Annotated in this window: 54 protein-coding genes (1 of these 54 running past the window's edge); 27 read left to right on the top strand and 27 right to left on the bottom strand. The window is 68.2% G+C overall.

All coding sequences use genetic code 11. The features are described 5' to 3' along the window. Positions 1-693, bottom strand: the start of a protein-coding gene (gene thiC / locus ACN6LB_RS01700; protein ID WP_356132073.1) for a phosphomethylpyrimidine synthase ThiC. The gene continues 1,110 nt to the left of window position 1, outside the view; 693 of the gene's 1,803 nt are visible here — the first part of the coding sequence; the start codon lies at positions 691-693; the stop codon falls past the left edge of the window. Between the two features lie 220 nt (positions 694-913). Between thiC and ACN6LB_RS01695 the strand changes: the two genes are divergently transcribed. Continuing rightward, positions 914-2,395, top strand: coding sequence for a YibE/F family protein (locus tag ACN6LB_RS01695; RefSeq protein ID WP_445024227.1), 1,482 nt, complete (start codon positions 914-916; stop codon positions 2,393-2,395). 77 nt (positions 2,396-2,472) lie between these two features. On the opposite strand, the gene ACN6LB_RS01690 is transcribed toward ACN6LB_RS01695, so the two are convergent. The 4 genes from ACN6LB_RS01690 to ACN6LB_RS01675 all read right to left on the bottom strand — a co-directional run bounded on the left by ACN6LB_RS01690 (position 2,473) and on the right by ACN6LB_RS01675 (position 4,846). Then, entirely contained in the window at positions 2,473-2,910 is a 438-nt protein-coding gene (locus ACN6LB_RS01690; RefSeq protein ID WP_356132067.1) for an SsgA family sporulation/cell division regulator, read from the bottom strand. Positions 2,911-3,008: 98 nt separating this feature from the next. Beyond that, a complete protein-coding gene (locus ACN6LB_RS01685; RefSeq protein ID WP_445024365.1) occupies positions 3,009-3,815 on the bottom strand; it encodes an IclR family transcriptional regulator in 807 nt (268 codons plus the stop codon). Between the two features lie 339 nt (positions 3,816-4,154). Continuing rightward, the gene (locus ACN6LB_RS01680) at positions 4,155-4,367 is read right to left on the bottom strand and encodes a DUF5326 family protein (RefSeq protein WP_356132064.1); all 213 of its coding nucleotides are present in this window, start codon (positions 4,365-4,367) and stop codon (positions 4,155-4,157) included. Positions 4,368-4,528: 161 nt separating this feature from the next. Next, positions 4,529-4,846, bottom strand: coding sequence for a cupin domain-containing protein (locus tag ACN6LB_RS01675; RefSeq protein WP_356132061.1), 318 nt, complete (start codon positions 4,844-4,846; stop codon positions 4,529-4,531). A gap of 59 nt (positions 4,847-4,905) precedes the next feature. Between ACN6LB_RS01675 and ACN6LB_RS01670 the strand changes: the two genes are divergently transcribed. The 5 genes from ACN6LB_RS01670 to ACN6LB_RS01650 all read left to right on the top strand — a co-directional run bounded on the left by ACN6LB_RS01670 (position 4,906) and on the right by ACN6LB_RS01650 (position 8,644). After that, positions 4,906-5,286: a phage holin family protein gene (locus ACN6LB_RS01670; protein WP_356132058.1), complete on the top strand. Its 381-nt coding sequence runs from the start codon at positions 4,906-4,908 to the stop codon at positions 5,284-5,286. Positions 5,287-5,295: 9 nt separating this feature from the next. Next, complete coding sequence (locus ACN6LB_RS01665; RefSeq protein WP_356132055.1) at positions 5,296-5,787, top strand: low molecular weight protein-tyrosine-phosphatase; 492 nt, start codon at positions 5,296-5,298, stop codon at positions 5,785-5,787. Further along, the gene (locus ACN6LB_RS01660; RefSeq protein ID WP_445024226.1) at positions 5,784-6,947 is read left to right on the top strand and encodes a cystathionine gamma-lyase; all 1,164 of its coding nucleotides are present in this window, start codon (positions 5,784-5,786) and stop codon (positions 6,945-6,947) included. The genes ACN6LB_RS01665 and ACN6LB_RS01660 overlap by 4 nt, the downstream gene beginning before the upstream one ends. Before the next feature lie 250 nt (positions 6,948-7,197). Beyond that, complete coding sequence (locus tag ACN6LB_RS01655; RefSeq protein WP_445024225.1) at positions 7,198-8,103, top strand: LysR family transcriptional regulator; 906 nt, start codon at positions 7,198-7,200, stop codon at positions 8,101-8,103. 58 nt (positions 8,104-8,161) lie between these two features. Next, the gene (locus ACN6LB_RS01650) at positions 8,162-8,644 is read left to right on the top strand and encodes an NUDIX hydrolase (RefSeq protein ID WP_356132047.1); all 483 of its coding nucleotides are present in this window, start codon (positions 8,162-8,164) and stop codon (positions 8,642-8,644) included. Positions 8,645-8,660: 16 nt separating this feature from the next. Here the strand turns inward: ACN6LB_RS01650 and ACN6LB_RS01645 are convergent, their stop codons facing one another. Beyond that, positions 8,661-10,217 carry a globin domain-containing protein gene (locus ACN6LB_RS01645; protein ID WP_445024224.1) on the bottom strand — a complete coding sequence of 519 codons (1,557 nt, stop codon included), beginning with the start codon at positions 10,215-10,217 and terminating at the stop codon, positions 8,661-8,663. Between the two features lie 414 nt (positions 10,218-10,631). Further along, positions 10,632-11,264 (bottom strand): HAD family hydrolase, encoded by a 633-nt coding sequence (locus ACN6LB_RS01640; RefSeq protein WP_445024223.1) that lies wholly within the window; start codon positions 11,262-11,264, stop codon positions 10,632-10,634. Between the two features lie 186 nt (positions 11,265-11,450). Between ACN6LB_RS01640 and ACN6LB_RS01635 the strand changes: the two genes are divergently transcribed. Further along, entirely contained in the window at positions 11,451-12,317 is an 867-nt protein-coding gene (locus ACN6LB_RS01635; RefSeq protein ID WP_445024222.1) for a GNAT family N-acetyltransferase, read from the top strand. 10 nt (positions 12,318-12,327) lie between these two features. On the opposite strand, the gene ACN6LB_RS01630 is transcribed toward ACN6LB_RS01635, so the two are convergent. Then, positions 12,328-12,753 (bottom strand): GlcG/HbpS family heme-binding protein, encoded by a 426-nt coding sequence (locus ACN6LB_RS01630; RefSeq protein WP_445024221.1) that lies wholly within the window; start codon positions 12,751-12,753, stop codon positions 12,328-12,330. Positions 12,754-12,831: 78 nt separating this feature from the next. Then, positions 12,832-14,040 (bottom strand): MFS transporter, encoded by a 1,209-nt coding sequence (locus tag ACN6LB_RS01625; RefSeq protein ID WP_445024220.1) that lies wholly within the window; start codon positions 14,038-14,040, stop codon positions 12,832-12,834. 141 nt (positions 14,041-14,181) lie between these two features. Here ACN6LB_RS01625 and ACN6LB_RS01620 point away from each other — a divergent pair, with 141 nt between their 5' ends. Together ACN6LB_RS01620 and ACN6LB_RS01615 are read left to right on the top strand one after the other, a co-directional pair. Beyond that, positions 14,182-14,646, top strand: a complete 465-nt coding sequence (locus ACN6LB_RS01620) for a MarR family winged helix-turn-helix transcriptional regulator (protein WP_356132028.1) — start codon at positions 14,182-14,184, stop codon at positions 14,644-14,646. 9 nt (positions 14,647-14,655) lie between these two features. Further along, a complete protein-coding gene (locus tag ACN6LB_RS01615; RefSeq protein WP_445024219.1) occupies positions 14,656-15,108 on the top strand; it encodes a GNAT family N-acetyltransferase in 453 nt (150 codons plus the stop codon). Between the two features lie 97 nt (positions 15,109-15,205). On the opposite strand, the gene ACN6LB_RS01610 is transcribed toward ACN6LB_RS01615, so the two are convergent. Together ACN6LB_RS01610 and dnaB are read right to left on the bottom strand one after the other, a co-directional pair. After that, positions 15,206-16,591: a serine hydrolase domain-containing protein gene (locus ACN6LB_RS01610; protein ID WP_445024218.1), complete on the bottom strand. Its 1,386-nt coding sequence runs from the start codon at positions 16,589-16,591 to the stop codon at positions 15,206-15,208. 94 nt (positions 16,592-16,685) lie between these two features. Beyond that, on the bottom strand, positions 16,686-18,161 hold the full coding sequence (gene dnaB, locus ACN6LB_RS01605) for a replicative DNA helicase (protein WP_445024217.1): 1,476 nt from the start codon (positions 18,159-18,161) through the stop codon (positions 16,686-16,688). Between the two features lie 459 nt (positions 18,162-18,620). Here dnaB and ACN6LB_RS01600 point away from each other — a divergent pair, with 459 nt between their 5' ends. Next, on the top strand, positions 18,621-19,958 hold the full coding sequence (locus ACN6LB_RS01600) for an MATE family efflux transporter (RefSeq protein WP_445024216.1): 1,338 nt from the start codon (positions 18,621-18,623) through the stop codon (positions 19,956-19,958). A 183-nt stretch (positions 19,959-20,141) separates the two neighbouring features. Here the strand turns inward: ACN6LB_RS01600 and rplI are convergent, their stop codons facing one another. The 4 genes from rplI to rpsF all read right to left on the bottom strand — a co-directional run bounded on the left by rplI (position 20,142) and on the right by rpsF (position 21,871). Next, positions 20,142-20,588, bottom strand: a complete 447-nt coding sequence (gene rplI / locus ACN6LB_RS01595; RefSeq protein ID WP_445024215.1) for a 50S ribosomal protein L9 — start codon at positions 20,586-20,588, stop codon at positions 20,142-20,144. An 18-nt stretch (positions 20,589-20,606) separates the two neighbouring features. Continuing rightward, a complete protein-coding gene (gene rpsR, locus ACN6LB_RS01590; RefSeq protein ID WP_003949403.1) occupies positions 20,607-20,843 on the bottom strand; it encodes a 30S ribosomal protein S18 in 237 nt (78 codons plus the stop codon). Between the two features lie 45 nt (positions 20,844-20,888). Then, positions 20,889-21,500 (bottom strand): single-stranded DNA-binding protein, encoded by a 612-nt coding sequence (locus ACN6LB_RS01585; RefSeq protein WP_445024214.1) that lies wholly within the window; start codon positions 21,498-21,500, stop codon positions 20,889-20,891. An 80-nt stretch (positions 21,501-21,580) separates the two neighbouring features. Next, a complete protein-coding gene (gene rpsF / locus ACN6LB_RS01580; RefSeq protein WP_005482942.1) occupies positions 21,581-21,871 on the bottom strand; it encodes a 30S ribosomal protein S6 in 291 nt (96 codons plus the stop codon). A 321-nt stretch (positions 21,872-22,192) separates the two neighbouring features. Between rpsF and ACN6LB_RS01575 the strand changes: the two genes are divergently transcribed. From ACN6LB_RS01575 to ACN6LB_RS01565, 3 genes are all read left to right on the top strand, one after another. Further along, complete coding sequence (locus ACN6LB_RS01575) at positions 22,193-22,507, top strand: hypothetical protein (RefSeq protein ID WP_356132009.1); 315 nt, start codon at positions 22,193-22,195, stop codon at positions 22,505-22,507. Positions 22,508-22,718: 211 nt separating this feature from the next. After that, entirely contained in the window at positions 22,719-23,840 is a 1,122-nt protein-coding gene (gene femX / locus ACN6LB_RS01570) for a peptidoglycan bridge formation glycyltransferase FemX (RefSeq protein ID WP_445024213.1), read from the top strand. A 97-nt stretch (positions 23,841-23,937) separates the two neighbouring features. Beyond that, positions 23,938-24,969 (top strand): alanine racemase, encoded by a 1,032-nt coding sequence (locus ACN6LB_RS01565; RefSeq protein ID WP_356132003.1) that lies wholly within the window; start codon positions 23,938-23,940, stop codon positions 24,967-24,969. A gap of 138 nt (positions 24,970-25,107) precedes the next feature. Here ACN6LB_RS01565 and ACN6LB_RS01560 read toward each other — a convergent pair whose 3' ends face one another. Next, positions 25,108-26,613, bottom strand: a complete 1,506-nt coding sequence (locus tag ACN6LB_RS01560; protein WP_445024212.1) for a glycosyltransferase family 87 protein — start codon at positions 26,611-26,613, stop codon at positions 25,108-25,110. Between the two features lie 118 nt (positions 26,614-26,731). Continuing rightward, positions 26,732-29,479: a transglycosylase domain-containing protein gene (locus ACN6LB_RS01555; protein ID WP_445024211.1), complete on the bottom strand. Its 2,748-nt coding sequence runs from the start codon at positions 29,477-29,479 to the stop codon at positions 26,732-26,734. Between the two features lie 374 nt (positions 29,480-29,853). Here ACN6LB_RS01555 and ACN6LB_RS01550 point away from each other — a divergent pair, with 374 nt between their 5' ends. The 4 genes from ACN6LB_RS01550 to ACN6LB_RS01535 all read left to right on the top strand — a co-directional run bounded on the left by ACN6LB_RS01550 (position 29,854) and on the right by ACN6LB_RS01535 (position 33,669). Further along, positions 29,854-30,540 (top strand): PadR family transcriptional regulator, encoded by a 687-nt coding sequence (locus tag ACN6LB_RS01550; protein WP_356142740.1) that lies wholly within the window; start codon positions 29,854-29,856, stop codon positions 30,538-30,540. A 46-nt stretch (positions 30,541-30,586) separates the two neighbouring features. Next, on the top strand, positions 30,587-31,669 hold the full coding sequence (locus tag ACN6LB_RS01545; RefSeq protein WP_356142742.1) for an inositol-3-phosphate synthase: 1,083 nt from the start codon (positions 30,587-30,589) through the stop codon (positions 31,667-31,669). A gap of 78 nt (positions 31,670-31,747) precedes the next feature. Beyond that, the gene (locus ACN6LB_RS01540) at positions 31,748-33,010 is read left to right on the top strand and encodes an MFS transporter (protein WP_445024210.1); all 1,263 of its coding nucleotides are present in this window, start codon (positions 31,748-31,750) and stop codon (positions 33,008-33,010) included. A 113-nt stretch (positions 33,011-33,123) separates the two neighbouring features. Next, complete coding sequence (locus tag ACN6LB_RS01535; RefSeq protein WP_356142746.1) at positions 33,124-33,669, top strand: LppU/SCO3897 family protein; 546 nt, start codon at positions 33,124-33,126, stop codon at positions 33,667-33,669. Positions 33,670-33,822: 153 nt separating this feature from the next. Here the strand turns inward: ACN6LB_RS01535 and ACN6LB_RS01530 are convergent, their stop codons facing one another. Beyond that, positions 33,823-35,283, bottom strand: coding sequence for a CCA tRNA nucleotidyltransferase (locus ACN6LB_RS01530; RefSeq protein ID WP_356142748.1), 1,461 nt, complete (start codon positions 35,281-35,283; stop codon positions 33,823-33,825). Between the two features lie 234 nt (positions 35,284-35,517). Here ACN6LB_RS01530 and ACN6LB_RS01525 point away from each other — a divergent pair, with 234 nt between their 5' ends. From ACN6LB_RS01525 to trxA, 7 genes are all read left to right on the top strand, one after another. Continuing rightward, positions 35,518-37,935, top strand: a complete 2,418-nt coding sequence (locus ACN6LB_RS01525) for a DUF6049 family protein (RefSeq protein WP_445024209.1) — start codon at positions 35,518-35,520, stop codon at positions 37,933-37,935. A gap of 46 nt (positions 37,936-37,981) precedes the next feature. Next, entirely contained in the window at positions 37,982-40,240 is a 2,259-nt protein-coding gene (gene murJ / locus ACN6LB_RS01520; RefSeq protein WP_445024208.1) for a murein biosynthesis integral membrane protein MurJ, read from the top strand. A gap of 119 nt (positions 40,241-40,359) precedes the next feature. Then, positions 40,360-42,090 (top strand): protein kinase family protein, encoded by a 1,731-nt coding sequence (locus tag ACN6LB_RS01515; RefSeq protein WP_445024207.1) that lies wholly within the window; start codon positions 40,360-40,362, stop codon positions 42,088-42,090. A 29-nt stretch (positions 42,091-42,119) separates the two neighbouring features. Continuing rightward, complete coding sequence (gene sigM / locus ACN6LB_RS01510; RefSeq protein ID WP_356142756.1) at positions 42,120-42,848, top strand: RNA polymerase sigma factor SigM; 729 nt, start codon at positions 42,120-42,122, stop codon at positions 42,846-42,848. Beyond that, positions 42,845-43,822: an anti-sigma factor family protein gene (locus ACN6LB_RS01505; protein WP_445024206.1), complete on the top strand. Its 978-nt coding sequence runs from the start codon at positions 42,845-42,847 to the stop codon at positions 43,820-43,822. Before sigM ends, ACN6LB_RS01505 begins: the two co-directional genes overlap by 4 nt. A 184-nt stretch (positions 43,823-44,006) precedes the next feature. Continuing rightward, complete coding sequence (gene trxB, locus ACN6LB_RS01500; RefSeq protein WP_445024205.1) at positions 44,007-44,978, top strand: thioredoxin-disulfide reductase; 972 nt, start codon at positions 44,007-44,009, stop codon at positions 44,976-44,978. Positions 44,979-45,020: 42 nt separating this feature from the next. Beyond that, positions 45,021-45,353: a thioredoxin gene (gene trxA / locus ACN6LB_RS01495; RefSeq protein ID WP_356142762.1), complete on the top strand. Its 333-nt coding sequence runs from the start codon at positions 45,021-45,023 to the stop codon at positions 45,351-45,353. A gap of 144 nt (positions 45,354-45,497) precedes the next feature. Here the strand turns inward: trxA and ACN6LB_RS01490 are convergent, their stop codons facing one another. The 9 genes from ACN6LB_RS01490 to rpmH form a co-directional block, all read right to left on the bottom strand. Further along, positions 45,498-46,115 (bottom strand): GNAT family N-acetyltransferase, encoded by a 618-nt coding sequence (locus ACN6LB_RS01490; protein WP_356142764.1) that lies wholly within the window; start codon positions 46,113-46,115, stop codon positions 45,498-45,500. 341 nt (positions 46,116-46,456) lie between these two features. Continuing rightward, a complete protein-coding gene (locus ACN6LB_RS01485) occupies positions 46,457-47,560 on the bottom strand; it encodes a ParB/RepB/Spo0J family partition protein (protein ID WP_445024204.1) in 1,104 nt (367 codons plus the stop codon). After that, a complete protein-coding gene (locus tag ACN6LB_RS01480) occupies positions 47,557-48,630 on the bottom strand; it encodes a ParA family protein (RefSeq protein ID WP_356142784.1) in 1,074 nt (357 codons plus the stop codon). Before ACN6LB_RS01480 ends, ACN6LB_RS01485 begins: the two co-directional genes overlap by 4 nt. Positions 48,631-49,027: 397 nt before the next feature. Further along, entirely contained in the window at positions 49,028-49,744 is a 717-nt protein-coding gene (rsmG, locus tag ACN6LB_RS01475) for a 16S rRNA (guanine(527)-N(7))-methyltransferase RsmG (RefSeq protein WP_356142768.1), read from the bottom strand. A 134-nt stretch (positions 49,745-49,878) separates the two neighbouring features. Continuing rightward, positions 49,879-50,388 carry a Jag family protein gene (locus ACN6LB_RS01470; protein ID WP_356142770.1) on the bottom strand — a complete coding sequence of 170 codons (510 nt, stop codon included), beginning with the start codon at positions 50,386-50,388 and terminating at the stop codon, positions 49,879-49,881. A 15-nt stretch (positions 50,389-50,403) separates the two neighbouring features. Further along, entirely contained in the window at positions 50,404-51,681 is a 1,278-nt protein-coding gene (gene yidC / locus ACN6LB_RS01465) for a membrane protein insertase YidC (protein WP_445024203.1), read from the bottom strand. Between the two features lie 3 nt (positions 51,682-51,684). Beyond that, complete coding sequence (gene yidD, locus ACN6LB_RS01460; protein WP_356142774.1) at positions 51,685-52,038, bottom strand: membrane protein insertion efficiency factor YidD; 354 nt, start codon at positions 52,036-52,038, stop codon at positions 51,685-51,687. Further along, positions 52,035-52,406, bottom strand: coding sequence for a ribonuclease P protein component (gene rnpA / locus ACN6LB_RS01455; RefSeq protein WP_356142776.1), 372 nt, complete (start codon positions 52,404-52,406; stop codon positions 52,035-52,037). The genes yidD and rnpA overlap by 4 nt, the downstream gene beginning before the upstream one ends. Before the next feature lie 19 nt (positions 52,407-52,425). Continuing rightward, a complete protein-coding gene (gene rpmH, locus ACN6LB_RS01450; RefSeq protein ID WP_006381191.1) occupies positions 52,426-52,563 on the bottom strand; it encodes a 50S ribosomal protein L34 in 138 nt (45 codons plus the stop codon). A gap of 373 nt (positions 52,564-52,936) precedes the next feature. Here rpmH and dnaA point away from each other — a divergent pair, with 373 nt between their 5' ends. From dnaA to ACN6LB_RS01435, 3 genes are all read left to right on the top strand, one after another. After that, complete coding sequence (gene dnaA / locus ACN6LB_RS01445) at positions 52,937-54,886, top strand: chromosomal replication initiator protein DnaA (protein WP_445024202.1); 1,950 nt, start codon at positions 52,937-52,939, stop codon at positions 54,884-54,886. 1,020 nt (positions 54,887-55,906) lie between these two features. After that, positions 55,907-57,037: a DNA polymerase III subunit beta gene (dnaN, locus tag ACN6LB_RS01440; protein WP_356142780.1), complete on the top strand. Its 1,131-nt coding sequence runs from the start codon at positions 55,907-55,909 to the stop codon at positions 57,035-57,037. Positions 57,038-57,203: 166 nt separating this feature from the next. After that, on the top strand, positions 57,204-57,548 hold a 345-nt coding region (locus tag ACN6LB_RS01435), incomplete at its 3' end, for an NAD(P)-binding domain-containing protein (RefSeq protein WP_445024201.1).

Here is a 57,548-nt window from a genome sequence, read left to right as displayed (position 1 = left end):
GCCCCACTTGGTCGCCCAGGTCATTTTGTCCACCTCCTCCTCGATGGAGGAAGTGACCGCCGAATTGCCGATGTTGGCGTTGACCTTCACCAGGAACCGCTTGCCGATGATCATCGGCTCGATCTCCGGGTGGTTGACGTTCGCCGGCAGGACCGCGCGACCCGCCGCGATCTCCTCTCGGACGACCTCCGGATCGACGTTCTCGCGGACCGCCACGAACTCCATCTCGGGCGTGATCTCCCCGCGCCGGGCGTACGCGAGTTGCGTCACCGCCTGTCCGTCCCGGCCCCGGCGCGGCTGGCGCGGCCTCCCCGGGAAGACCGCGTCGAGGTTCCTGAGTCCCCCGCGCGGCGAGGTGTGCTTGATCCCGTCGTCCTCGGGACGGACGGGGCGGCCCGCGTACTCCTCGGTGTCGCCGCGGGCGATGATCCAGTTCTCGCGCACGGGTGCCAGGCCCCGGCGTACGTCGGTCTCGACGGTCGGATCGGTGTACGGGCCGGAGGTGTCGTACAGCGTGACCGACTGTCCGTTGGTGAGGTGCACCTGACGAACCGGCACCCGCAGGTCGGGGCGCGAACCCTCGACGTACCCCTTGTGCCAGCCGATGGACTTCCCGACCTCGCCGCTTTCGGCAGGGGCGAGCGCCCCGTCCGTCTGGCTGGAGGCAGGCGTGCGTACGTCCTTGTTGGTCATGAGACCTACTCCCTACGCCGGCATTACCCGGTAACAGGTTCGGCGGTCGACGCAGCGGCTTCCGTCCGCCGATGTTTCATGTGAAACATCGCTGGGACGAAGGTCAGCGCCCTCTCAGCCCGGTGCTCCGAGCTCCCGCGTGTGCAAAGGTGCCTCCACGCTAGCGTCATATCTGGCGCGCTGAACAGAGGGCCCCTCCCGTTCTTGCGATGATCGGCCCGTGACCACGATGCAGCAGCCCCCGTTTCCGCCGTCCGAGCCGCCCCGCGGCCATGGCCCCGGCGACGGGCACGGCCATGGTCAGGGCGGAGGCCATGGCCCAGGCGGAGGCCGCGGTGACGGGCCCGGCGACGGGCACGGTCAGGGACCTGGTGACGGGCACGGCTCCGGCCACTCGCACAGTCACAGCCATGGACCGGCCGCCCCCGTCTCCCGGCACCTGCGCAAGGTCATCGCCGCGATCCTGATCCCGTTCGGCGTCGCGGTCGTGGTCGGTCTGGCGGTGCTCTGGCCGGGCGGCGCCCCCTCCCACGAGCGCACCGGCGTCGGATTCGACCGGCAGACCCAGCAGGCCACGGTCACCGTGGTCGACAAGGTGGACTGCAAGTCCGTGAACGCCTCCGGGGAAACCCCGACCGGCGACACCTCCACCGCCGAGGGTTCGTCGGCGCAGCAGCAGGCGACCGGTGACTGCAAGAAGGCGACGATCCGGATCGACACCGGCAAGGACAAGGGCCGTACGTTCACGGAGATCGTCCAGCCGGACCAGTCGCGGCAGTTGCACGAGGGCGAGAAGGTCATGGTCGCCTACGAGCCCTCCGCTCCCAAGAACCTGCAGTACTCGGTCACCGACGTGAACCGGAAGTTCCCCATGGCGCTGCTCGCCGGGATCTTCGCGCTGGCCGTCGTGGTGGTGGGCCGCTTGCGCGGTGTCATGGCGCTCGTCGCGCTGGCCGTCAGCTTCATGATCCTGACGTTCTTCATCCTCCCCGCGATTCTGCAGGGCTCGAATCCGCTGGTCGTGGCCGTGGTCGGGGCCAGCGCCATCATGCTCATCGCGCTCTACATGTGCCATGGTCTGTCGGCCCGTACGTCGGTCGCCGTGCTCGGCACGCTGCTCTCGCTGCTGCTGATCGGCATCCTCGGCTCGGGGTTCATCGACTGGGCCGCGCTGACCGGCAACACGGACGACAACACCGGCCTGATCCACGGTCTGTACCCGTCCATCGACATGAGCGGTCTGCTGCTCGCCGGCGTCATCATCGGCTCGCTCGGTGTGCTCGACGATGTGACGGTGACCCAGACGTCGGCGGTCTGGGAACTGCACGAGGCCAATCCGACGATGGGCTGGCGCGGTCTGTACCGCGCGGGCATCCGGATCGGCCGCGACCACATCGCCTCGGTCGTCAACACGCTCGTTCTGGCCTATGCGGGCGCCGCCCTGCCGTTGCTGCTGCTCTTCTCGATCGCTCAGAGCAGTGTGGGCACGGTCGCCAACAGCGAACTGGTCGCCGAGGAGATCGTGCGCACGCTGGTGGGCTCGATCGGGCTGGTCGCCTCGGTGCCGGTGACCACCGCGCTGGCCGCCCTGGTGGTCTCGGCGGACCGCCCGGGAGGGACGGACACACCGGCACCCGCGTCGGCGCCGACGAGTGCCCGGCCGGCGGTGCGGGGCGGCAAGGGCCGCCGCCGCAAGCACTGAAGCCGGAGGGCACCCGCCCGGAAGCGTTGCACCCCGCGGGTGGCGAAGCGTTACTCCACCGTCCGCGAGGCGGGCCGTCAGCCTGCGCTCTGCTCCTCCGCCAGGATGCGGTGCAGGGCCTGGTCGAGGTGGGTGTCGAAGTCGGCGAGGGAACGCTCCTGCCCCAGCGGGACCAACTTGTCCGTGCGGTCGAGGAACGCCACGAGCGGTGCCGCACCCGACCGGAACAGCGCCTGGTCACGGCCCACCTGAAGCCGGATCAACACCTCGCCGAACGCCTCCGGGTCGGCAGGTTCGATGTGCACATCGCCGTCGCCGCACGGCCGGCCGACTCCGTCGATCAGCAGCTCACGCCCGAACGCCCAGGTCACCGGCGCGTCACCGGGCAAATGGAAGGTCATTCGCACGGCGTAGGGATCACAGGCCTCGTATCGCAGCTCCACCGGAATGCGGAAGGAGAGCTCCTCCGACACGAGGAAGCTCATCATGACCTCTGCCTGTACCGACTCGTGCATCGCCTACCCCGTCGTTTTCGGTCGACTGGCCAGGAATCATCCCCCTGACACAGTGAAATATTGCTCAACGTGCACGACAGATCACAAGGAGTGAGTTTTCAGATGCTGATAGAGATGGCGAGTGTCCCTAGTAGCCTTCCGATCTCGTTCTGCAGCTGACGGGCCGCGGGCAGTAGTCGGTGGGCCTGGTGCGAGGGCACCGAAATGGCCATCGTCGCGGCAGTTGAGCCTGCGGTGAGGGGGATCGCGGCGCAGAGCGCGCCCAGCGCGTATTCCTGCCGCTCGACGACCGGTTCCATTCGTCCCACCAGATCCAGGCGCCGCAGCAAGGTGCGATCGTCACGCACCGTGTACGGGGTGATGGACTGCACCGGATAGCGGTCGAGGTGGTCGCGCCGAGCCTTCTCGTCCAGCTGGGAGAGCAGACACTGGCCGATCGCATGGGCGTGTGCGGTCTCCCGGAAGTCGGCCCACTCCTCCACCGCGGGATTACCCGGGCTGTCGGCGATGTCCATGACCTCGATCTCGCCGTCGCGGTAGATCGCGTAGTACACGGGTACGCCGATCGCGTCGCGCCAGTGCGCGAGCGCGTCGCTCATCGTGCTGCGACGTTTCTGCTGCGCTCCGCTGCTGCTCAGCCGCTCGGCCGCCTCGCCCAGGAAGAACAGGCCCTTCTCGCGGCGCAGATAGCCCTCATGGGTCAGCGTGCGCAGCAGGTGGTACGCCGTCGGGAGCGCGAGCCCCAGCTCGCGCGCGAGCTGTTTGGCCGGTGCCCCGTGCTCGCGGGCGGCGACGGCCTCCAGGAGGTGCATCGCTCGCTGGACCGAGCCGATGAGGGTTGTGGGGTGCGGCTCCGAGGGCGGCTCGGGCGTCTCCGAGGGCGACGTCTGCGGTTGGACGGGCAGAACGTGCGCCCCTTCTCGTGGGCGGAGGGGTGCCGGTGGAACCGTCGGGGCGTGTGCCGTCGGCGGTGTACCCCGTTGGACGGGTGGAGCGTGCGGTTCTGCGGGTGTGGTGTCAACCGTGGCCAAGGGTCGCTCCCGAAGCGCGAGGGGGGCCGCCCGTGTGGGGAACACGGGAGGGGGCGGTGCGCTGCCCGCGGGGATGGGCCCCGCGTCGAATTCCGGACTTTAACCGTCCGTCGGCACTGACAGACGGCCCAGCCGGGAAACTTCCCTCGCCAGGGGGAACCTTCGCTTCGTGATACCGGTTTCCCCGTTACCGGTCGCTCACCCGGGTCGGTGTCACCAGTCGCTGCGCGACGACGAACTCGACATGAACTTCCGCACGACGTAGATGAGTCCGCCGACCAGCGCGACGAAGATCAGCGCCTTGAAGAGCAGCCAGACCACGAAGCCGACCACGCTCGCTATGAAGCTGCCGAACACGACCAGGGCGATGACCGGCACCGCGATCCACTTCACCCACCACGGCATACCCGTGAAGATCTCTCGCATCGCTCTCGTCCTTCTCTCTGCCCGTTGACGAGCCCGTTTCCGGTCTCGTGTCGAGTCTCCGATGTCCTGCACCCGATGCTAGGGGCGGGAAGAGCGCAACGGGGGCTTCGCATCCCTTGTCCTCCCCTGACCCTTCCCCTAGGGAACCCTGAGACGGGATGTCAGCTCTCGGGCGGAGAGAACACCACCAGAACCCGCAGGTCCTCGGTGATGTGGTGGAACTTGTGAGCGACCCCTGCGGGCACGTAGACGACGCTGCCGCGGGCCACCTGGGTGGTCTCCAGGCCGACCGTGATCGAGGCTCGGCCGCTCACGATGAAGTACACCTCGTCCTGCTGGTGCGGCTTCTGCGGGTCGGGTTCGCCGGCGTCGAGCGCGTACAGGCCGACCGACATGTTCCGCTCGCGCAGAAACTGCAGGTAAGCACCGTCATTGGCGGCGCGCTCCGCCTCCAGTTCGTCCAGCCGGAATGCCTTCATCGATCTCGTCCGCCCTTGCCCAGTGCTCGTAACCGATCTCTTCTGCCACGATCAGACACATGAAGAATTTCGTAGTCAAGACGATCGCCAACGCGGGGGCCCTGGCCGTCGCCGTGTGGCTGCTCGACAAGATCACCCTGACCGGCGACAGCACCGGCAAGAAGACCGTCACGCTGATCCTGGTCGCACTGGTCTTCGGTCTGGTGAACTTCCTGGTCAAGCCCGTCGTGAAGGTGCTGACGTTCCCGCTCTTCATCCTCACGCTGGGCCTCATCACCCTCGTGGTGAACGCCCTGATGCTGCTGCTCACCTCCTGGCTGGCCGACAAGTTCGACCTCAGTTTCCACGTCGAGGGCTTCTGGACCGCCGTCGTGGGCGGCCTGATCATCTCGATCGTGTCCTGGGCGCTCAACGTCGTCCTTCCCGACGGCAAGGACTGAGAGCATCCGATGCCCTACCGCGTCTGTTTCGTCTGCACCGGCAACATCTGCCGCTCGCCGATGGCCGAGTCCGTCTTCCGCGCCCGTGTGGCGGAGGCCGGGCTCGACGGCCTGGTGGAGGTCGACAGCGCGGGCACGGGCGGCTGGCACGAAGGCGACGGCGCCGACCCGCGGACCGTCGCCGTGCTGGAGCAGAACGGCTACGACAGCGCCCACGCCGCCCGGCAGTTCCTGGTGGCGTGGTTCTCCCGCCTCGACCTCGTCATCGCCCTCGACTCCGGCCATCTGAAGGCTTTGCGCCGCCTCGCGCCCACCACGCAGGACGCGGAGAAGGTGCGTCTGCTGCGCTCCTACGACCCCGCGGCCGGCGACGACCTCGACGTCCCCGATCCGTACTACGGACGAATGGACGGCTTCGAGGAGTGTCTTGAAATGGTGGAGGCGGCGAGCCCGGGACTGCTCGCCGCGATACAGGAGCAACTGGAGGGACGAGCGGCATGACGTCAGAATCAGGGCCGAGGTCGGCACATTCCGTCGAGGGCAGCGGTGAGGGCACGCGCGCGGTGCGGGCCGGGCTGCCCGAACCCGTCAAGAACGAGCCGACTCTCCCGGGCCCCGTCTTCGCCGCGCACTTTCATCTGCCCGGCGATCCGACCGGCCCGTACACCTACGGCCGTGACGAGAACCCCACCTGGACGCTCCTGGAACGCGCCATCGGTGAGCTGGAGGCACCCGGACAGGACAGCGTCGAGACGCTGGCCTTCCCCTCCGGCATGGCCGCCGTCTCGGCGGTGCTCTTCTCCCAGCTGCGCGCCGGCGACGTCGTCGTCCTGCCGGACGACGGCTACCAGGTGCTGCCGCTGGTCCGCGAGCAACTGACCGCCTACGGCATCGAGGTGCGCACCGCCCCGACCCGAGGCGACGCCCAGCTGGACGTGCTCGACGGCGCGAAGCTGCTGTGGATCGAGACCCCGTCGAACCCCGGGCTCGACGTGTGCGACATACGGCGGCTCGCCGAGGCGGCACGCGCGCGTGGCACCCTCGTAGCCGTCGACAACACCCTCGCGACGCCGCTCGGCCAGCGCCCGCTGGAGCTCGGCGCCGACTTCTCCGTGGCCAGCGGCACCAAGATGCTCACCGGGCACGGCGACATCCTCCTGGGCTACGTCAGCGCGCGCGACGCCGCTCTGATGGCCACCGTGCGGCGCTGGCGGAAGATCGTGGGCGCGATTCCCGGGCCCATGGAGGCCTGGCTGGCGCACCGCTCGCTCGCCACGCTCCATCTGCGCGCGGACCGGCAGAACGCCAACGCCCTGGCGATCGCCGAAGCGCTGCGCACTCGGCCCGAGGTGACCGGGCTGCGCTATCCGGGACTGACCGACGATCCCTCGCACAAGGTCGCCGCTCAGCAGATGCGGCGCTTCGGGTGCGTGGTGTCCTTCACGCTGCCCACGCGCGCGCGTGCCGACCTTTTCCTCGACGCGCTGCGCCTGGTGGACGGCGCGACGAGCTTCGGCGGGGTGCGGTCCACGGCCGAGCGGCGCGGCCGCTGGGGCGGGGACGCCGTCGCGGAAGGGTTCATCCGTTTCTCGGCCGGCGCCGAGGACGCCGAGGACCTGGTGGCGGATGTGCTGCGAGCGCTCGACGAGTCGGCGAACTGACCGCTTCCTGAGCGACCGGTCGGTACGTCGGATGCGCGTGCGCCCGTCGACACATGAGTACGGCGGGCCGTACAACGGGCGGTCCGAGCCTCCCCCCTCGTGGCTCGGACCGCCCCGGTTCTGCGCGCGAAGAACCGCGCAGACAAGGCTAGTTGACTCTGTGTCAGTGTCCAATCACGGTAGCGACAGAGACCTATCGACTTATTTATAGTTAGGGCTCGGTCGGGGGTGCTGGGAGAGGAGGGGCACCATGGATTTGGCCCTGCTGCGCACGTTCGTGACCGTGCACCGGGCCGGTTCCTTCACCCGCGCCGCCGCGCTGCTGGGCCTCTCGCAGCCGGCCGTCACCTCGCAGATCCGCACCCTGGAACGGCAGCTGGGGCGACCGCTCTTCCTGCGACAGGCCCGCGGAGTGACCCCCACGACCATCGGCGACGAGCTCGCCCACAAGGCCGCCCCGCATCTCGATGCCCTGGTCGAGATCGCCGAGGCGGGCCTGGACGCGGACTCCTCCTTACGCACCCTGCATCTCGCCGGCCCACCGGAGTTCACCGCCGAACGGGCCCTGCCCGCGCTCACCGAGCTGACGGGCGAGGACGGCCAGGGCTTCACTCTTCGCGCCTCCTTCGGGAATGCCGAGGAAACGCTGGAGGGGCTGGCCGCCGGACATCATGATCTGGCCATCAGTACGGCCCGTCCGAGGGGCGCTCTGCTCACCGCGACTCCTCTCTGCGACGAGGAGCACGTCCTGGTCTCCGCCCCGCGCTGGGCCGCTCATGTCGGCCCCGGCAAACTGCGCCGCAAGGGCGCCTACGCGCTGGAGGACCTCCCCGTCGTGGAGGTGCACGAGTCGCTGCCGCTCGTCGCCCGTTACTGGGCCTCCGTCTTCGACTCCCGCCCGGCCGCCTCGGGTGCCGTCGTCGTCCCCGATCTGCGCGCGGTGCTCGCCTGCGCCGTCGCGGGCGCGGGCCTCGCGGTGCTGCCGCGCTATCTGTGCGCCGACGCCCTGGAACGCGGAGACGTCGTGGCGCTCCTCGATCCCGCGGTGCCCCCACTGCGCACGTATTTCCTGGTGGTGCGCACCGGGACGCTGGCCATGCCGCACATCGCGCGAGCGCACGAATGGCTGCTGCGCGCCGCTGCCGACTGGTCCTGAGGAAAGCTGTGCCGTTTCGCGATGTTTCACGTGGAACCAGCCGGGCCACATTTCTCCCATGACCGTTCGACCCGTGGTCAAGCGCACCGCCCGTGCCATCCTGCTCGACGGCGACGACCTGATCCTCATCAAGCGCACCAAGCCCGGCGTCGACCCCTACTGGCTCACACCGGGTGGCGGCGTCGAGCCGGAGGACTCGACCGTCGTCGACGCGCTCCACCGCGAAGTGCACGAGGAACTCGGCGCCAAGATCATCGATGTGGTGCCCTGCTTCGTCGACACCGTGGAGCACATCGGTGACGACGGCGGCGCGACCGGCGTGAAGGTGCAGCACTTCTTCGTCTGCCGGCTGGAGTCCATGGACCCGGCCCAGCGGCACGGCCCCGAGATGGACGAGCCGTGCGGCGAGTACGAGATCGTGCGGGTGCCCTTCACGCGTGTCGGCATCGCCTCCGTCCATCTCGTACCGCTGTCCCTGCGGCACTACCTCGACGGGAACATCGAGGGCGTACGGGCGATGCACGCACCCGACCTGGGCTGACCTCACCGCTGCCGGTTCAGTCCCCGGCTGCGACGAGCTCCTCCACCGAGTCGTGGCGGATACGGTCCGACGGGATACCGATGTCCCTCAACGCGTCCACACCGCTGCGGATCATGCCGGGCGGTCCGGACAGGTAGGCGTCGTACTCGTTCCACGGCCCGTACTCGCGTACGGCGTCGGGGAGCTGGAGCCGCGCCTGCTGGTCGACGATCGGGCGCACCGAGAGCCAGGGATGGCTCTGCTGCAACCGCAGCATCGTGTCGATGTCGTACAGGTCGTGGTCGGTGCGGGCGCCGTAGAAGACATGCACCGGGCGCCGCTCCCCGTGCTCGGCGACGTCCTCGACCAGCGCCTTGATGGGTGCGATTCCCGTGCCGCCGCCGAGACAGAGCAGCCCGTTGTCGGTGGTGTGGTCGACCGTCATCGAACCGGACGGCGGGCCCAGCCGGACGACGTCGCCGGGGCGCGCGCGGTGCACCAGCGCGTTGGAGACCCAGCCCGCCGGGACGGCCTTCACGTGGAACGACAGCAGCCCGTCGGAGCGCGGCGAGGAGGCGAACGAGTAGTGCCGCCATATACGCGGCCACCAGGGCGTCTCCAGGCTGGTGTACTGCCCGGCGAGGAAGGGGTACGGCTGGTCGGGACGGACGGTGACGACCGCGATGTCCGCGGTCCTGAGGTCGTGCGAGACCACTTCGCCGTACCACCAGGCCGGGGCCCGCAGCTCGTCCGCGGCCGCCGCATCGATCATGACCTGGGAGATCGTTGTGTACGCCCGGACCCACGCCCCCTCGGTCTCCTCGTTCCAGATTCCCGAGGAGTACCGGCTGAGCGAGCCGATGAGGCACTCCCCGACGGCCGGGTAGTGCTCGGGCCGGGTGCCGTACTTGCGGTGGCCGCGGCCGAGGTTCTGCAGGTACGCGACGAGGACATCGGTGTTGTCGATGTGCTCGGCCGCGGTCAGCAGTGCCTTCAGCAGCCGGTCCCGCTGGGTGTCCATCGCGGCAGGGAAGAGCGGCCGCAGCTCGGGGTGGCGCACGAAGAGCAGCGCGTAGAAGTACGAGGTGACCTTGTCGGCGACGGGACCGACCTCGGCCATGGTCCGCCGGATGAGCACGGCGTCGGGCGACGCCTTCGGGGGGCCGGGCGCGGGCCGCTGTGCGGGCACCCGCGGCCGGGGAGCGGGATCGGGCGGCGACGGTCCGGGTTCGGGCTGCGGAGAGCCTGACAGGGCTCCTACGGCGTCGTGAGTGTGCCCTGGCTTCCGGTGCACCGCTTCGACGGGCGCGGCCTCGGGGGCCTTGGCATGGGAGGGCTGCGCCCTCGGAGGTGTCACGGCGGGCGGCTGGGGCGCGGGGGCCGCGTCCGGGGCGGGGGATATTCGTTCCTGCACCGGCGAGTCGTCGCCCGGAGTGGGGCGGCCGACCGGGCGCAGCCCGGCGAGACGGCGGCCGTCGCCCGCCGCCTGCTCTGCGTCGGCAGGTTCCGGTTCCCTGTGCGGCGTGAACCAACCGCTCCCGCCGTTGCCGCCAGAAGTGCCGTTGTCGGCGGGCGTGGTGGTCGGAGCGTCCATGGTCTGCCTCGCCTCGAACATCTTTCGGTCGGTCTGCGCACTTCCGCGATCGGAAGGTGGCTACTTTCCCTCGCAGACGGCTTGCTTTCGTTCCCCGTTCCATCCCCGTCGGCCAATGCGGCCACATTCAACCCGGATTCCCACTCCGTACGAACAAGTAAGGCAAGAGTGTGACATTGGCCGCAGTGTCCTCACCGCAGCATCCCACTCCGCCTCAGCACCGGGCCGCATAACGGAAAATGCGGTATTCGATCTCTCCGTCCCGTTACGCTGCATGGGCCTGCATGCGCGCCCGACGGAACATGCGCACATCAGTCGGACGTGAACCGGACTCGACCATACCGGCAGGCGTCCCGGGGACAAGTCCCCCTTGCGCGACCACGAATTGGCGCGGTGAACCGTCAATTGCCTCGATTACCCGGCACGACGGACCAATTCATAGGCATCCCACAGATCCAGCCCCGCGTAGGAGTGAGTGGCGAGGCCCGCCAGATGCTGATCCGCGTTGACCGCGACCGATACGGGTACCGCTTCGAACAGGTCCTTGTCCGACAGCGAGTCGCCATAGGCAATGCAGTCGGCCCGTACGACCCCGAACTCTTCACAGAGCCGGTCCGCTATCTGCACCTTGGCCGCGGCGCTGAGAATGCCCGCCGGATCCACGGGCTCGGTGAACGGCAACGCGGGGAAGAGCGAGCCGTGCGCTGCGTGCGCGCCCCACGCCGTCAGCCGTTCGACGAAGAAGGAGGGCGAGAGGGAGACGACGGCGACGTAGTCGCCCTGTCCCCTGATCTCCGCCCAGACGTCCTCGATCCCTGACAGCCACGGAGCCCCTGCGAAGGCCGCCGCCACATGCACCTCGGTCAGATCCGTCCACAGGGCGTACACCTGCGCCGCATACTCCGGCGGGCCTATCGTCCCCGCGGAAACGGCCCGGTCGAGCGCCACGGTCTCGGCTTCCAGCCCGATCTGCCGTGAGATCTCCACGGGCGCGGAGGTCCCGTGGAGCAGCGTTCCGTCGAGGTCGAAAAGGTGAAGTCTCGCCATGGGCGTCGAGGCTAGCGGGAGGTACGGCCGCCCCATCCCGGGCCCTGACCCTCGATCGCGCTTCGCGGTTTCACGTGAAACATCTGTTGACGGCCTGTGCAACGGAAGAACGACGTGGCCAAAAGCTCCTCCCTCTCCCGGCAAACAAGTGGACGTCGAGGGCGACTGTCGGACAGCCTGACCTGCGTGCCGACACCTTTCCTCGCTGATCTGCCCATCCGCCGTCTGACGCTTCGGGATCTCAACGCCTGTGCCGACCTGTCCGAGGACCGGGGCTGGCCCCGCGAGGAACACAAGTGGGGCCTGCTCCTCGCCGCGGGGAAGGGCTACGGCATCGACGCCCCCGACGGTGGTCTGGTGACCGTGTGCGTCGTCACGGAGTACGGGCCACAGGAACGCCCCGATCTGGGGGCCATCGGCATGGTCCTGGTCGCCGAGCGGTATGCCCGCCGGGGCGTCGGCCGACGGCTGATGCGGCAGATCGTCGCCGAGATGGGGACCACCCCGCTGACATTGCACGCGACACCGTACGGCCGCCCGCTCTACGAAGAGCTGGGCTTCAAGGTCACCGGCCGTGTCGAGATGGTCCGCGGACGCTTCACGCCGGCCGGCCCCGCCCCTGAGGTCGCCACGCGCCCGGCCACAGCCGAGGATCTCCCGGCGATCCTCCGGCTCGACGAAGACGTCTTCGGTTGCGACCGCACCCACATGATCACTCGGTTGCCCGCCTTCGCGGACCAGCTGCGCATCGCCGAGGAGAACGGCCGGATCACCGGGTACGTGGCGGCCTGGCCCAACATGGACACCCAGGTGGTGGGCCCGCTGATCGCCCGTGACACAGAGACGGCGAAGGCGCTCATCGCCTCGCTGGCCGCCCGCACCGACCGCCCTCTGCGCACCGACATCGACGTACGGCACGAAGAGCTGCTGACCTGGGTGAAGGAGCACGGCCTCGCGCCCACCGCCTTCAACGCGGTGATGACGTACGGCATCTCGGAACTGCCCGGCGACTGGACCAGGCGGTTCGCTCCGCTCACGGTGGCGGCCGGCTGAGTTTCCCTCGCTACTGGACGAGAGCCTCCACAGCCGCGACGGCGAACGCGTGGTCCTGCTCCGGCGCCCCGCCGCCGACGCCGACAGCGCCGATCAGACGGCCGTTCCGGTGGACCGGGACGCCGCCGGCGATGAACAGCAGCGGTCGGTCGAGCGCCGTCGGCAGGGTGTGGAAGAGACCGCCCGGCTGCACCGCGTCGACGAGGTCCGCGGTGGCGGAGTTCATCTGGAGAGCCGTGTAGGCCTTGCGGGTGCTGGTCTCCCCGGAGATCAGCACGGCCCGGTCGTCGCGCCGGAAGGCGAGCAGGTGGCCGCCCGCGTCGAGGACGGTGACGCTGACCATGACCCCGGCTGCCTCGGCGGCGCGTCGGGCCGCGGTGACGAGGACCTCGGCGTCCTGGGTGGTCAGCGGGGTGACGGCGATGGTGGTGCTCATGAGGGGGTTCTCCTGGTGGGACTGCTCGTTGCCGGCATCACGGGGTGATGCTCGACGGTGGGTGCCGTGGGGCGGTGCTCAGTGGTGGACGGCGGTTCGCCGGTCCGCAGGTGCTCCGGCGGCGACGACAGTGCTGGGGGCCTTGTCCCGGCGCTCCAGGGCGGCCGAGAGGACGGCGAGGACCAGGGCACCGGCGGCAAGGACGGCACCGACCCAGTTGGGGGCGGTGTAGCCGTAGCCGGCCGCGATGACGAGGCCGCCGAGCCAGGCCGAGAGGGCGTTGCCGAGGTTGAAGGCGCCGATGTTCACGGCCGAGGCCAGCGTGGGGGCGCCGTGCGCCTGGTCGAGGACGCGCTTCTGGAGCGGCGGCACGGTCGCGAAGCCGAGAGCGCCGATCAGGACGAGGGTGACGGCCGCGAGGATCTTGTGGTGGGCGGTGACGGTGAACAGGGCGAGCACGACGGCGAGGCCGCCCAGGGACACGTACAGCATCGGCATCAGCGCGCGGTCGGCGAACTTTCCGCCGACCAGGTTCCCGCCGACCATGCCGAGGCCGAGAAGGACCAGCAGCCAGGTGACGGAGCCGTCGGCGAATCCGGTCACGTGCGTCATCATCGGCGCGATGTAGGTGACGGCCGCGAACACACCGCCGAAGCCGAGCACGGTCATCGCCATGGCCAGCAGCACCTGGACATTCCTCAGAGCGGCGAGTTCATGGCGCAGGTGCACGCCTTCGGGCTTGGGCATGTCGGGGACCAGCTTGGCGATGCCGAGCAGGCCGATAACGCCGAGCGCTGCGACCCCGGCGAAGGTGACACGCCATCCCGCGGACTGTCCGACGAGTGTCCCCAGGGGGACACCTACGACATTGGCGATGGTGAGGCCGCTGAACATCATGGCGATGGCACCGGCCTTCTTCTCGGGCGCGACCAGCTCGGCGGCGACCACCGAGCCGATGCCGAAGAAGGCGCCGTGGGCGAGGGAGGCGACCACTCGGCCCACCAGCATCAGGCCGAAGGACGGGGCGACGGCGGAGAGCAGATTGCCGAGGACGAACAGCCCCATCAGCAGCATCAGCATCCGTTTGCGGGACACCTTCGTGCCGAGCGCGGTCATGATCGGGGCACCGATCATCACGCCCAGGGCGTAGCCGGTCACCAGCAGTCCGGCGGTGGGGATGGAGACACCGAAGTCACCGGCCACCTCCGGCAGTACGCCCATGATGACGAACTCGGTGGTTCCGATTCCGAAGGCCCCGATCGCGAGGGCCAGAAGCGCGAGAGGCATGGGTGGGTACACCTTCCAGACGATTGCATGAGCGCTTTACCTGCGTTCACAATAGTTGCAGACGCGGGCTATATGCAAGCGCTGGATATTGCAGACGTGTTCTATCCTGGGTTGCAGCCGCTCCGGGACGGAGGAACCGCCATGACAGCCACGGACCCCGCACTGACCGCCCTCGCCCAGGGGTGGTGCGCCCTCTCCTTGCTGCACGGGAGGATCGAGGCCCATATCGAGCGCGCCCTGCAGGCCAAGCACGGCCTGAGCGTGCGCGAGTACTCCCTGCTCGACGTACTCAGCCGGCAGCACGACGGCGAGGGGGGCCATCTGCAGATGAAGCAGGTCGCGGACGCGGTCGTGCTCAGCCAGAGCGCAACCACCCGACTCGTCACCCGGCTTGAGGACCGCGGGCTGCTCGCCCGCTACCTGTGCCCGACCGACCGCCGGGGCATCTACACCAACGTCAGCGAGGCGGGCCTCAAGCTCCTCGAACAGGCGCGCCCCACCAACGACGCCGCCCTGCGCGAAGCACTCGACGAGGCGGCGAGGAATCCCGAACTCGCCCCGCTGGTCCGGGTCGTGGAATCGGCGAGCGTACCCGCCCCCGCATAGGCTGCGGCCATGGGAGATCTTGAGATACGAAGGGCCGTCCCGGAGGACGTCCCGGCCATCGTCGCCATGCTCGCCGACGATCCGCTGGGTGCCCAGCGGGAGTCACCGGACGACCTGGCGCCGTATCTGACGGCTCTGGAGCGCCTGAGCGGCGACCCGAACCAGCATGTGATGGTCGCCGTGCGCGAGGGCCGCGTCGTCGGCACCCTCCAGCTCACGGTCATCCCCGGGCTGTCCCGCAAGGGCGCGACGCGGTCCCTCATCGAGGGCGTACGCGTCCACGGCGACGAACGCGGCAGCGGCCTCGGCACCCGGCTCATCGAGTGGGCCATCGACGAATCCCGGCGCCAGGAGTGCCAGTTGGTCCAGCTGACCTCCGACGTCACACGGACCGACGCCCATCGCTTCTACGAGCGGCTCGGTTTCACGGCATCCCACGTGGGCTTCAAGCTGGCGCTCTGAGAGACAGCTGCGAGGAGCGGCTTCGAGAGACCTTCCACTGTGTGCGCCGAAGCGTCCTGTTTCACGTGAAACAGGACGCTTCTCGCCGCCACGACGCCTACTTGATCCCTCGCCAACCCTCGGGGTCCACTCCGCCCGGCACAGACGCCCCCTCCTCGTACGGCTGTCGCGTGAACACGAACGATCCGAGGTCCAGGTGGCTCACGGATCCGTCAGCCCGGCGTACGGCCTTCAGCGGCTCCCCCGCGTAATAGCCGTCCAGCCCCGTCCAGGTGCCGTCACCGTTGGCCCGGAAGCGCGAGCGTCGGCCGTTGCCGGAGATCGGCCCCAGCGAGACACCTCCGTCGAGCGTCAGACGCAACGCGTGGACCTGAGTCCCCCAGTACCACTGGCCCGCCAGCTCCAGCACAGACTCGTCGACCTCGGGCAGGGGCCGCCATGGCTCGGGCATCCTCGGCTCGGCCTCGGCCACGATACGAACGAGGTCGGCGGAGACCGTAGCCACCGGCGGACCGGAGGTGCAGTTGGTCAGCACGACGGCCGCGAGGTCGTCCTCCACGCTGATGGCGAGACTTGCCAGGAACCCCGGCAGCGACCCACCGTGCCCCACAAGGATCCGGCCGTCCCGAGCCTGGACCTGCATACCGAGGCCGTAGGCCGAACCGGCCGCCACGTCTTCGAGTTCAGCCGGCGCGGCGGGCGTGCGCATCTCCCGAACGGACTCTGCGCTCAGCACCCGGTCGTCACCCCGGGTGAGGAAGACCGCGAAGCGCGCCAAGTCACCCGTGGTGGACCAGAGTTGACCGGCCGGGGCCATCCGCCCGAGATCCTCGGACGGTTCCGGGAGCAGCACATCGGCCCAGGGATGCACGGCCCAGCCACCCGCGTGCGGTGCCTGCGGCTGCCCGCTCGTCCGGTCCAGCCCCAGCGGTTCGAGCACTTCGCGCCGCAGAACCTCTTCCCAGGGAGCGCCCCGCAGCTCCTCGACCAGGGCACCGAGCAGCGTGAAGCCGGGGTTCGAGTAGTGGAACCGGCGACCGGCCGGGTGCAGGAAGGGCCGCTCACCCAGCACGTCCGCGAGATCGGGGCGCAGGGAACCGGGCGTCCGCTCCCACCAGGGCGCGGGGGACTCGGCCGCCACCCCGCCCGTGTGCGCGAGCAGTTGGGCGATCGTGGCATCACCCGCACCGGTGCCCGGCAGGTGCTTCTCCAGCGGATCGTCGAGGTCGAGTACGCCTTCGTCGCGCAACCGCAGCACCAGGACGGCGGTGAAGGTCTTGGTGATCGAGCCGATCCGGTACTGCACGTTCTCGTCCGGCCCGTGCCCGTCCACCGAGGTCCGCGACCCGTGCCACACCGCCTCACCCCCGCGGACGACCACCGCGACCAGCGACGGCGCACGCCCTTCGGCCTGCGCGGCGGCGATACGGTGCAGCAGAGCCCGGCGCGTGGCGGGGAGCAACTCTTCCTGAGATGTGGTCATGGCCCCAGTCCACCCGGCCAGTCACCTCACGTCGAGTGCATTTCTCCCGGGTCGGCCCGCCAGGACCGGTCGGAGCAGGCACGCGGGGGACGGTTCAGGTCTGCGCCATGTCCACGAAGCGCGAGTAGTGGCCCTGGAAGGCGACCGTGATCGTCGCTGTCGGACCGTTACGGTGCTTGCCGACGATGATGTCCGCCTCGCCCGCGCGCGGCGACTCCTTCTCGTACGCGTCCTCGCGGTGCAGCAGGATCACCATGTCCGCGTCCTGCTCGATCGAACCGGACTCACGCAGGTCGGAGACCATGGGCTTCTTGTCGGTGCGCTGCTCGGGGCCACGGTTGAGCTGCGACAGTGCGATCACCGGCAGCTCCAGCTCCTTGGCCAGGAGCTTCAGGTTTCGCGACATGTCGGAGACCTCCTGCTGCCGGCTCTCGGACCGCTTGCTGCCCGACTGCATGAGCTGGAGGTAGTCGATGACGACGAGCTTCAGGTCACTGCGCTGCTTGAGACGGCGGCACTTGGCACGGATCTCCATCATCGACAGGTTCGGGGAGTCGTCGATGTAGAGCGGCGCGGCCGAGACATCGGGCATACGGCGCGCGAGGCGCGTCCAGTCCTCGTCGGTCATCGTGCCGGAGCGCATGTGGTGCAGCGCCACCCGCGCCTCCGCCGAGAGCAGACGCATAGCGATCTCGTTGCGGCCCATTTCGAGCGAGAAGATCACGCTCGGCATGTTGTGCTTGATCGAACAGGCCCGCGCGAAGTCCAGGGCCAGCGTCGACTTACCCATGGCGGGACGGGCGGCGATGATGATCATCTGGCCGGGGTGCAGACCGTTGGTGAGCTGGTCGAGGTCCGTGAAGCCGGTCGGCACGCCGGTCATCTCCCCCGACCGCGAACCGATCGCCTCGATCTCGTCGAGCGCGCCCTCCATGATGTCGCCGAGCGGCAGATAGTCCTCGCTGGTGCGCTGTTCGGTGACCGCGTAGATCTCCGCCTGGGCGCTGTTGACGATTTCATCGACGTCACCGTCGGCCGCGTATCCCATCTGGGTAATGCGCGTACCCGCCTCGACCAGGCGTCGCAACACCGCGCGCTCATGCACGATCTCCGCGTAGTACTCGGCGTTCGCCGCCGTCGGGACCGTCTGGACGAGGGTGTGCAGATACGATGCGCCGCCGACCTTGGTGATCTCGCCCCGTTTGGTGAGCTCGGCCGCGACCGTGATCGGGTCGGCCGGCTCCCCCTTGGCGTACAGGTCGAGGATCGCCGTGTAGATGGTCTCGTGCGCGGGCCGGTAGAAGTCGTGGCCCTTGATGACCTCGACCACGTCGGCGATGGCGTCCTTGGACAGGAGCATGCCGCCGAGGACGGACTGCTCCGCGTCCAGATCCTGTGGGGGCACACGCTCGAAGGAGGCGCCCGCGCCGTCCCACGGGCCGTTGTCCCGATCACGGTCGTGCTGCTCGTCGCGGCCGCGACCTCCGTCATGGCGCTGACGGGAGGCGGGCAGACGATCACTGGGACCGCTGTCGGCCCACGGGTCGTCCAAGGGCTCGGAGATACTCACCGGGCCACCTCCTCCCGTCCGCCGAGCGGACCTCGCCGTGCCCTTCATTCCTACGGCACGACACTGACAAATAAGAGGCCCGACTCCGGTTCCGACGCGTCGGTTTTGCGAGCTTTCCGCGGACGGAAGAGAGAGCGGGCGCCGCACTACGGTAGGCCCGCGGGCACCGTCAGCCAATCTGGTTATCCACAGGCCATGTGGACGACGGCCCGGATGCTGTGGAGAACTCCGTAAAACCTGTGCACGACCCGGTGGACAGCCCTGTGAACAAGCCCTCAGCCTTTCCGTCACACCCACCCTGAGCTGCGACTTTCCCGTCCACCGGCTGTGCAGAAGAAAAACTTTCCCGGTCGGGCCAAGATCGCTGCAAGCAGTGCACAGCGGCGCACCTCACGGAAAGTAAGGTAAGGGTCTCAATGGCCTTGCATCTCTTACCTGTGGAAGATTAGATTGGTGCTCATGACACAGGCCCCCGCGGCGTCCAGGGACGCCCGACGCCGGCACGACAGAGAGATCGTCGCACTGGCCGTTCCGGCCTTCGGCGCACTCGTCGCCGAACCCCTCTTCGTCATGGCCGACAGCGCGATCGTCGGCCATCTCGGCACCGCGCAACTGGCCGGTCTCGGCGTCGCCTCCGCCCTTCTCGTGACCGCAGTCAGCGTCTTCGTCTTCCTCGCCTACGCCACGACGGCCGCCGTCGCCCGGCGGGTCGGAGCGGGCGATCTGCGGGCCGCCATCCGTCAGGGCATGGACGGCATCTGGCTCGCCCTGCTGCTCGGTGCGGCCGTCATCGTCACCGTCCTGCCGACGGCACCTGCCCTGGTGACACTCTTCGGCGCTTCGGACACCGCCGCACCTTACGCGACCACATATCTGCGTATCTCGGCGCTCGGTATCCCGGCGATGCTCATCGTGCTCGCCTCCACCGGCGTACTCCGAGGGCTGCAGGACACCAAGACCCCGCTGTACGTCGCCGTCGGTGGCTTCGTCGCCAACGCGGGCCTCAACGCGGGCCTCGTCTACGGCGCCGGCCTGGGCATCGCAGGTTCGGCGTGGGGCACCGTCCTCGCCCAGTTCGGCATGGCCGCGGTGTATCTGTTCGTCGTCGTCCGCGGCGCTCGCAGGCACGGCGCCTCGCTGCGACCGGATGCGGCAGGAATCCGGGCCTGCGCCCAGGCTGGCACCCCGCTCCTGGTGCGCACACTGTCGCTGCGGGCGATCCTCATGATCGCCACCGCCGTCGCCGCCCGGCTCGGGGACGCGGACATCGCCGCCCACCAGATCATCATGAGTCTGTGGAGCCTGCTCGCCTTCGCACTCGATGCGATCGCCATCGCCGGGCAAGCCATCATCGGCCGCTACCTCGGCGCGGGCGACGCCCAAGGGGCGCGCGAAGCATGTCGCCGCATGGTCCAGTGGGGCATCGCAGCCGGGCTCGTCCTCGGCCTGCTGGTGATCGCCGCCCGCCCCTTGTTCCTCCCCCTGTTCACCAGCGATTCGGTCGTCCAAGAGGCAGCACTTCCCGCTCTGCTCCTCGTGGGCTTTTCCCAGCCGATCAGCGGCATCGTCTTCGTTCTGGACGGCGTTCTGATGGGCGCGGGCGACGGGACCTACTTGGCGTGGGCAATGCTGGTCACCCTCGCGGTCTTCGCTCCACTGGCACTGCTTGTCCCTGCGCTCGGCGGGGGACTCACCACCCTTTGGGCAGCCATGACGCTGATGATGACGGTACGGATGCTGACGCTGTGGCTGCGCTCCCGTTCGGGCCGCTGGATCGTCACGGGTGCGACGCGGTGACCGTTTCACGTGAAACGGCCGGCGACTCGTTCTGTTTCACGTGAAACCCCATCCCTACGTTGCTGCTCCTGCCGCTCGGTTTCACGTGAAACGCCGTCGCTGCCGCAGGCCTGCATCCGGGCATGAAGAAGGGCCGCACCTCAACGGGTGCGGCCCTTCTCACAGTTCTACCGAGCGCAGCGGTCAGGCCGCGACGACCTCGATGTTGACCTTGGCGGCAACCTCGGGGTGCAGACGCACGGACGTCTCGTGGGCGCCCAGCGTCTTGATCGGCGCGCCCAGCTCGATGCGGCGCTTGTCGACCTCGGGGCCACCGGAAGCCTTGATCGCCGAAGCGACGTCGGCCGGGGTGACGGAACCGAAGAGACGACCGGCGTCGCCGGAGCGAACGGCCAGACGGACCTTCACGCCTTCGAGGCGGGCCTTGATCTCGTTGGCCTGCTCGATGGTGGCGATCTCGTGGATCTTGCGAGCACGACGAATCTGCTCGACGTCCTTCTCGCCGCCCTTGGTCCAGCGGATCGCAAAGTTCCGCGGGATCAGGTAGTTGCGAGCGTAGCCGTCCTTGACATCGACGACGTCGCCCGCGGCACCGAGGCCAGAGACCTCGTGGGCGAGGATGATCTTCATGTTTCGGTCACCCTTCCCTTATCGCGCGGTGGAGGTGTAGGGCAGCAGCGCCATCTCACGGCTGTTCTTCACAGCCGTGGCGACGTCACGCTGGTGCTGCGTGCAGTTGCCGGTCACGCGGCGGGCACGGATCTTGCCGCGGTCGGAAATGAACTTCCGCAGCATGTTCGTGTCCTTGTAGTCCACGTACGTGACCTTGTCCTTGCAGAAAGCGCAGACCTTCTTCTTAGGCTTGCGCACAGGCGGCTTCGCCATGGTGTTTCTCCTGTGTGATCAAGAAGTGTGGGATCGAGCCCGTCCCTAGAAGGGGGGCTCGTCCGAGTAGCCGCCACCGGAGCCACCGGAGCCGCCGGAACTGCCGGAGTTTCCACCCCAGCCGCCACCGCCGCCACCCTGCTGACCGCCGCCGGCAGGCGCACTGGTCGCCCAGGGGTCTTCGGCGGGAGCGCCGCCACCCTGCTGCTGACCGCCGCCGGAGCCTCCGCCCCAGCTGCCGCCCTGCTGGCCGCCGCCACCGCCGCCGCCGTAACCGCCCTGGCCACCTCGACCGGTGGTCTTGGTGACCTTGGCCGTGGCGTTCTTCAGGCTGGCGCCGACTTCCTCGACGTCCAGTTCGTAGACCGTGCGCTTGACGCCCTCACGGTCCTCGTAGGACCGCTGCTTCAGCCGGCCCTGCACGATGACGCGCATGCCTCGCTGGAGCGACTCGGCGACGTTCTCCGCCGCCTGACGCCAGACCGAGCAGGTCAGGAACAGGCTCTCGCCGTCCTTCCACTCATTGGTCTGACGGTCGAAGGTGCGGGGAGTGGACGCGACACGGAACTTCGCGACCGCCGCACCGGAAGGGGTGAAGCGCAGCTCGGGGTCGTCGACAAGATTGCCGACGACCGTGATGACGGTCTCGCCTGCCATGGGGGAACCTCTCGGCGGGTTTGCTGCTGGCTGCTTTTGGTGCTGCTACTCGAATCCCGAGATCAGCTGAGCGGGAGAGCTCAGTGGGTCTCGGGGCGGAGGACCTTGGTCCGGAGGACCGACTCGTTCAGGTTCATCTGGCGGTCGAGCTCCTTGACGACCGCAGGCTCGGCCTGCAGGTCGATGACCGAGTAGATGCCCTCGGGCTTCTTCTTGATCTCGTACGAGAGACGACGACGGCCCCAGGTGTCGACCTTCTCGACCTTTCCGTTGCCCTCACGGACGACGGAAAGGAAGTTCTCGATCAGGGGGGCGACAGCGCGCTCCTCCAGATCGGGGTCGAGGATGACCATCACTTCGTAGTGACGCATGTGGAACCCACCTCCTTCGGACTCAGCGGCCACGGTCGTTCCGTGGCAGGAGGGTTGTGATGCGTACGCAACGGTATCGGCCACCACTGACAATCGGACCCGTCGATCGAAGGACCGAGCGGAATCCATGTCGTGATCAGTGCCGTGACCTGGGTCTCGGCCTGTCATGACGAAATCTGTGGCCTGGGCAGACACCGGTGCAGAGGGTACAGACTACCTGCACACACGCTTCCGGTTGAAATCCGACCGGGGTGACCGTCAATCTGTACCCATCGGGTGTGTATGGCGCTACGATGCGCCGCCTTCCGCAGGAGGTGCCACATGGCACAGTCAATGCGACCCACCATCGCCGGCTCGCTGCTCGCGACGGACCACAAACCCCATCCGCTCCAGGACACCCTGCTCGCGGTGACCCTGGTGCTCGGAGCGACGGCCTTCATCACGGCGCAGTTCCACAGCCTGCATCTGATCAGCTCCTGGACCGGACTGATCGGCATCTTCACCGGCGCCGGCGGACAGTTCGTCTCGGTGACGACCCGAGAGCGCTTCGGACTGATCCTGGGTCTCGGTGCCGCAGCCGTCGGATTCTTCCTCGGCATGGCACATGGCGGCCTCTTCGGCGGTGTCGTCGGTTGACCAGCCGCCGACCGCTCTCCTTGCCGGTCGGCCCTCATCACCCCGGCCGGCGGGACCGGCCGGACAACACCTCTCGGCGTCCCGATCGCGCAGCGGTCGGGGCTCAGGTTCCATACGGCCAGACGAGGCGCTCGCAGGGCGCAGTAGGCTTCGGCGCGAGAGCCGGAGCCCCTGTACCCATGGGGACACACCAGCCCGAGGAGCGCCCCGAATGAGCCTGACCCTGAGGACCATCAGCCGAGAGCAGCATCTGGCATACATCCAGAGCCTGCCCTCGGCGAGCCACATGCAGGTCCCGGCCTGGGCAGACGTCAAGGCGGAGTGGCGCTCCGAGAACCTTGGCTGGTTCGACGACAGGACCGGCGAGATGGTCGGTGCGGGCCTCGTGCTGTACCGCCAGCTGCCCAAGATCAAGCGCTATCTCGCGTATCTGCCCGAGGGGCCGGTGATCAACTGGTTCGCGCCGAACCTCGGTGACTGGCTGCAGCCGATGCTCGCGCACCTCAAGCAGCAGGGCGCCTTCTCCGTGAAGATGGGCCCGCCGGTCATCATCCGGCGCTGGGAAGCGCCCTCCATCAAGGCCGGCATCCAGGACCCGGACGTGAAGCGCCTGCGCGACATCGAGGCCGACTTCATCGAGCCGCGCGCCTTCGAGGTGGCCGACAAGCTGCGCCGTATGGGCTGGCAGCAGGGCGAGGACGGCGGCGCCGGCTTCGGCGACGTACAGCCCCGCTACGTCTACCAGGTGCCGCTGGCCAACCGCTCCCTGGAAGAGGTCCACAAGAACTTCAACCAGCTGTGGCGCCGCAACATCAAGAAGGCCGAGAAGGCCGGCGTCGAGGTCGTCCAGGGCGGTTACCAGGACCTCGAGGAGTGGCAGCGGCTGTACGAGATCACCGCGACCCGTGACCACTTCCGGCCCCGCCCGCTCTCGTACTTCCAGCGCATGTGGACGGCCCTCAACACCGAGGACCCCAACCGCATGCGGCTCTACTTCGCCCGGCACAACGGCGTGAATCTGTCCGCCGCGACGATGCTGGTCGTCGGCGGGCACGTCTGGTACTCCTACGGAGCCTCGGACAACATCGGCCGTGAGGTCCGCCCCTCGAACGCGATGCAGTGGCGGATGCTGCGCGACGCGTACGCCCTCGGTGCGACCGTCTACGACCTGCGCGGCATCTCCGACTCGCTGGACGAGAGCGACCACCTCTTCGGCCTGATCCAGTTCAAGGTGGGCACGGGCGGCCAGGCCGCCGAGTACCTCGGCGAGTGGGACTTCCCGCTCAACAAGCTGCTCCACAAGGCGCTCGACATCTACATGTCGCGGCGCTGAGCTGTCCCGGTACGGCCCGCCGGTCCGGCGGGTCCGCCACAATTCCTTTTCAGACCTCTGACATACGGCAGCCACGAGAAAGGTTCCGGGACCGGCCATGGCGCTCACGCTCTACGTCGACACCGCGCGCTGGCGGGCACACCACAAGCACGTGCAGGAGCAGTTTCCGGGGCTCGTCCCCGTCTGCAAGGGCAACGGCTATGGCTTCGGGCACGAGCGGCTGGCGGACGAGGCCACGCGCCTCGGCGCGGACGTCCTCGCCGTCGGCACCACATACGAAGCCGCCCGCATCAAGGACTGGTTCGGCGGCGACCTGCTGGTCCTGACGCCCTTCCGCCGGGGCGAGGAGCCCGTGCCACTGCCCGACCGCGTCATCCGCTCCGTCTCGTCGATCGACGGCGTGTACGGCCTCGTGGGCGCCCGCGTCGTCATCGAGGTCATGTCCTCGATGAAGCGGCACGGCGTCAGCGAGCAGGACCTGCCCCAGCTGCACTCCGCCATAGAGAACGTGCGGCTGGAAGGCTTCGCGATCCACCTCCCGCTGGACCGCACCGACGGCTCGGACGCCGTCGAGGAGGTCATCGGCTGGATGGACCGGCTGCGTGCGGCCCGCCTGCCGCTGCACACCATGTTCGTCAGCCACCTCAAGGCCGAGGAACTCGCCCGCCTCCAGCAGCAGTTCCCGCAGACCCACTTCCGCGCGCGTATCGGCACGCGGCTGTGGCTGGGGGACCACGAGGCCACCGAGTACCGCGGAGCCGTCCTGGACGTCACGCGCGTCTCCAAGGGCGACCGCTTCGGCTACCGGCAGCAGAAGGCGGCCTCCGACGGCTGGCTTGTCGTCGTCGCGGGCGGTACGTCGCACGGGGTGGGCCTGGAGGCTCCGAAGGCACTGCACGGCGTCATGCCGCGTGCCAAGGGCGTCGCCCGCGCCGGTCTCGCGACGGTCAACCGCAACCTCTCCCCGTTCGTCTGGGGGGGCAAGCAGCGCTGGTTCGCCGAGCCCCCGCACATGCAGGTCTCGATCCTCTTCGTACCCTCGGACGCCCCCGAGCCCAAGGTGGGCGAGGAGCTGGTGGCCCATCTGCGGCACACCACCACGCAGTTCGACCGCATCGTCGAGCGCTGATCCCGGCCGGCCTCGGCCCGGCTCCAACGATCGGCAAGAAGACAGGCGAAAGGGCCGCACACGGACACCGTGTGCGGCCCTTTCGCCGTTCTGTCCTCCCCGCGGCTGCCTCCGCGTGGCCTTCTCAGCGCTGTTCGCTCAGGGCGAACTCTCGCCGGCCGTCGCACTGCGGCTGCCCCACTCCACCTGCGGCCCCTCGAAATGCGCCGCGTGCCGCGGTGGATGGGACGCTGCGCCGAGCACGAAGACGTCCTCCGCGCCGTCCAGGACACCGCCCGAGGGGTCGTCGTCACCGGCCCGGCGCACCATGTCCCGATCCGGCATGAAGATGTCGCGTACGACCACGGCACACAGGTAGAGCGTTCCCAAGAGATGGACGGCGATGGCGAGTTGATAGCCGTCGGTGGGCAGTCCCTTGTGGGCGTCCCCGCTGGTCGTGTACGCGAGGTACATCCAGATCCCCAGGAAGTACGCGACCTCGCAGCCCTGCCAGATCAGGAAGTCCCGCCAGCGCGGACGGGCCAGCGCGGCAAGGGGGACCAGCCACAGCACGTACTGCGGCGAGTAGACCTTGTTGGTGAGGATGAAGGCCGCGATGATCAGGAACGCCAGCTGGGCGAAGCGCGGACGGCGCGGGGCGGTCAGCGTGAGCGCGACCATGCCCGCACAGAAGATCACCATCATGATCATCGCCCACGCGTTGGCGGAGTCGGCGGTGAACTGGATGTCGAGCCACCGCGAGACGAACAGGAAGACCGAACCGAAGTCGACCCCGCGCTCACGGCTGAAGCTGTAGAACTTCGCCCATCCTTCCGGCGCGAAGTACATGACCGGAAGGTTCACGGCGAGCCACGCTCCCACGGCGCCCAGCAGGGCGGTGCCGAACTCCCGCCATTTGCCGGCTCGCCAGCACAGGAGGAACAGCGGTCCGAGCACCAGGAACGGGTAGAACTTGGCGGCCGTGGCGAGCCCGAGCAGGACACCGAACGCAAGAGCGCGGCCTCGCGACCACATCAGCATCGCGGCGGCCAGCAGGGCCACGGCGAGCAGATCCCAGTTGATGGTGGCCGTGAGGGCGAAGGCGGGCGCCAGAGCCACCAGGAGGCCGTCCCAGGGGCGCCGCCGATGGGTACGCGCGGTACACACGGCGATCACTGCCGCGCAGACCATCAGCATCCCGGCGTTGGCCATCCAGTACCACTGCTCCTGGTGCTGGATGCTGCCGCTGCCCGGTGTGAGCCATGCGGCGACCTCCATGAACACCCCGGTCAGCACCGGGTACTCGAGGTAGTCCATGTCGCCGGAGAGCTTGTCGAAGTACGGCACGAGCCCATCGGCGAAACCGCGCCCCGAGTAGAGGTGCGGGATGTCCGAGTAGCACGCGTGCGTGTACTGCGAGCTGGCGCCGAAGAACCAGGCCCCGTCGTAGCAGGGCAGCTTCTGCACCATGCCGAGGGCGAACACCCCGATCGCCACGAGCGCGACGACTCGCACGGGGGTCCACCAGGACGTCCCGAGCAGCGCGCGCCGTCCGATGGGGCCGCCGATCAGCTCGCTGCCGGTCGTGGCGACCTCGTCCTCTTTGGTCGGCCGCACGGGCTCCGGCTCGTGCACGCTCGTTCGCGTCGTCTCTGCACTGGGCATGGCGCCCATCCTGCCGTACGCGCCTGGGAATACGCCGAGGGCCGCCGCACCTGGTCGGTGCGACGGCCCTCGTTTCACGTGAAACGGTGTGTTTCACGTGAAACACACGCGATGACGGCTATCCGTTCGGGCCTCCGAAGATGCCTCCGTTGCCGTTGCCGTTCCCTCTGGTGTTTCCGGTGGTGGTCTCCGTCGGCGTAGCGGTCACGCCTCCGTCCGTGCCACCCGTATCCGTACCGCCTGTGTCCGTGCCACCTGTGTTCGTGCCGCCTGTGCTGGTGCAGTTCCAGTCGAACTTGTTGCAGGTCTCGCTCGGCGAGGGCGAAGGAGAGATGAGGCTCTCGCTGGGCGACGGACTCGGCGACGGGCTCTCCTGCTCTTCCTCGGTCTGGGTGGGCGAGGGCACCACACTCGGGCTCGGGGTGTCGTTGATGATCGTCCCGATGTCCTCGGGCTCCGGGAAGTCGATCACCTTGGCGCCCTTGAGCGCATCCTCCATATAGTCGTGCCAGATCAGGGCCGGGAACGAGGCGCCGTGGATCTTCTTCTCGCCACCCGTTCCGTACATCTTCAGGAACTCGCGGCCCTTCTTGGTCTCGTCGTCGTCCATGCGGTACATACCGATCGCGGTGGACAACTGCGGGGTGTACCCGACGAACCAGGCGGACTTGTTGCCGTCCGTCGTACCGGTCTTACCGGCCACATCGCGGCCCGGGAGCTGGGCCTTGGTGCCGGTTCCCTTGTCGACCACGGTCTTGAGGACGTCCGTCACGTTGTTGGCGACGGCCGAGGTGAAGGCCTGCGTGCTCGACTTCTCGTGCTGGAAGACCGTGCCGTCCTTGTCGGTGACCTTGTCGACCGAGTACGGGTCGTTCTGCTTGCCGCTGGCGGCGAAGGTGCCGTACGCACCGGCCATGCGGATCGCGCTCGGCGAGGACGTGCCCAGGGAGAAGGACGGGTACTCGGCACTGGCAAGGCTGGTCTTCAGAATGCCCGCGCTCATGGCGGCGTCCTTGACCTTGTCCAGACCGACGTCCATGCCCAGCTGGACGTAGGCGGAGTTCACGGACTCCCGCATGGCCTCACGCAGGTCGATGTTGTAGCTCGGCGGGTTGTAGGACTGGCCGCCGTCGTTCGTCTGTCGCCACTGCTTGCCGTTCTTGTCCGTCCAGATGTCGTGGTTGTAGTCCCTGATCTTGAGCTTGTTCCTACCGCTGTACAGGCTCTTCGGGGAGACGACAGTGCGCTCGTCCTGTGCCTGGTCCTGGTCGCCGTCGGGATTGCGTACACCCCACGACATGGCGGCCGCCAGGACGAACGGCTTGAACGTCGAGCCCACCTGGGCACCGGTCGCGTCGGCGTTGTCGGTGAAGTGCTTGGTCGCGTCCTCACCGCCGTAGATCGCCCTGATCGCGCCGCTTGCCGGGTCCACGGAGGCCCCGCCGAACTGGACGTGGGTGTCCGTCTCCGGCCGCAGCTTCGGCTTGATGCTCTCCTTGCGGACCTTCTTCACAGCGGCCTCGAGCGCGTCGACCTTCTTCTTCTCGAAGGTCGTCTGGATCTCGAGGCCACCCTGACGCAGCTTGGTCTCGGTGATCCCGGTCGTCTTGCTGTGGGTGGTGAGGTACGAGTTCGCGAGGTCGACGAGGTAGCCGATCTGCCCGCCCAGCTGGGCGTTCGAGCGCGGGCTCTGGATGGTGGGGAACGTCTGGTACTGATTCCGCTGAGCGGCGGGCAGGTGCCCGTCCTTGACCTCCTCGTTGAGGATCCACCGCCACCGATCCTCGGCACGCTTGCGGTTGAGCTGAGGCGTGGCACCCACCGGGTCGATCGACCTGGCACCCGCCGGGTCGTAGTACGTGGCGCCCTTGAGTACGGCAGCCAGGAATGCGCACTGGCTCGGGTTGAGCTTCGTGGCGTCCTTGTCGAAGTACGCGTGCGCGGCCGCCTGGATGCCGTAGGCGTTGCGGCCGTAGTAGGCGGAGTTCAGGTAGCCGGCCATGATGTCCTCCTTGGACACCGAGGCACCGACCTTTATGGAGACGAACAGCTCCTTGAACTTCCGGGAGATCGTCTGCGACTGGTCGTTCAGCATCGCGTTCTTCACGTACTGCTGGGTGATGGTGGAGCCGCCCTGCGTCTGGCCGCCCTTGGCCATGTTCACGAAGGCGCGGGCGATACCCATCGGGTCGACGCCGCTGTCGTTCTCGAACGTCTTGTTCTCGGCCGACATGACCGCGAACCGCATCTCCTTGGGGATCTGCGAGTAGCTGATGATCTGGCGGTTCGTCTCACCACCGGTGGCAACCATCTGGCTGCCGTCTTTCCAGTAGTAGACGTTGTTCTGCGCCTTGGCGGTGTCGGCGACGACGGGGACGCTCACCATGGCGTACGCGATGCCCGCCACGGCCACCAGGCTGCCGAAGAAGCCGATGAACAGTCCCGTCACGAGCTTCCAGGACGGCACCCAGCGCGCGGCGCCGTACTTCCCGGCGCGCGGGTAGTCGATGAAGCGTTTCTTGGCGGGTACGGAACCGCGCCCACGGCCACGACCGGGACCGTTCGGACCACCGGGCGCACCGCGTCGGCCACCGCCGCCTCCGGGACCGCCCCGCCCCGCCCCGTCGGCGCCTCTGCGCCGGCCTCCGCCACCGGTACTTCTCTGGGCAGCCCGCCGGGCCTCTGCACGGCCACCGTACGGGCGCTCCTCACCTCCCGACCCATAGGAGTCGGAAGGAGACCCGGTGTCGCCTCGGGGGGCCGCACGGCGGCCTTCGGACGGGCCGGGCTGACCGCGTCGGGCCGCGGCACGTCCGCCGCCCTGCGGCTGCGCTTGCGGCGGCGGTTTGCGACGGTGCTCGCTCATCGAACGATTACTCCTCGGGCAGGCGCACCCTTGCGCGCCTGGAAACGGCAGCTGGTTTCCGGTCCCCCCGAAGTACGGATGCGGTCGTTTTCGCATTCACCCGTACTGCACCGGGGACGAGGACGCCCCCACGCGTCACTCGGTTCCCGGTGGTGTGCATGCCGCACAGACTACGCACCGTCAAAACCCACCTAGGGCCGAAGTTCACCCCAAATCAGGCAACTCTCTTCCTACGAATCGGTGATGTGACGCCGTTCACCGTGCCCCCTCTTGTCGCATCGGCGAGGGCGATCTATCGTGCTGATGTATCGAGTCGATACATCAGCCCGGCATAAAGGCCGTGCCGAGGAGACCGCGCAGAAGAGGAGGCGACGATGAACCGGCGTTCCGGGATCCTCGAATTCGCCGTACTCGGCCTGCTCCGCGAGTCCCCGATGCACGGCTACGAGCTGCGGAAACGTCTCAACACGTCACTGGGTGTGTTCCGTGCCTTCAGCTACGGAACGCTCTACCCCTGCCTCAAGACGCTGGTCGCCAACGGCTGGTTGATCGAGGAATCGGGGGCCACACCTGAGGACGCCCTCACAGCTCCACTCGCAGGGCGTCGCGCCAAGATCGTCTACCGGTTGACGGCAGAAGGTAAGGAACATTTCGAGGAGCTCCTCTCGCAGACGGGCCCCGACGCGTACGAGGACGAGCACTTCGCCGCTCGCTTCGCGTTCTTCGGGCAGACGTCACGCGACGTACGCGTGCGCGTACTCGAGGGCCGCCGCAGCCGGCTGGAGGAGCGCCTGGAGAAGATGCGCGCCTCCCTGGCGCGCACCCGGGAGCGCCTCGACGACTACACGCTTGAGCTCCAGCGCCACGGAATGGAGTCCGTGGAGCGCGAAGTGCGCTGGCTGAACGAGCTCATCGAGAGCGAGCGAGCCGGACGGGACCTCAAGGGGTCCTCCTCCGAAGGCTCCGCTCAGCAGAACAGCACATCTGGGGAGTCGGGCGGCCTGCCCCGGTACCGGGGGGGCACCCCCGGTCCGGATCCGTCCGATGACACTGCCACGTGAGGCCCATTCGGGGTTTCACCAAGTACACAAACAGGGAGCAACCGGAATGGGTTCGGTTCGCGTAGCCATCGTCGGCGTGGGCAACTGCGCCGCCTCGCTGGTGCAGGGCGTCGAGTACTACAAGGACGCCGACCCGGCGTCCAAGGTCCCCGGCCTGATGCACGTTCAGTTCGGCGACTACCACGTCGGTGACGTCGAGTTCGTCGCCGCCTTCGACGTCGACGCGAAGAAGGTCGGCCTCGACCTCTCCGACGCCATCGGTGCCAGCGAGAACAACACCATCAAGATCTGCGACGTCCCGAACAAGGGCGTCACGGTCCAGCGCGGCCACACCCTCGACGGTCTCGGTAAGTACTACCGCATGACCATCGAGGAGTCCGCCGAGGCCCCGGTCGACATCGTCCAGATCCTCAAGGACAAGCAGGTCGACGTCCTCGTCTGCTACCTGCCCGTCGGTTCCGAGGACGCGGCGAAGTTCTACGCGCAGTGCGCCATCGACGCCAAGGTCGCCTTCGTCAACGCTCTTCCGGTCTTCATCGCCGGCACCAAGGAGTGGGCGGACAAGTTCACCGAGGCGGGCGTCCCGATCGTCGGCGACGACATCAAGTCGCAGGTCGGCGCCACCATCACGCACCGCGTGATGGCGAAGCTGTTCGAGGACCGCGGTGTCCGTCTTGAGCGCACCATGCAGCTCAACGTCGGCGGCAACATGGACTTCAAGAACATGCTGGAGCGCGACCGCCTCGAGTCCAAGAAGATCTCGAAGACGCAGGCCGTCACCTCGCAGATCCCGGACCGCGAGCTGGGCGAGAAGAACGTCCACATCGGCCCGTCGGACTACGTGCAGTGGCTGGACGACCGCAAGTGGGCGTACGTCCGCCTTGAGGGCCGCGCGTTCGGCGACGTCCCGCTGAACCTGGAGTACAAGCTCGAGGTCTGGGACTCCCCGAACTCCGCGGGTGTCATCATCGACGCCGTGCGCGCCGCGAAGATCGCCAAGGACCGCGGCATCGGCGGCCCGATCCTCTCCGCGTCGAGCTACTTCATGAAGTCCCCGCCGGTGCAGTACTTCGACGACGAGGCGTACGCGAACGTCGAGAAGTTCATCAAGGGCGAGGTCGAGCGCTAAAGCACACCTTGGTGAGCGCTGTTGAGGGTCCTCGGGCATTCCGCCCGGGGACCCTCCTCGTATGTGAGGCTGTCCGCCATGGCTGTCGTGCGTGACCTGCGCGTTCTCCTGCGCTTCCAGGGGTTCCGGCAACTGCTCGGCGTACGGCTGCTGTCCCAGGGCGCCGACGGCGTCTATCAGGTCGCGCTCGCCACCTACGTCGTCTTCTCCCCGGAGAAGCAGACCTCAGCGGCCTCCATCGCCTCCGCGATGGCGGTTCTCCTGCTGCCGTACTCCCTCGTCGGCCCCTTCGCGGGCGTCCTGCTGGACCGCTGGCGACGCCGCCAGGTCTTTCTGTACGGCAACCTGCTGCGCGCCGGGCTGGCGTGCGTGACGGCCGTCCTGATGGTCGCTCACGTACCCGACTGGCTCTTCTATGTGTCCGCGCTGTGCGTCACCGCGATCAACAGGTTCGTCCTGTCGGGCCTCTCGGCCTCGCTGCCGCGCGTTGTCGATGCGGAGCGCCTCGTCATCGCCAACTCCCTGTCGCCCACGGCCGGAACGCTCGCCGCGACCGCGGGCGCGGGCCTCGCCTTCGTCGTCCGGATCGTCGCCGCCGACTCCGACGCCGCCGTGGTGCTGATGGGGGCCGCGCTGTACCTGGCCTCGGCGCTCGTGTCGCTGCGCATCGCTCCGCAACTGCTCGGGCCCGACCTGGAGTTGGTGCAGCCGCGCCTCGCCACGGCGTTCGCCGGCACCGCACGTGACCTCGCGGCGGGTGTGCGCCACCTGGCCGAGCCCACGCGGCGCGAGGCGGCCTGGGCGCTCTTGGCGATGACGCTGATGCGCTTCTGCTACGGCGCCGTGACGGTCATGGTGCTGATGCTCTGCCGATACGCCTGGTCGCACGATTCGGACGGCGGACTCGCCCTGCTGGGACTGGCCGTGGGCCTCTCCGGGGCGGGATTCTTCGCCGCGGCTGTGGTGACTCCCTGGGCGGCGGGGCGGCTCGGCCGCGGCAGCTGGATCGCCGTGTGCGCCGGTGCCGCCGCGGTCCTGGAACCCGCGCTCGGCCTCCCGTTCGCGCCGGCACCGATGCTGACCGCGGCCTTCGTCCTCGGAGTGACCACCCAGGGCGCGAAGATCGCCACGGACACAATCGTGCAGTCCTCGGTCGACGACGGCTTCCGCGGCCGGATCTTCTCCGTTTACGACGTGCTCTTCAACGTCGCCTTTGTCGGAGCGGCCGCGGTAGCCGCCCTGATGCTGCCTCCTGACGGGCGGTCGGCTGCCCTGGTGGTCACGGTGGCCGTTATCTACGCGGCAATTGCTGGCGCTATGGCCCGCTTTGAACTTCAGTAAGTGTCACATCAGTGCCACAGAGCCCCACCGGGCTTCGTGGTTGTCATAGCGGCCCGATAGCTTACGTGCGTCTTATTCGCGTCACGCGCTTACGCTTCTAGGGGGACCCCCAAGTGACTACTCCGCCGCCCCAGGGCCAGAACCCGTTCGCTCAGGGCCAACAGCCCTACGGCCAGGCGCCCCAGGGTCAGGCCCCGTACGGCCAGCCGCCCCAGGGCCAGGCTCCGTACGGCCAGCAGCCGCCGCAGGGGTACCCGCAGCAGCCCGGCCAGCCCGGCTTCCCGCAGCAGGGCTCCCCGTACATGGGCCAGGGGGCCCCGGTCCCTCCGCCGCCGAGCCGCCGCCCCAAGTTCAAGACGATCAAGAACGTCGTCATCGTCGTGGTAGCCCTCGGCGCGGTCCTCTTCGGCTGGATAGCGAGCCGTGATGACGCCGACACCGCGAAGGTCGGCGACTGCATGAGCATCGGCAACCCGGACAGCACCACCGACCCGGACCTCGAGGTCGTCGACTGCAGCAGCTCGAAGGCCAAGTACAAGGTCGAGCAGAAGAAGGACGGCAGCAGCGCCAGCTGTGACCGCACCAAGTACGCCGAGTACAGCGAGAGCGGTGACGGCAGCAACTTCACCCTCTGCCTTTCGCCGTACTCCGCCAAGTAAGGCCCGCACTGACGCCCAAGGGGCGGTGTTTCACGTGAAACCGTGAAACACCGCCCCTTGGCACATGCCGAGCCAGGACCGCCCAGTGCCATGTTTCACGTGAAACATGGCGCCGAACCGTTGCGCGTGAGCCCTGTTCGCCGGCCTCGCTTGTCAGCCCTGCGGCGAACCGTCCCCCTGCGAGGCCCACCACTCCTTGAGTGCCGCCACCGCCGCGTCGTGCTCCATCGGGCCGTTCTCCAGGCGGAGCTCCAGCAGGAACTTGTACGCCTGGCCGATGGCGGGGCCCGGGCGTACGCCGAGGATTTCCATGATCTGGTTGCCGTCGAGGTCGGGCCTGATGGCGTCCAGTTCTTCCTGCTCCTGGAGCTGAGCGATGCGCTCCTCCAGCCCGTCGTATGCGCGCGAGAGTGCGGTCGCCCTGCGCTTGTTGCGCGTGGTGCAGTCGGAGCGGGTCAGCTTGTGCAGGCGGTCGAGGAGCGGGCCCGCGTCCCGTACGTAGCGGCGAACCGCGGAGTCCGTCCACTCGCCCGTGCCGTACCCGTGGAAGCGCAGGTGGAGTTCGACCAGCTGTGAGACGTCCTTCACCAGCTCGTTGGAGTACTTGAGCGCCGTCATCCGCTTCTTGGTCATCTTGGCGCCCACCACCTCGTGATGGTGGAAGGAGACCCGGCCGTCGTCCTCGAAACGGCGCGTCCGCGGCTTGCCGATGTCGTGCAGCAGCGCGGCAAGCCGGAGGACCAGGTCGGGGCCGTTCTCCTCCAGCTCGATCGCCTGCTCCAGAACGATCAGGGTGTGCTCGTACACGTCCTTGTGCCGGTGGTGCTCGTCACGCTCCAGCCTCAGCGCGGGAAGCTCGGGCAGGACATGGTCGGCGAGACCGGTGTCCACCAGCAATGTCAGGCCCTTGCGGGGGTGCGGGGAGAGGATCAGCTTGTTCAGCTCGTCCCGCACCCGCTCCGCCGAGACGATCTCGATACGTCCTGCCATGTCCGTCATCGCACCGACGACCTCGGGGGCCACCTCGAAGTCGAGCTGCGCGGCGAAGCGCGCGGCCCGCATCATCCTCAGCGGATCGTCGGAGAAGGACTCCTCGGGAGTGCCCGGAGTACGCAGAACACGAGCGTCCAGGTCGTCAAGGCCGCCGTAGGGGTCGATGAAGTCCTTCTCCGGAAGCGCCACTGCCATGGCGTTCACGGTGAAGTCACGGCGCACGAGATCCTGCTCGATGGAGTCCCCGTAGGACACCTCGGGCTTGCGCGAGGTCCGGTCGTACGCCTCGGAGCGGTACGTGGTCACCTCGATCAGGTAGCCGTCCTTCTGCGCCCCGACCGTGCCGAACGCGATCCCGACCTCCCAGACGGAGTCCGCCCAGGGCCGCACGATCTTCAGTACGTCCTCGGGACGGGCGTCAGTGGTGAAGTCCAGATCGTTGCCGAGCCGGCCGAGGAGCGCGTCCCGGACCGAGCCGCCGACCAGAGCGAGCGAGAACCCTGCCTCCTGAAAGCGGCGGGCGAGGTCGTCGGCGACAGGGGACACCCGCAGCAGTTCACTCACCGCGCGGCGCTGCACCTGACTCAGGGCACTGAGGTTGTCTTCGTTGGCGTTCGGCACAACAGAAAAGGGTACGTGGCCCGGACCGTCGCGGGCGCCTCCATTAAACGTGCACAGAGACCCCGGCGATCCGCGCCCGGGCGCTCCCCTTGATACATGCACATACAGGACACCCCGCCGGCGTCCCCTGATCTTGTGGAGCAGTCCGCGGCACTTACCCTCGGCGCGCATCGTTACCATGCGTGGACGCACATTCCGACGACCACTGAACGACGACGAGGGACGGGCGAGCGCGTGGCCGAGGCGGCAGACTTCCAGGGGATGACTCCCTCACCTGCCCGCCGCTGGCTGCGGCGCACCGGGGCACTGCTCGCCGGTGCGCCATTGCTGGCCGGACTGCTCCAGCTGCCCGCCGCCGCGTCCGCGTCCGCCGCGGTGACGGCCTCCCCGGCCGAGGCCGCGAGCTCCGGCACGGTCGGCGTCTCCCTCGACTCGGTCAGCCCCAGCGCTCCCACGGACGGCGACACCGTCACGCTCGCCGGGACGGTCACCAACAACGGCAAGCAGACGGTCACGGCAGCCCAGGTGGACGTGCGCGTGGGCCCGTCCATGAGCGGCCGCAGCAGCATCGACACCGTCGCCAGGCGCGGCGTCTACCAGTCGGGCCTGGACGGGCTTCCGGTCGGCGGCAAGTACGTCAAGAAGTTCTCCAGGCTCGCCACAGGTGTCTCGCAGCCCTTCAGCATCTCGGTCCCGGTCAAGGAACTCGACCTGAGCTCCGACGGGGTCTACCAGCTCGGCGTCTCCCTCACGGGCCAGACCGCCGCCGAGCCGTGGTCCCACGTCCTCGGCATCCAGCGGACGTTCCTGCCGTACCAGTCCGACGAGGCCGACACCACGACGAAGACGACGTACCTCTGGCCGCTGATCTCCACGGTCCACCTCAGGGCGGAGACCGGTTCGGACGCGCAGCAGACACCCGTTTTCCAGAACGACGACCTGGCCAAGGAGATCGCCCCCGGCGGGCGGCTGGAGCAGCTCCTGTCGCTGGGCAGCGATCTCGACGTGACCTGGGTGCTCGACCCGGACCTGCTGGCCTCCGTCGACGCGATGACGAAGAGCTACCGGATCCAGGTCGACGCCGACCACACCAAGGCGGGCACGAACCAGGCGGTGGCCAAGGCGTGGCTCGACAAGCTGGAGAACACCGTCGAGGGCAAGGAGATCGTCGCACTGCCCTTCGCCGACCCCGACCTCGCGTCGTTGGCCCACAACGGCGTCACCGGTTCCCTGAGCCACCTCAAGGATGCCACCGATGTGGCCTCCAGCACGGTGGAGACGATCCTTCATGTGAAGGCCGCCACCGACTTCGCCTGGCCCGTGGAAGGGGCCGTCGATCCGCTGATCGTCAAGGTCGCCACCTCCGCCGGCGCCGACAAGGTGATCGCCCGCAGTGACAGCCTTCGCGAGACCGGTGGGTTGTCCTACACACCCACCGCCGCCCGCCCCATCGGCGGCGGCACCACCGCCGTGGTCTCCGACTCCCGGCTGTCGACCGTCTTCCAGGGCGACATGACGACGGCCGGCCGCTCCACGCTCGCCGTGCAGGAGTTCCTCGCGCAGAACCTGATGATCAACCTTCAGGAGCCGGACAAGCAGCGCAGCATCGTGGTCGCCCCGCAGCGCATGCCGTCCGCGAGCCAGGCGCAGGCCATGGCCGCGGCCCTGACGGCCCTCCAGGGCGGGAACTGGTCGCAGTACCAGGGCCTGTCCGCCGCGGCCAGGGCCAAGCCGGACGCGGGCGCCACCACGAGGGTGCCCGCCAAGTCCGCCTACCCCTCCTCGCTGCGCAAGCAGGAGCTGCCGCAGTCGGCCTTCCAGCACATCGAAGAAACCCAGGGCAAGCTCAACACCTTCCAGATGATCCTCACGGACAAGTCCCGCGTGGTGACTCCCTTCGGGCGGGCCATAGACCGCGGGATGTCCACGTCCTGGCGCGGCCGCGCCGCGGCGGGGGCGACCTTCCGCACGGGCGTGGAGAAGTACCTCGAAGAGCTCACCGGTCTGGTCGGGCTGATCGACAAGTCCGACGCGAAGCTCTCGGGCCGCAGCGCCACGATCCCCGTGACCGTGAAGAACAACCTCGTACAGGGCGTCGACCGCCTTGTGCTGCGTCTCACCTCACAGCAGCCCAAACGCCTGAAGATCGGCGAAGGCCGCTACGACGAGCAGCCCATCCAGGTCTCGGGCGAGCACAGCCAGTCGGTGAAGTTCACCACTTCGGCCAACGCCAACGGTCCCGTGACGGTGGTCGCCCAGCTGTACACGCAGGACGGCCAGAAGTACGGCCCCGAGGTCACCTTCGAGGTGAAGGTCACCGAGATCACCCCCACCGTGATGCTGGTCATCGGCGGCGGCGTCCTGCTGCTCGTGCTCGCCGGATTCCGGATGTACACGCAGCGCAAACGCGCAGCCGCCCGGCAGGCCGCGGAAGAAGCAGAGGACACGGAGGACGGTCCCGAAGGCGCGGGCGTGAACAAGGACGCCGACGGCGCCGTAGACACCGAAAACGCCGAAAGCTCCGAGGACGACTCCGCAGAGGAGTCCACGGATTCCGAGGCGGAGGACCCGGAGCACCCGAGTGACCCGACACCGGACACCGCACCGGAAAGCGCCGGCCCGTCCGGCACGGGTGAGAGAGTGGACCGTTGAGCGATGTCGTGGCCGGTGGGCCCGGGGACGATGAGGTGGGGTAACCATGAACGCGCCGTACGACGGTGACCGCGGGCAGGGCGCCACGGGCAGCTCGGGCTACCCCGAGGGCCCGCTGCCCGAGCCCGGCCAGGTGCCACCGGAGCCGCCCGCGGACATGTACCTCCAGGACGCCTACGACCAGGATCCCTACCGGGGGCAGGACCTCTCCGCCCAGGACCCGGTCGCCGAGGCGCTCTACGACCGCGCCGCGCACCCCCCGCCCCCGCCCGGCACCTACCAGCCGCAGCCGCCGCTCTACGCCCAGCCGCCCACGTCGCAGTACGCCCCCGATCCCCGGGTCTGGGCGCAGACGCCCCCGCCGGAGCCGGCCGGCCCGACGCGACACCTTCCCTACGGCGACGACGCGCGCACGACCCAGTACGTGGGCGTCGACGACCTGGTCACCCAGGCCGGCGAGGAGCGCCACGAACCCGACGCCTTCGCACATCTCTTCCGCGACCAGCAGCAGGGTGGCAGCCGTCCGCCCACGGGCCCGTCGGTCCCCGGCCCCTCCCAGGCGCCGTCCCCGGGCTACGGCCAGACGGGACCGCCTCCCGAACCGATGTCCGACCAGACGATGCAGCTCACCCCCACAGCCGCACCGGCGCCCGCGGCCGCCCCGAAGAAGGCCGGGGGCCGCGCGTCGGGGCTGCTGAAGTCGAGCGCGGTGATGGCGGCGGGCACGCTGGTGTCCCGGCTGACCGGGTTCGTCCGCTCCGCACTGATCGCCTCAGCGCTGGGCCTCGGCTTCCTCGCCGACTCCTTCCAGGTCGCCTACCAGCTGCCGACGATGATCTACATCCTCACCGTCGGCGGCGGTCTCAACTCCGTCTTCGTGCCGCAGCTCGTGCGCGCCATGAAGGACGACGAGGACGGCGGCGAGGCCTTCGCGAACCGCCTGCTGACCCTCGTCATGGTCGCACTGGGGGTGCTCACCGGGCTCGCCATGTTCGCTGCGCCGCTGCTGGTTCGCATGCTGTCGAACCCCGTGGCCACCGACCCCGCAGCCAACGAGGTCGCCGTCACCTTCACTCGCTACTTCCTGCCCTCGATCTTCTTCATGGGCATCCACGTGGTGATGGGGCAGATCCTGAACGCCCGCGGCAAGTTCGGCGCGATGATGTGGACTCCGGTTCTCAACAACATCGTCATCATCGTGACGCTCATCATGTTCATCTGGGTGTACGGCACCTCAGCGAACTCCGACATGACCGTCACGAGCATCCCGCCGGAGGGACAGAGGCTTCTCGGCGTAGGTGTCCTTCTCGGTCTCGTCGTCCAGGCACTCGCGATGATCCCGTACCTACGGGAGACCGGCTTCCGGATGCGGCTGCGCTTCGACTGGAAGGGCCACGGACTCGGCAAGGCAGCGATGCTGGCCAAGTGGACCGTGCTGTTCGTCCTGGCGAACCAGGCAGGCGCGATGGTCGTCACTCAGTTGTCCACCTCCGCGGTCAAGAACTCGGGCGTCAAGGGCACCGGCTTCGCCGCCTACGCCAACGCCCAACTCATCTGGGGCCTGCCACAGGCCATCATCACCGTTTCCCTGATGGCCGCCCTGCTGCCGCGGATCTCCCGTTCGGCACACGAGGGCGACAGTGGCGCCGTCCGCGACGACATCTCCCAGGGCCTGCGGACGACGGCTGTGGCTATCGTGCCGATCGCCTTCGGCCTAGTTTCGCTCGGTGTTCCGATGTGCACCCTGATCTTCGGATCGTCGGGCATCAGCCCGGCCACCAACATGGGTTACATGCTGATGGCCTTCGGCCTGGGGCTCATCCCGTTCTCCGTGCAGTACGTCGTGCTCCGCGCCTTCTACGCGTACGAGGACACCCGGACGCCCTTCTACAACACGGTGATCGTCGCCCTCGTCAACGCCACGGCTTCGGCGCTGTGCTACGTCGTGTTGCCGGCGCGCTGGGCGGTGGTCGGCATGGCCGCCTCGTACGGCCTGGCCTACGCGATCGGTGTCGGAGTCGCCTGGAACCGGCTGCGCAAGCGGCTCGGCGGAGACTTGGACGGCAGGCGTGTACTGCGGACATATGCACGGCTCGGTATCGCCTCGGTCCCGGCGGCTCTGCTGAGCGGTGCCGCCTGCTACGGAATCGGGCACACGCTGGGGCAGGGGGTCGGCGGCTCGTTCGTCGCCCTCCTCGGCGGCGGTGCCCTTCTCCTCGGTGTCTTCTACATCGCCGCACGCAAAATGCGCATCGAGGAACTCAACTCAATGGTCGGAATGGTCCGCGGGCGCCTGGGGCGCTGAGGCGGGGGTAGGCGCACAACCATCGTCCGCCGCCGTGTGTCGTGCATAACGCCGGACTGTGGGCACAATTGGGTTCGGCGTCGGACAGCTTGCAACGGATGGGGAGGCAGGGAACGACGGTGGCGGAACGGAGCACGGCTGCCGTCGACGTGGCAGACAACAGCGGTGACAAGCCGCTGACCGCCAAGGCGGACCAGTCCACGGCCGACGGGGTGGCCCAGAACCGGGAGCGGGACACGGAGAGCTCGGCGAGCGAAGAGGCACAGGGGAGCGGCGGCACCGAGGGTCCGGGGAGGACCACACCGCCCGAACTGCACAGCGGCCACAAGCTCGCCAGACGCTACCGACTCGAAGAATGCGTCACCCGGCTGGACGGTTTCAGCAGTTGGCGCGCGGTGGACGAGAAACTCCGCCGCGCCGTCGGTGTGCATCTGCTGCCCGCCGACCATCCACGGGCCCGCTCGGTACTGGCGGCGGCACGGTCCTCCGCCCTGCTGGGCGACCCCCGCTTCGTGCAGGTCCTGGACGCGGTCGAGGAGAACGACCTCGTCTACGTCGTCCACGAATGGCTGCCGGACGCCACTGAACTCACGGCCCTCCTGGTGTCGGGCCCGCTGGAGGTGCACGACGCCTACCAGATGGTCACCCAGGTCTCGCAGGCGATGACCGCCGCGCACCGCGAGGGCCTCGCCCACCTCCGGCTGACGCCCGGTGCCGTACTGCGGACCTCGTCCGGCCAGTGGCGCATCCGCGGTCTCGCCGTGAACGCCGCGCTGCGCGGCATCAGTTCGGACACCCCGCAGCGCACCGACACGGAGGCGATCGGCGCGCTCCTGTACGCCGCGCTCACCCAGCGCTGGCCCTACGAGAACGACGCCTACGGTCTGTCGGGGCTGCCCAAGGGTGTTGGCCTCATCGCCCCCGACCAGGTGCGTGCCGGTGTGCACCGCGGCCTGTCGGAGCTCGCGATGCGCGCGCTCGTCAACGACGGCGCGACCGCCTCCCGCCAGGAACCGCCGTGCACCACGCCGGAGGAACTGGGCAGGGCGATCAGCGAGATGCCCCGCATCCGCCCGCCGGAGCCCGCGTTCACCGCTCCTCCGGAGTACCAGCGCACGACGTACCAGCAGGGCACGTACGGCCGCCAGGCACCGCGTCCCGGGGCCACCCAGCCCCTGCCCGCTCCACCGCCCCCGCTGCAGAGCCGTACCGGAAGAGCCCTCAAGTGGGCCGTCTCCGCGCTGCTCATCGCTGCGCTGGGCCTCGGCAGCTGGCAGCTCGCGGACGCGCTCATGGACCGCAGCGACAAGAACGACGACACGGGCAACACCCAGACCACGGACGGCAACGACAAGAACGGCGACAAGACGAAGCCGGTCAAGCCGATCACGATCCAGGGGGCTCAGGAGTACGTGGCCGAGGGCGACGCCCAGCATCCCGGTGACGTGAACAAGACGTACGACGACAGCACTTCGACGGGCTGGCGGACGAACAGTTACAAAGACGGCCCGAAGATACTGATCAAGCCTGGCGTCGGCATCGTCTACGACCTCGGCTCCGCCCAGGAGGTGTCGGCCGCGACGCTCTCGCTGCGGTACGTCGGAGATCACACGACGATCGGCCTCTACGCGACCGACTCACTGAGCTCGTCCACACCGCTGAGCTCCATGAAGGAACTCGGAACGGTGACGACGAGCGGCACCTCCGCGAAGGTGACGGCCGGCAAGCCGGTGAAGACTCGCTACGTGCTGGTGTGGCTGACCGCGATGCCGCTCTCGGGGGCCGACTCGGCCAACTACAGCGACGCCGGCTACAAGCAGGCCATCACGAACGTGAAGTTCACCGGCTGACGCTCGGCAGCTGAAGGGGAGGGGGTCCGATGGCCGATGAAGCCGACTACGGCGAAGCAAGCGATCAGGACCTCCTCGCCCGCCATGTGGAGGGCGACCCGGAGGCGTTCGGTGAGCTTGTGCGGCGACACCGCGACCGGCTGTGGGCAGTGGCCCTGCGGACGCTGGGAGACCGTGAGGAGGCCGCTGACGCCGTTCAGGACGCCCTCGTCTCCGCCTACCGGGCCGCTCACACCTTCCGCGGCCAGTCGGCTGTCACCACCTGGCTGCACCGCATCACCGTGAACGCCTGCCTGGACCGTGCCCGCAAGGCCGCGTCCAGGAAGACGTCCCCCGTCGACGACACCGAACGTCTTGAGCAGCTCCTCGAACCGCACGAGTCGGCCTCGGCTCCGGCCGAGCGCAACGACCTGCACCGCGAACTGCTCAAGGCGCTGGGCACTCTCCCGCCCGACCAGCGCGCCGCCCTCGTTCTGGTGGACATGCAGGGGTACCCCGTGGCGGAAGCCGCGCAGCTCCTCGACGTGCCCACCGGCACGGTGAAAAGCCGCTGCGCGAGAGGCAGAGCCAGACTGCTCCCCTTGCTCACCCACCTCCGTACGGACAACGGAAAAGGCGAGAGCAAGAAGTCGGGCGGCGGAAGGAACCGGACGCAGGGGACATCCGTCCCACCGGCAGCGGGACCGCAGGACGGCGGCCCCCACGATGCAGGGCCAAGCGATTCAGCTGCTGTGAAGGGCGGAGGTGGGCGAGCGTGACATCCACGACGGACACGGCCGGGCACCCGGACGTCGCGGAGATCTCCGACCTCACCGAGGGTCTCCTGCCGCCCTCCCGCTCTGCCGACGTACGACAGCACCTCGACGGCTGCGATCTCTGTGCCGACATGTACGAGTCGCTGGAGGAGATCCGCGGTCTGCTCGGCACGCTGCCGGGCCCGACGCGCATGCCCGACGACGTGGCCGGTCGTATCGATGCCGCCCTGGCCGCGGAAGCGCTGCTGAACGCCACGGTGCCCGCCCACGGATCCGAGGCGAGGGAAGACCGGGCGAGTGTTTCACGTGAAACATCTGCTGCCGGGGTCTCGCCAGGCCCGGCAGACTCGGCCTCCTCGTCTTCTCCCGCTTCCTCTTCTTCCACTTCTTCCACTTCGGCAGAACGGCCTTCGGGACATCCTCGCGGTACCACTGGCCCCGGCCGCCCCCAGCGAGTGCGCCGAGGGCGTCGGCGGGTGGCCGTTCTCGGTACGGCGTTCACCGCTGCCGCTCTGGGGCTCGGCGCGCTGCTCCTGCAGACGATGAGCGACGACACTCCGGGCAAACCCTCGAAGACGTCGGCGCAGCAGCCCGGCTCGAAGGTGATGTTCTCCGAGGGGAAGCTGGGGACCCAGGTCGGGGATCTCCTGGCCAAGGGCAAGAACACCCGCTCCGGAACGGCCAAGCCCTGGGGCATCAAGTCCCACGACACCGGAGCCGAGTCCAACGGAGTCGACACTCTGAACACACCTGCTGTGCACGTCCCCGAATGCGTCCAGCAGGGGATCAACAGCAACGCGGCGGTCCTCGCCGCCGAGAAGGGCACATACAAGGGGACGAGCGCCTATCTCGTGGTGCTGCCGGACGAGTCCGACAACGCCCGGGTCACCGCCTACGTCGTCGACGCCACCTGCACGAAGCAGGCTACGGCCGCCCCCGGCAAGGTTCTGCTGACGCGCTCGTACCCCCGCTCCTGACCATCTCAGCGGCAGAGGGGCTCTGTCCCGGGCGCCGCATGGCGTCTCTGTGCGATGTCACGTCTCCGTGTGCCCGGACACACCGGGAATGCGCGCCCCTTAGGATCCGTTGGGTGGGGTGAGAGTTCTGAGAGAGGCTCCCACCAGAAGTACTCAGCAGTCTCCAGAGACGAGGAATCAACCCGTGAGCGACGTCCGTAACGTGATCATCATCGGCTCCGGGCCCGCCGGCTACACGGCGGCGCTCTACACCGCGCGCGCGTCGCTGAAGCCGCTGGTGTTCGAGGGCGCCGTCACCGCAGGCGGCGCGCTGATGAACACCACCGAGGTGGAGAACTTCCCCGGTTTCCAGGACGGCATCATGGGCCCCGAGCTCATGGACAATATGCGCGCCCAGGCCGAGCGCTTCGGCGCCGAGCTGATTCCGGACGACGTCGTCGCCGTCGACCTGACGGGTGAGATCAAGACCGTCACGGACACCGCGGGCACCGTGCACCGCGCCAAGGCCGTCATCATCACGACGGGCTCGCAGCACCGCAAGCTGGGCCTGCCCAACGAGGACGCTCTCTCTGGGCGAGGCGTCTCGTGGTGTGCCACGTGCGACGGCTTCTTCTTCAAGGACCAGGACATCGCGGTGATCGGCGGTGGCGACACCGCGATGGAGGAGGCGACCTTCCTCTCCCGCTTCGCCAAGTCCGTGACGATCGTCCACCGCCGCGACACCCTCCGCGCGTCCAAGGCGATGCAGGAGCGGGCGTTCGCCGACCCGAAGATCAAGTTCGTCTGGGACAGCGAGGTCGCCGAGATCGAGGGCGACCCGAAGCTCTCCGGTCTGAAGCTGCGCAATCTGAAGACGGGCGAGATCTCCGAGCTGCCGGTGACCGGTCTGTTCATCGCGATCGGCCACGACCCGCGCACCGAGCTCTTCAAGGGCCAGCTCGACATGGACGACGAGGGCTACCTGAAGGTCCAGGCGCCCTCGACCCGGACGAATCTGACCGGTGTCTTCGGTGCCGGTGACGTCGTCGACCACACATACCGCCAGGCGATCACGGCGGCCGGTACCGGCTGTTCCTCCGCCCTGGACGCCGAGCGCTTCCTCGCCGCTCTCGCGGACGGCGAGGCCGCCGCGGAGCCCGAGAAGACCACTGTCTGACCCCCGACCGCCTCACCGCACCAACCAGTTAAGGAGCCCGCCGTGGCCGGCACCCTGAAGAACGTGACTGACGACTCCTTCGAGCAGGACGTCCTCAAGAGCGACAAGCCCGTCCTGGTGGACTTCTGGGCCGCCTGGTGCGGTCCGTGCCGCCAGATCGCGCCGTCGCTTGAGGCGATCGCCGCCGAGTACGGCGACAAGATCGAGGTCGTCAAGCTGAACATCGACGAGAACCCGGGCATCGCCGCCAAGTACGGCGTCATGTCCATCCCGACCCTGAACGTCTACCAGGGTGGCGAGGTCGCCAAGACCATCGTCGGTGCCAAGCCCAAGGCCGCGCTCGTGCGGGACCTCGAGGACTTCATCGCCGAGTAGTCGGCATCGCCGCCGTACAGGCGGCACCGTTTCACGGACACCGCGATGTTTCACGTGAAACACGAATGGGCCGGCCCGGAAGGGCTGGCCCATTCGCTTGTCCAGGTGCGTTTCCGACAGACGGGCCGACTACAGACTCGCCGACTAGAGCGGCCGCAGAGCAGGCTCCTTCTGTACGGCCCCCAGGAGCCGGTCGAGGGCCATCTCCACGTCTTCCTTCCAGGAAAGCGTCGAGCGGAGCTCCAGGCGCAGCCGTGGGTGCACCGGGTGGGGCCGAACCGTCTTGAAGCCGACCGCCAGCAGATGGTCGGCCGGCAGGAGACACGCCGCTTCCTTCCACCGGGCGTCACCGAAGGCCTCGATCGCCTTGAATCCCCTGCGCAGCAAGTCCTTGGCGACCGTCTGAACCATCACCCGGCCAAGGCCCTGACCTTGATAGCCCGGCATGATGAAGGCCGTCATCAGTTGGACCGCGTCAGGCGACACCGGACTCGTGGGGAACGCCGTGGAGCGGGGGACATAAGCAGGGGGTGCATACAGCACGAACCCCACCGGCACGTCGTCGACGTAGACGACACGTCCACAGGATCCCCAGTCCAGCAGGACGGCGGAGATCCACGCCTCTTTCTCCAGCGTGGACGTGCCTGCTTTTATCGCGGCTTCACCGCTGACTGGGTCCAGTTCCCAAAAGACGCACGAGCGGCAGCGTTTGGGAAGGTCCGGAAGGTTGTCCAGCGTGAGCGGTACGAGCCGACGCCCCATGAAGGCTGTTCCTCGCTTCCTTCGCCCGCCGCGTCGCGGGCGGCTGTCAGAGCGCTCCGCTCCCTGAGCAGGCTGCCGACGAATCCGCCGACCGCCCCCAGCCCCAGGCCTGCGGTCACCAGTCCGGTACGGGTCACGGTTTGCATGGCCCCCGCCTCCCCAATGAAGGTGTCGCCAGGTGGATGCGCCATACCCGACGGCATCGTATCCACGATGCGATTCCATCGATACCGTCAGAAAGCAAAGAGCGGACCGTGTTCCGGTACACACCGGACACGATCCACTCTGATGCTCGGCCAAGCGCCTGGGCGCCCACCGCCTGAGGTCTGATGCCTAGAGGCTCAGGCCTCCGACTCCGGCTCCTCGGAGTCGTCGTCGAAGAGACCCTTCTGAAGGACCGGTCCCTCCCCCGGGGCCAGGGAGCCGAGGATCCGCTCCAGGTCCTCCATCGAGGCGAACTCGACGGTGATCTTGCCCTTCTTCTGCCCCAGGTCGACCTTCACCCGTGTCTCGAAGCGGTCCGAGAGCCGGGTCGCGAGGTCGCTCAGCGCCGGGGAGAGGCGGGTGCCGGCCCGGGGCCCCTTGGAACGCTGAGCGGTCTGCGGTCGCGACCCCATGAGGGTGACGATCTCTTCCACAGCCCGCACCGACAGCCCTTCGGCCACGATGCGGTGAGCCAGCCGGTCCTGCTCCTCCGAGTCGTCGACCGAGAGGAGAGCCCGCGCATGACCGGCGGAGAGGACTCCGGCAGCAACGCGGCGCTGCACAGCAGGCGAGAGCTTCAGCAGCCGCAGGGTGTTGGAGACCTGCGGGCGCGAGCGGCCGATGCGGTCCGCCAGCTGGTCGTGCGTGCAGTTGAAGTCCTTGAGCAGCTGGTCGTAGGCGGCGGCCTCCTCCAGCGGGTTCAGCTGAGCGCGGTGCAGGTTCTCCAGCAGAGCGTCCAGGAGGAGCTTCTCGTCGTCCGTGGCCCGCACGATCGCCGGGATGGCATCGAGCCCCGCTTCACGACAGGCCCGGAAGCGCCGCTCGCCCATGATGAGCTCGTAGCGCGAGGGGCCCACCTGGCGGACGACGACGGGCTGGAGAAGCCCGACTTCCTTGATGGACGTGACGAGTTCGGCCAGAGCGTCCTCGTCGAACACCTCTCGGGGCTGCCGCGGGTTCGGCGTGATGAAGTCGAGAGGCAGCTCGGCGAAGTGAGCGCCGACGGGTGTCGCGGGCGCCTCCACGGAACCGAACTGCGACGGCACCTCTGTTTCACGTGAAACAGGCGGCAGGCCGGCCACCTTTGCCGCCGCCACCCCACGCTCCGCGGTGAGGACGGGCACTGCCGTCGGCGAGGTGGAAGCTCCGCCTACCGCCGCAGAGGCCGACTTCTCCGCTGTCGGGGCAGCCGGGATCAGTGCGCCGAGGCCACGGCCCAATCCTCGTCGTCGCTCGCTCACTGGATGCCCTCCACCATGTTCCGGTCGTTCTGTGCGCCCACGTGGGCATGTTGCGCTTCGTACGCCACTCCAACTCCGCGGAGGGCGATTTCTCGTGCGGCCTCAAGATAGGAGAGGGCGCCGCTCGACCCCGGGTCGTAGGTCAGCACCGTCTGCCCGTAACTCGGTGCCTCCGAGATACGGACCGAGCGCGGAATGCTGGTCCGGAGCACCTCGTTGCCGAAGTGGCTGCGCACCTCGTCGGCAACCTGGGACGCCAGTCGCGTCCGGCCGTCGTACATGGTGAGCAGGATCGTCGAGACATGCAGGTCGGGGTTGAGATGTCCCCGGACCAGGTCGACGTTGCGCAGGAGCTGGCCCAGACCCTCCAGCGCGTAGTACTCGCACTGGATGGGGATGAGGACCTCCGCACCGGCGACCAGCGCGTTGACCGTCAGGAGGCCGAGCGACGGTGGGCAGTCGATGAGGATGTAGTCGAGCGGCTGCTCGTACGCCTGGATCGCCCGCTCCAGCCGGCTCTCTCGCGCCACCAGCGACACCAGCTCGATCTCCGCACCGGCGAGATCGATGGTGGCCGGGGCGCAGAAGAGACCTTCCACATCCGGGACCGGCTGGACGACTTCGGAAAGCGGCCTGCTGTCGATCAGCACGTCGTAGATGGAAGGGACTTCAGCGTGATGGTCGATCCCCAGCGCGGTGGAAGCGTTGCCCTGAGGGTCGAGGTCGATGACCAGGACACGGCCACCGTGCAGAGCGAGTGAGGCAGCAAGGTTGACCGTGGTCGTGGTCTTACCCACCCCGCCCTTCTGGTTGGCGACTACCATGACGCGGGTCTGCTCGGGCCGTGGCAGGCCCTCACCGGCGCGACCTAGCGCCTCGACCGCCAATTGGGCAGCACGACCGATGGGAGTGTCGTCCATAGGGGGCGGTGTTTCACGTGAAACATCCTCCCCCATCGACTCGGTACGGGGACCGGGGACCGGATCGGTCATCGGTCCCGCGATGTTGGCGTCGGACCGCAAGGATTCACTCTCCTCGACTTCAGGCTCGCAATGAACAGAGCCTCCCATGTCTTCGGGGTCGTGAACCAGCGAGGCCCGTTGTTCTGTGGAGAAATCCACCTCTGTGGACAACTCCGCGCCCTCTCCGAGTGAACCGAGAGGCTTCCGGTCGCGGGGTTCGGCCGCAGCCCGTCCGCGACTGATGATGCCATGCAGCAGTGAGCGACGTTTCACGTGAAACACGATGCATAGCGGCTGGCGCCGTCACCGCGCGACACTCCGAGATGCGTAGGTTTGGCAGCTTGTGTGGAGTACGGCTCGTCGTCAGGACGGATCAGCGGGAGTGACGAAAAACTCCCGGCTCGGCATCACCGAACCGGGAGTTCTCGCGAGAAGTTCGAGCCGGGAGTTCACGCACAAAGTCCACACAGGGGTTCATGCAGAAAGCGCGCGCCAGGGTTCAAGGTCAGCGACGTCGGCGCGTCCGCCCCGTCCGGGCAGCCTTCGCCCGCTTCGCCGCGAAGCGCACCCCGCCGGGGCTCTCGCCGACCTCGACGCGCACCACCGTGGACAACGGGTCCACCACGCCCTCGCCGACGTGGAGGATGGATGTCCCCACCGCGCCGAGCTTGCTGAGTGCGGTGGCCGCGCTCTTGAGCTCCTCCTCGGCGGTGTCGCCCTTGAGCGCGAGCATCTCCCCGTACGGTCGCAGCAGCGGAATGCCCCAGGTGGCCAGCCTGTCGAGCGGGGCCACCGCCCGGGCCGTCACCACATGGACCGGCTGCAGCTTGCCCATGACTTCCTCGGCGCGACCGCGGACGACCGTCACATGGTCGAGGCCGAGCAGCTCCACCACCTCGGTCAGGAAGTTGGTCCGTCGCAGCAGCGGCTCCAGCAGTGTGATCTTGATGTCGTCCCTGACGAGGGCCAGCGGGATGCCGGGCAGGCCGGCGCCCGAGCCGACGTCGCACACGGTCACGCCCTCCGGTACCACTTCCGAGAGCACTGCACAGTTCAACAGGTGCCGCTCCCACAGGCGGGGCACTTCCCGTGGACCGATCAGACCGCGCTGCACGCCCGCCTCGGCGAGCAGCTCCGCGTATCGGACCGCGTCCGCGAAGCGATCGCCGAACACCTCACGCGCCTGCTCGGGCGCAGGGGGGAGCTCCGCTGCCTCCGTCACGGGGACCGTCCTTCCGTACCGCATAAGCGCACTGAGCGCTGATCACCAGGACTATCAGGTACTAGGTACTACCAGGCTGACAAAGTTCGGCCCCGTCTGCGCAACAGACGGGGCCGGTGGGACGTACGTACCGATCAGGCGGGAAGCACGACGACGAAGCGCTGCGGCTCCTCGCCCTCGGACTCGCTGCGCAGACCGGCGGCCTTGACCGCGTCGTGCACGACCTTGCGCTCGAAGGGCGTCATCGGGTTCATCTTCACCGGCTCACCGGTGCTCTTGACCTCGGCCGCGGCCTTGGCACCCAGCTCGGAGAGTTCCTCACGCTTCTTGGCGCGGTACCCGGCGATGTCCAGCATGAGCCGGCTGCGGTCTCCGGTCTCCCGGTGCACGGCAAGACGCGTGAGCTCCTGGAGGGCCTCCAGCACCTCGCCGTCACGGCCGACCAGCTTCTGCAGATCGCGTCCGCCGGCGTCGCTGATGATCGAGACGGCTGCGCGATCGGCCTCGACGTCCATGTCGATGTCGCCGTCGAGATCGGCGATGTCCAGCAGACCCTCGAGGTAGTCCGCCGCGATCTCACCTTCCTGCTCCAGGCGGGACAGGGTGTCGCCCTCGGTGGCGGCGGAGGTGGTGCCTTCCGTCACGGGATGGACTCCTTCTTACTTCTTGGACGGGGACTTGGGCCGCTGCGGACCCTTGCGCTGTCCGGACTGGGCCTTGCTGCGGGTACCTGTGCCGGGCTTGCCGCCGCCCGCCGGCTTGGCGGCGGAGGGCTTGGCGTCCTCGGGCTCGTCGGACTTGGTCAGCGACGTCTTGGGCTCGGACTCACCCGCGGCCTTGGCCGTGGCGGACTGTCGCTGGGACTTCGTCTGCCGCTTGGGCTGCTGGCGCTTGGCAGCGCCGGGAGTCGCCGGAGTGCCGTCCTCGGTCTCCACGAGAGTCGCCGCCTCGCCCTTCACCACCGTGCCGTCGGCCTGAGCCACCAGGCTCGCCTTGGTCAGCGCGTTGATGAACTTGCGCTCGAACTCGTTGCGGTCACGGCCCTTGGCGACGATCGCCTTGACGATGGCCTTCTCACCTCGGCTGCGGGACTTGCCGTGGTGAGTGACGTGCTTCGTCAGGCGCTCCAGGTATGCGGCCTGCGCCTTGCTGCCCGGAGTCGGGTTGTTGCGGATGACGTACATCTGCTGGCCCATGGTCCACACGTTGGTGGTCAGCCAGTAGACGAGGACACCGACCGGGAAGTTGATGCCGAAGACGGCGAACATGACCGGGAAGACGTACATCAGCATCTTCTGCTGCTGCATGAAGGGCGTCTTCACCGTGGTGTCGACGTTCTTCGTCATCAGCTGACGCTGGGTGTAGAACTGCGAACCCGACATCATCACGATCATGATCGCGGTGACGACCCGGACATCGGTGACCGTTGCGCCCAGTGCCTGGACGGTGGCGGAGCCGTCCTTGAACTTCGCGGCGAGCGGGGCACCGAAGATGTGCGCCTTACGGGCGCTGGCCAGGAGGGAGTCGTTGATGACCCCGATGGTCTTGCCCGTCGCGATGCCGTTGAGCACGTGGTACAGGGCGAAGAAGAACGGGGACTGCGCCAGGATGGGAAGGCACGAGGAGAGCGGGTTGGTACCCGTCTCCTTGTACAGCTTCATCATCTCTTCGGACTGGCGCTGCTTGTCGTTCTTGTAGCGCTCCTGGATCTTCTTCATCTCGGGCTGCAGGGTCTGCATCGCCCGGGTCGACTTGATCTGCTTCACGAAGAGCGGGATGAGGCAGATACGGATCAGGATCACCAGGGACACGATGGACAAGCCCCAGGCCCAGCCCGTGTCGGGACCGAAAATCTTCCCGTACACAGCGTGGAACTGGACGATGACCCAGGAAACGGGTGTCGTGATGAAGCTGAAGAGACTGGCAATCGTGTCCACTAATCAGGCTCCTTGAGCATGGGACGGAGTCTCGGCGGCCGGGCTCGAGGGTGTGGTGGCCTCGATGGCCGGTTCGGCGGCGGAGGGCCCGCCCTTGCGTGCGCGCCACGCGCCCCGCAGCATCTCGTGCCAACGCGGACGCTTGCGCGGCGGGACATGGTCCACGCCACCCAGCGACCACGGATTGCACCGAAGGATGCGCCAGGCGGTGAGTGCCGTTCCCTTGATGGCACCGTGCCGGTCGATGGCCTGGTAGCCGTAGTGAGAACACGACGGGTAGTACTTGCACACCGGCCCGAGCAGCGGGCTGATGGTCCACTGGTACAGCTTGATGAGAGCCAGCAGTGGGTACTTCATCGCGCGCCCCCTCCCAGCAGCCGCTGAAGGGCGGCATCCAGGTCTTGGGCCAGCTGTGCATGGTCGGCGTCGCCCGCACCGGGCAGCGCTCGTACGACTACCAGGCTACCGGGGGGCAACAGGGGCACTCGGTCACGCATCAAATGGCGAAGCTGACGCTTCACCCTGGTGCGTACGACCGCTCCACCTACTGCCTTGCTCACGACGAAACCCGCACGCGTCGGGGGAGCGCTCTCCCCAGGCGCGTGCGGGTCCGTTGCACCGCTACGTAGATGGACGACAAGAAGCGGGCGTCCGGCCCGGCGTCCTCGGCGTACCGCGGTCGCGAAGTCCTCGCGCCGCCTCAGCCGATGCTCGGTAGGCAGCACGTCATGACCTGTTTGGAAATCAGGCGGACAGGCTGGCGCGACCCTTGCCACGACGGTTCGCGAGAATCGCGCGACCGGCACGGGTACGCATCCGCAGGCGGAAGCCGTGGGTCTTGGCGCGACGACGGTTGTTCGGCTGGAAGGTGCGCTTGCTCACTCGGGGGCTCCAGAAAGAATCGGTAGTGCGCGGGGTGTCGACCTGGCTGTCACCGTGCGCCCACGAGTAGCTCGTATTACGCCCGAGTGCACCGCTCCCGATCACTCACGCGATCTATGCCCATCGGAGGCAGGCGGCAGCAGCCATCGACAACTCGACCTGGTTACGGTACGCGCGGCTACGCCATCCGGTCAAACCAGCGCCCTCCGGGAGACACTATCCACAGGCTGGGGACAACAACTTGAACCGCACGGGTCGCCCTGACTACCGTGGCTGAACTCCGGTTCGTTCCCTTCTCCCTGCCCCGCCCGGTTTACATCCTGACCTTTTCCCAGAACCACACGTTCGTGGGACCCATGAGAGAGCGTGCCCTGTGGCTGACGTACCTGCCGATCTTGCCGCAGTGTGGCCACGAGTACTGGAGCAACTTCTCGGAGAGGGCCGCGGGCAGGGCGTCGAGGCGAAGGACGAGCACTGGATCAAGCGCTGCCAGCCGCTGGCCCTGGTGGCGGACACCGCGCTCCTCGCAGTCCCGAACGAGTTTGCGAAGGGCGTGCTCGAAGGGCGCCTCGCACCGATCGTCAGTGACGTGCTGAGCCGCGAGTGCGGCCGCCCGATCCGCATCGCGATCACCGTCGACGACTCCGTCGGCGAGCCCCCCGTCCCCTCGCCGCCCTCCCAGCCCCGCTACGAGGAGCAGGAGCGCCCGTCCCCCCAGGGCCGGGACCCGTACGACACCCAGCGCCACGACGGACGCGACGGACGCGACATCCACGACGGTCGTGACGCACGGGACGGACGGGACGGGTACGAGGGCTACGGCCGCCACCGCGCCGACGACCACCGGTCCGGCCGCGCCGACCAGCACCAGGGCTCGCCCGGCGACCAGCTGCCGCCCGGCCGCCCGGACCAGCTCCCGACCGCCCGTCCCGCGTACCCGGACTACCAGCGCTCCGAGCCCGGCGGCTGGCCCCGGCCGTCCCAGGACGACTACGGCTGGCAGCAGCAGCGCCTCGGCTTCCCGGACCGCGATCCCTACGCGTCGCCCTCGCAGGACTACCGGCCGCAGTCGATGGACCGGCCCCCCTACGACCAGCAGCGCCCGGACTACGACCAGCCGCGCTCCGACTACGACCAGCACGGCGACCGACGAGGCCGGCGCGAGCGTCCCGAACCGCCCGCGGGCAACGGACACGTCCACCGTGGCGGGCCGGTCGGTTCCTCGAACTCCAGCGGCGCTCCGGGCCCGCTGGCCGCGCAGCCCGCGCCGGCGGCCGGCCCCGGCGAGCCCACCGCACGCCTGAACCCGAAGTACCTCTTCGACACGTTCGTCATCGGTGCCTCGAACCGTTTCGCGCACGCCGCCGCGGTCGCCGTCGCCGAGGCGCCTGCAAAGGCGTACAACCCCCTCTTCATCTACGGGGAGTCGGGTCTCGGCAAGACGCACCTGCTGCACGCGATCGGGCACTACGCGCGCAGCCTCTATCCGGGCACGCGCGTGCGGTACGTGAGCTCCGAGGAGTTCACCAACGAGTTCATCAACTCCATCCGCGACGGCAAGGGCGACAGCTTCCGCAAGCGCTACCGCGAGATGGACATCCTGCTCGTCGACGACATCCAGTTCCTCGCGGACAAGGAGTCGACGCAGGAGGAGTTCTTCCACACCTTCAACACGCTCCACAACGCGAACAAGCAGATCGTGCTCTCCAGCGACCGGCCGCCGAAGCAGCTGGTCACGCTGGAGGACCGGCTGCGGAACCGTTTCGAGTGGGGTCTGATCACCGACGTCCAGCCGCCCGAGCTGGAGACGCGTATCGCCATCCTTCGCAAGAAGGCGGTGCAGGAGCAGCTCAACGCCCCGCCGGAGGTGCTGGAGTTCATCGCGTCCCGTATCTCGCGCAACATCCGCGAGCTGGAGGGCGCGCTGATCCGGGTGACGGCGTTCGCGTCGCTCAACCGGCAGCCGGTGGACCTGGGCCTGACGGAGATCGTCCTCAAGGACCTGATCCCCGGCGGCGAGGACTCGGCCCCCGAGATCACGGCGACGGCCATCATGGCGGCCACCGCGGACTACTTCGGGCTGACGGTGGACGACCTGTGCGGCTCCTCGCGCAGCCGCGTCCTGGTCACGGCACGCCAGATCGCCATGTATCTGTGCCGTGAGCTCACCGATCTGTCGCTGCCGAAGATCGGCGCGCAGTTCGGCGGCCGCGACCACACGACCGTCATGCACGCCGACCGCAAGATCCGCGCGCTGATGGCCGAGCGCCGCTCGATCTACAACCAGGTCACCGAGCTCACGAACCGCATCAAGAACGGCTGACAGGCACCGCCGTACGCCGCCGAGGGCGCCCCGGGACACGCTCCCGAGGGCGCCCTTCGCGTTCCCCGGAGCTTCCTCAGGGCGTTTGAGGGCGTTTCAGGGCGCTCCCGAAGCAGCGCCAGGGCTGTCCCGGACGACCCCAGGACAGCGCCAAGGGAGTCCCTGAGGCCCTTCACGCGCCGATCCGAACCGTCTCGGGCCCCGGCCCGGGTCGCACGCGAGTCTCCCCCGAGTCACCTGCTGTTCGAATACGAGCCCGGTTACGGCCACTCTCCACAGATTCGGCGACTTTCTTGCGTCCACACCCTGGGGACCGCGAAGTTATACAGATCGTGTCCACAGGAGCCACAGTCGAAAAACCATCAGGCCAGCTCAACGGGTTGTGGATCGGTGGACAAAAGATCTCCACAGGCTGTGGACGAAGAAAAGATCCACAGGCTGTGCAGGAAGTTGTCCACCGGCGGCCCACAGGCAGGAGTCGGTTGTCCCCAGCGATCGGCAGCTTCTCCACACCTCTGTCCACTGTTCGGCAACGCGACGCGCCATCTCACCGTGTCGAGTGAAAGGCGTCACACCAAGGTGTCCGACCGGCCTGTGGGGAACGGGCCCAAACCTGGGGACGGCGCTGGGGAGAAGTCGGGCCAGCCTGTGCATCGAGTGTGCAGAACTTTTCGCTGTCCACAGAAGAGCCGGGTTTTCCACTGCCCCCGCCCACAGGGTCGGTGGACAAAAAATCGCTGCTGAGCTGCGAAAACACGGTTATCCACGGTTTCCACAGCCCCTACTACTACTGACAACTAGAGAGAGCTTGGAATCCGTTTCGAAGACGGGGCTGTGCACAACTCGTCCTCGGAGGCTCGGGTGCCGCTCGGAGCGACTTGACCCAGGGAGGCACCGACTGTCAGTGCGGTGCGTCAGACTGGTCCCCGGTGTCCTCCCCCTCACAGGGTTCGACGACACCTCGACAGACGACGAAGGCCAGCAGGGCGACAGCGCCGGCAACAGACGGAGGCGGCAACGGTGAAGATCCGGGTGGAACGCGACGTACTCGCGGAGGCAGTGGCCTGGGCGGCACGCAGCCTCCCGGCCCGTCCGCCGGCGCCTGTGCTCGCCGGCCTCCTTCTGAAGGCCGAGGAGGGCGCCCTGAGCCTCTCCAGCTTCGACTACGAGGTCTCGGCCCGCGTCTCCGTGGACGCCGAGATCGACGAGGAGGGCACGGTCCTCGTGTCCGGCCGCCTCCTCGCCGACATCTGCCGCGCCCTGCCCAACCGCCCGGTGGAGATTTCCACAGACGGTGTACGGGCGACCGTGGTCTGCGGCTCCTCGCGATTCACACTCCACACCCTGCCTGTGGAGGAGTACCCGGCGCTGCCGCAGATGCCGACGGCGACCGGCACCGTCCCCGGTGAGGTGTTCGCCTCGGCGGCCGCCCAGGTCGCCATCGCGGCAGGGCGGGACGACACCCTCCCCGTCCTCACCGGTGTGCGCATCGAGATCGAGGGCGACACCGTCACCCTCGCCTCCACCGACCGCTACCGCTTCGCGGTCCGCGAGTTCCTGTGGAAGCCGGAGAACCCCGAGGCGTCCGCGGTCGCCCTGGTGCCCGCCAAGACGCTCCTGGACACCGCCAAGGCCCTCACGAGCGGCGACAGCGTGATCCTGGCGCTGTCCGGCTCCGGCGCGGGCGAGGGCCTCATCGGCTTCGAGGGCGCCGGCCGTCGTACGACCACGCGCCTCCTCGAGGGCGACCTCCCGAAGTACCGCTCGCTGTTCCCGACCGAGTTCAACTCGATCGCGGTCATCGAGACCGCCCCCTTCGTGGAGGCCGTCAAGCGCGTGGCCCTGGTGGCCGAGCGGAACACCCCGGTGCGCCTCAGCTTCGAGCAGGGCGTGCTGATCCTGGAGGCCGGTTCCAGCGACGACGCACAGGCTGTGGAGAGGGTCGACGCCCAGCTGGAGGGCGACGACGTCTCGATCGCCTTCAACCCGACGTTCCTGCTCGACGGCCTGAGCGCCATCGACTCGCCGGTGGCCCAGCTCTCCTTCACGACGTCCACGAAGCCCGCGCTGCTGAGCGGCAAGCCGGCTCTGGACGCCGAGGCGGACGAGGCCTACAAGTACCTGATCATGCCGGTGCGCCTGAGCGGCTGACGGCCGGTGCTCGTCGGCCGGGCCCGCCCCGGCCGACGACGAAGCCGCAGGTGGGTGTGTACGTCTGAGCGCGTATGCCCACAGGTGTGCGTGAGCGTCCGGGTTTAGGCTCAGACACAGGTACGAAAGTGCCCTCACGCCACGTCGCAAACCAAAGGAACAACTGATGGAGCTCGGTCTCGTCGGCCTCGGCAAGATGGGCGGCAACATGCGCGAGCGGATTCGCCGCGCAGGCCACACCGTCATCGGATACGACCGCAACCCGGACCTCGCCGATGTCCACAGCCTCGAAGAACTTGTGGGCAAGCTCAAGGGCCCGCGCGTGGTGTGGGTGATGGTCCCGGCCGGTGCCGCGACCCAGTCCACCGTCGACGAACTCGGCGATCTGCTGGAGCCCGGCGACGTCGTGGTCGACGGCGGGAACTCGCGCTGGACGGATGACGAGAAGCACGCCGAGGAGCTGGCGGCCAAGGGCATCGGCTTCGTGGACGCGGGTGTCTCGGGCGGTGTG

Source organism: Streptomyces sp. SAS_270 (genome assembly GCF_052543295.1).
The sequence above is the reverse complement of the archived record's forward strand: the minus strand, read 5'-3'. Positions and strand labels throughout refer to the sequence as shown.

Coding starts and splice junctions, on each gene's coding strand:
- ACN6LB_RS01690 (WP_356132067.1), bottom strand. CDS start 2,910: ATGCACGAGTCGGTACAGGCAGAGGTCATGATGAGCTTCCTCGTGTCG.
- ACN6LB_RS01680 (WP_356132064.1), bottom strand. CDS start 4,367: ATGCGAGAGATCTTCACGGGTATGCCGTGGTGGGTGAAGTGGATCGCG.
- ACN6LB_RS01675 (WP_356132061.1), bottom strand. CDS start 4,846: ATGAAGGCATTCCGGCTGGACGAACTGGAGGCGGAGCGCGCCGCCAAT.
- ACN6LB_RS01670 (WP_356132058.1), top strand. CDS start 4,906: ATGAAGAATTTCGTAGTCAAGACGATCGCCAACGCGGGGGCCCTGGCC.
- ACN6LB_RS01665 (WP_356132055.1), top strand. CDS start 5,296: ATGCCCTACCGCGTCTGTTTCGTCTGCACCGGCAACATCTGCCGCTCG.
- ACN6LB_RS01660 (WP_445024226.1), top strand. CDS start 5,784: ATGACGTCAGAATCAGGGCCGAGGTCGGCACATTCCGTCGAGGGCAGC.
- ACN6LB_RS01655 (WP_445024225.1), top strand. CDS start 7,198: ATGGATTTGGCCCTGCTGCGCACGTTCGTGACCGTGCACCGGGCCGGT.
- ACN6LB_RS01650 (WP_356132047.1), top strand. CDS start 8,162: ATGACCGTTCGACCCGTGGTCAAGCGCACCGCCCGTGCCATCCTGCTC.
- ACN6LB_RS01645 (WP_445024224.1), bottom strand. CDS start 10,217: ATGGACGCTCCGACCACCACGCCCGCCGACAACGGCACTTCTGGCGGC.
- ACN6LB_RS01640 (WP_445024223.1), bottom strand. CDS start 11,264: ATGGCGAGACTTCACCTTTTCGACCTCGACGGAACGCTGCTCCACGGG.
- ACN6LB_RS01630 (WP_445024221.1), bottom strand. CDS start 12,753: ATGAGCACCACCATCGCCGTCACCCCGCTGACCACCCAGGACGCCGAG.
- ACN6LB_RS01625 (WP_445024220.1), bottom strand. CDS start 14,040: ATGCCTCTCGCGCTTCTGGCCCTCGCGATCGGGGCCTTCGGAATCGGA.
- ACN6LB_RS01620 (WP_356132028.1), top strand. CDS start 14,182: ATGACAGCCACGGACCCCGCACTGACCGCCCTCGCCCAGGGGTGGTGC.
- ACN6LB_RS01615 (WP_445024219.1), top strand. CDS start 14,656: ATGGGAGATCTTGAGATACGAAGGGCCGTCCCGGAGGACGTCCCGGCC.
- ACN6LB_RS01610 (WP_445024218.1), bottom strand. CDS start 16,591: ATGACCACATCTCAGGAAGAGTTGCTCCCCGCCACGCGCCGGGCTCTG.
- ACN6LB_RS01600 (WP_445024216.1), top strand. CDS start 18,621: ATGACACAGGCCCCCGCGGCGTCCAGGGACGCCCGACGCCGGCACGAC.
- rplI (WP_445024215.1), bottom strand. CDS start 20,588: ATGAAGATCATCCTCGCCCACGAGGTCTCTGGCCTCGGTGCCGCGGGC.
- rpsR (WP_003949403.1), bottom strand. CDS start 20,843: ATGGCGAAGCCGCCTGTGCGCAAGCCTAAGAAGAAGGTCTGCGCTTTC.
- ACN6LB_RS01585 (WP_445024214.1), bottom strand. CDS start 21,500: ATGGCAGGCGAGACCGTCATCACGGTCGTCGGCAATCTTGTCGACGAC.
- rpsF (WP_005482942.1), bottom strand. CDS start 21,871: ATGCGTCACTACGAAGTGATGGTCATCCTCGACCCCGATCTGGAGGAG.
- ACN6LB_RS01575 (WP_356132009.1), top strand. CDS start 22,193: ATGGCACAGTCAATGCGACCCACCATCGCCGGCTCGCTGCTCGCGACG.
- femX (WP_445024213.1), top strand. CDS start 22,719: ATGAGCCTGACCCTGAGGACCATCAGCCGAGAGCAGCATCTGGCATAC.
- ACN6LB_RS01565 (WP_356132003.1), top strand. CDS start 23,938: ATGGCGCTCACGCTCTACGTCGACACCGCGCGCTGGCGGGCACACCAC.
- ACN6LB_RS01560 (WP_445024212.1), bottom strand. CDS start 26,613: ATGCCCAGTGCAGAGACGACGCGAACGAGCGTGCACGAGCCGGAGCCC.
- ACN6LB_RS01555 (WP_445024211.1), bottom strand. CDS start 29,479: ATGAGCGAGCACCGTCGCAAACCGCCGCCGCAAGCGCAGCCGCAGGGC.
- ACN6LB_RS01550 (WP_356142740.1), top strand. CDS start 29,854: ATGAACCGGCGTTCCGGGATCCTCGAATTCGCCGTACTCGGCCTGCTC.
- ACN6LB_RS01545 (WP_356142742.1), top strand. CDS start 30,587: ATGGGTTCGGTTCGCGTAGCCATCGTCGGCGTGGGCAACTGCGCCGCC.
- ACN6LB_RS01540 (WP_445024210.1), top strand. CDS start 31,748: ATGGCTGTCGTGCGTGACCTGCGCGTTCTCCTGCGCTTCCAGGGGTTC.
- murJ (WP_445024208.1), top strand. CDS start 37,982: ATGAACGCGCCGTACGACGGTGACCGCGGGCAGGGCGCCACGGGCAGC.
- sigM (WP_356142756.1), top strand. CDS start 42,120: ATGGCCGATGAAGCCGACTACGGCGAAGCAAGCGATCAGGACCTCCTC.
- ACN6LB_RS01490 (WP_356142764.1), bottom strand. CDS start 46,115: ATGGGGCGTCGGCTCGTACCGCTCACGCTGGACAACCTTCCGGACCTT.
- ACN6LB_RS01480 (WP_356142784.1), bottom strand. CDS start 48,630: ATGGGAGGCTCTGTTCATTGCGAGCCTGAAGTCGAGGAGAGTGAATCC.
- yidD (WP_356142774.1), bottom strand. CDS start 52,038: ATGAAGTACCCACTGCTGGCTCTCATCAAGCTGTACCAGTGGACCATC.